The organism is Ferruginibacter sp., assembly GCF_028288465.1.
Lineage (GTDB): Bacteria > Bacteroidota > Bacteroidia > Chitinophagales > Chitinophagaceae > Ferruginibacter.
Genome location: NZ_JAQBNR010000061.1, coordinates 1 through 57,671, shown reverse-complemented (window position 1 = coordinate 57,671; position 57,671 = coordinate 1). Strand labels below are relative to the sequence as shown.

Genomic DNA, 57,671 nt, shown 5'->3' with positions numbered 1-57,671 from the left:
GTGGGGGCTGGCGTTTAAGCCTAATACAGATGACATCAGAGAGGCACCAGCCTTATATTTAATTGATGCGTTTTTAGAGGCCGGTGCCACAGTGGCTACCTTTGATCCCGAAGCTATGAACAATGTGAAGCAGCTGGTAGGGGATAAGATTACTTTTGTAGAAAGCCAGTACGATGCGCTGAAAGATGCTGATGCATTGGTAATTGCAACAGAATGGAGTGAGTTCAGAACACCGGATTTTAAAAAGATAACATCCCTGTTAAAGAACAAAGCTATTTTTGACGGACGTAATTTGTTTGATTTAAAACAGATGGAAGACCTGGGGTATCACTATGTAAGTATTGGTAGAAAAGCAATTGTTCAGAATAGCTAAATGGATGATTTCTGAATTACTATGGCTGTATAGAAGCAGCTTTCATCTGTATAAGATTTTTCAAGTTAAGAAGAGATCACCAACAGATATTTACAAATAAGATATCCAACATAAATATAAAAAATCAGACTTTAAACGAGTAATATGGCAAACAAAAGGGTATTGATAACGGGAGCTGCTGGCTTTTTAGGATCACATTTGTGTGACCGGTTTATAAAAGAAGGGTTCGATGTTATCGGAATGGATAACCTGATCACCGGTGATATAAAAAACATCGAGCATCTTTTTAAGTTAAAAGAATTTGAGTTTTATCATCATGATGTTTCTAAATTTATACATGTTTCCGGCCCACTCGATTACATACTTCATTTTGCTTCACCAGCCAGCCCGATTGATTATTTAAAAATACCTATCCAGACTTTAAAAGTTAGTTCACTTGGTACCCACAACTGCCTCGGACTTGCCCTTTCAAAAGGAGCAAGAATGTTGGTAGCGAGTACCAGCGAAGTGTATGGTGATCCTTTGGTTCATCCCCAAACGGAAGAATATTGGGGCAATGTAAATCCCATAGGACCACGGGGTGTATATGATGAAGCCAAACGATTCCAGGAAGCTATTACCATGGCCTACCATACTTTTCACCACCTGGAAACAAGGATTGTAAGAATATTCAATACATATGGACCACGAATGCGCCTCAATGACGGACGTGCATTACCAGCATTTATCGGGCAGGCATTGAGAGGGGAAGATTTAACGGTGTTCGGCGATGGCAGTCAGACAAGGAGTTTTTGTTTTGTGGCTGACCTGGTGGAAGGCATTTACCGGCTGTTAATGAGCGATCATGAGCAACCTGTTAACATTGGCAATCCGGATGAAATTTCTTTAAAAGATTTTGCGGAAGAAATTATAAAGCTAACAGGGACATCACAAAAAATTATCTATAAGCCCTTGCCTACAGACGACCCTAAACAACGTCAACCGGATATTACAAAGGCAAAAGAAATTCTCGGCTGGCAGCCTACTGTAAATCGTGCCGAAGGATTAAAGATTACTTACGAGTATTTTAAATCACTCCCGCAGGAAGAATTGTATAAATTGCCTAAGGAATTTATTAAGGCAAAATAGGCAATAGCTTATGTGGGACGGCTTGTTAGAAAATCAGGCAATTAGTTGTAAAACTAAATGTGGTTTTCCGAAAAACAGTTTAAATATTAAATTAGCCACTCCGTTTTGGAGCAATAACGATCTATGCCATTTCCCCACAGGGGTTAGAGGCGTGTAAAATAAATTTAGAATGGAATACCAGGAACTGATAGATAAAAATAAAATACTGGCAGTAATAGGGCTGGGGTATGTTGGCTTACCGATAGCGTTGGAGTTTGCAAAAAAAATTAAAGTCATTGGCTTTGATATCAATGCGAAGCGGGTGGAAATGATGCGTAATAATATCGACCCAAGTAAAGAGTTGGAAACAACAGCATTTGAAGGATGTGATATTGAATTTACCAACGATCTTGAAGTATTAAAGCAGGCTTCTTTTTATATTGTAGCTGTACCTACGCCGGTGGATGAACACAATGTGCCAGACCTGGTGCCGGTTACACGGGCCAGCGAAACGATTGGTAAAGTGATTAAAAAGGGTGACTATGTTGTTTTTGAAAGCACTGTGTACCCCGGATGCACAGAAGAAGATTGCTTGCCGATTATTGAAAAATTAAGCGGCTTAAAAAATGTTATTGATTTTAAAAGTGGCTATTCACCGGAAAGAATTAACCCGGGAGATAAGGAGCATACATTGGCAAGAATTATAAAAGTGGTAAGTGGTTGTGATGGCGAAAGTCTTGATTTAATTGCTAAAGTGTACGAGTTGGTTGTAACAGCAGGTGTCCACAAAGCATCCAGCATAAAAGTGGCAGAAGCAGCAAAGATTATTGAAAATACACAGCGTGATTTGAACATCGCACTGATGAATGAGTTGTCAATTATTTTCGATAAAATGGGTATTAATACTTTTGAGGTATTGGAGGCTGCAGGAACCAAATGGAATTTTTTGAAATTTCAGCCTGGCCTTGTTGGAGGGCACTGCATAGGTGTTGATCCGTATTACCTGACGTATAAATCTAAGGAACTGGGATATGACAGCCAGGTTATCTTAGCGGGGCGTGTTATCAATGATGGGATGTCTGGCTATATAGCAAAAAAAGTGTTGCAACATATCATTCAGCATAATGGTAATATAAAAAAAGCGAAGGTGCTTGTGATGGGTGCAACGTTTAAAGAAAATGTGAGTGATATCCGCAACAGTAAAGTGGCAGACGTTGTAAAGGAATTGCAGTCTTATTCACTTAATGTGCATGTAACTGATCCGCATGCATCCAGTACTGAGCTGGTGCATGAATATGGATTTGGTTTAACAACAGCTATTGCAAACGACTACGATGCAGTGATTGCAGCGGTACCACACAATGAGTATAAAAAACTGGACGACAATTATTTTGCTGGTATTACAAAGCCTGAGGCTATGATAGCTGATTTGAAGGGGATTTACAGGACGGCAATAAAAAGCAGACTATACTGGAGTTTATAGATAACTAAATAATTTAAGCCATTTAAACTTCAGCTTTTTTACAAAGACTAGAATTCCATGGATAACATTTTTCATACAAAAGATTTAAGCAACGCAGATTTTTTAGTAACAGGTGGAGCAGGTTTTATCGGCAGCCATATTGCTGAATATTTATTAAAAAATGGAGCTCGTAAAGTAAGGGTGCTGGATAATATGGTGAATGGGTTTGATTCAAATTTGGCAGTGCTTCGTAAATACCCTGCATTTGAATTTATAGAAGGAGATATACGCAATGCGGATACCTGTCAACAAGCCTGCAAGGGAATTCAGTATGTTAGTCACCAGGCAGCATTGGGCTCAGTGCCCCGTTCTATTAAGGAGCCTGTTTATTTTAATGAAGTAAATGTTGGTGGCTTTGTAAATATGCTAAAAGCAGCAGTTGATAACAGTGTTGAACAGTTTGTATATGCTTCGTCATCTTCTGTGTACGGGGATGAGCCAACTCTGCCTAAAGTAGAAAATCGTATAGGGAATTGTTTATCGCCTTATGCCGCAACAAAAAAAACGAATGAGCTGTATGCCCAGGTATTTGGTGATGTGTATAAATTAAAAATAATAGGATTCAGGTATTTCAATATTTTTGGCCCCCGCCAGGATCCGGATGGCGCTTATGCTGCTGTAATTCCATTATTTGTGAAAGGAATTATGAAGCAATTGCCGGTTTATATTAATGGCGACGGGGAGCAAACGAGGGACTTTACTTTTGTTGACAATGCTGTGCAGGTGAATATTAAAGGCATGCTAACGGACAATCCTGCGGCCATTAAACAGGTTTATAATGTAGCAATCGGCGAGAATTTTTCTGTAAATTATTTATTTAATGCCTGCAGAGAAAATTTAGATAGTACTTTTGAAGCCACCTACCGGCAGCCTAGGCAAGGTGATATCCGAAATTCACTGGCAGATATTTCGCTGGCAAAAAATTTACTCGGTTATCAGCCCACTAAAAATTTTAACGATGGGCTGACTGAAACAATCGATTTTTTTAAAAAGATATATTCTTAAACATTTAATTATTTTATGCCGTTTACAGCAACTGATTTTCCCGGATTATTGATTTATGAACCAAGGGTTTTTAACGATGACCGCGGTTATTTTTTTGAAAGCTACAATTATAACACTTTTACCGAAGGTGGCGCAACTATGACTTTCGTGCAGGATAATCAGGCCAGGTCTACTTATGGTGTAATCCGCGGATTGCATTTTCAGTTAAACCCCAATGCGCAAACCAAATTAATCCGTTCATTGAGCGGTACTATCTTAGACGTTGTGGTTGACCTGAGAGTTGGTTCACCAACTTTTGGTAGGCACTTCAGCATAGAATTATCTGCAGAAAATAAAAAGCAATTACTGGTACCCAGGGGCTTTGCTCATGGGTATTCCGTGTTGACAGAAACAGCAGAAGTATTGTATAAATGCGATGGTTTTTATCACAAAGAAAGCGAAGGCGGATTGATGTACAATGATCCCACACTGAATATCGACTGGAAGGTACCGGCAGGCAAAGAAATGGTAGCTGCCAAAGACCTGGTGCTTCCTAATATAGAAGACTGCAAAACCAATTTTACTATTTAATTTTTATTGTGGCAGAAAAAAAGACAATTTTAGTAACCGGTGCCAACGGGCAGCTGGGTAAAGAAATGAAAGTAACCAGTGCATCATTTCCTGCATATCATTTTTTGTTTGTAACTAAGGGTGAATTGGCTATTGATGACCTGGAGGCAGTTACAAATTATTTTGACAACCATGCAATTGACTATTGTGTCAATTGTGCCGCTTATACTGCTGTGGATAAAGCTGAAACAGAAACTGAAAAAGCCATGCTGGTGAATGCAACTGCGGTAGGCAACCTGGCTGCTGTTTGCAAAGCGCACAACGCCCTGTTCATCCATATTTCAACAGATTATGTTTTTGATGGCACCGCCACCATCCCTTATACAGAAGATTTTCCGGTTGCACCTGTAAATATGTATGGGGCAACCAAATTAAAAGGAGAAGAATTGGCACAGGAAAATAATGCAGGCAGTATTATCATTCGCACTTCCTGGGTATACAGCAGCTTTGGAAATAATTTTGTAAAAACGATGCTGCGCCTGATGAAAGAAAAGGAAAGCCTGAATGTTGTAAGCGACCAGCTAGGCTGCCCGACTTATGCTGCCGATCTTGCTGCAGCCATTATGCAAATCATTGTGTCAGAAAAAGCAACTTCCAACGCCGGTATTTATAATTATTCCAACACCGGTGTTATTAACTGGTACCAGTTTGCGGATGCGATTAAAGAATTATCCGGTAGCAAATGCATGGTTAATCCCATTCCATCTTCCAGTTATCCAACGCCGGCAAAACGGCCTTCCTATTCGGTAATGGATACAACCAAAATTCAAAAGACCTTTGATTTAAGTATTCCTGCGTGGAAAGACAGTTTGGTTAAATGCCTGCAATTGTTAGACGCGTCATAGCTCCCTTTTAGAGGATGGGGCTTACTTAAACCACCTGCTGACATAAGATTTATAATATTTCTGAGCAAGCCATGCAATGCGGCGTTGCGTGCTTTTTGTTTTAGTTGAGATACCGGCAGAAAGCAGCCCGTTATGCGATCCCTGCTCTGTTATAGGAGGATCAGCCCAATACATTTTTATCACACCAGTATCAATCAGTGTATTGTGCCACCAGTCGATTACCTGTTTACATTTATGCGTTTCCAAATCTTTCAGCATATTTTTTGCGGCTTGCAAATCCAGCAAATAGGCACCTGCGCAGCGACCCTTTATGGCAGGGTATAATAACTGTCCTTTGCGTAATTTTTTTACTGCAGGAAACTGAAGTGTTGTATTTTCAAGAGAAATGATAAAGCCGGCAGGAAGCGAGGCTGCTTCAGCTGCTATTTTTTTTATCTGCTGTACAAAATCACCTAAAAAGAACGGGTCATTTTCAAATACCAACGCAAAGCGGTTATTGCATTTTACCATGCGCTCGTAACTTAAAATATGGTTGAGCGTACAACTTAATACGCCAACAGACAATACCTGTTTTATATCCGCCGAAAAATATTTATCCAGCAATGCCTGGTAAAAACAACTGGGGTCACCATCTGTTACATATTCAAAAGACAATCCGTTTTTTGCAAACAATTTATTGATCCTGTCCTCATGAAATTCGTACCCCTTTTTTGCATGAACAATGTAAATGCTCTCTATGCCAAACTCTTCAATCATCCTCCTGTTTTTTATTGCTGCTGTGCTTCTTTGTTGCGCACAAAAATTAATTTGGTACCACCTTTTTCTGTCTCCCGTTTTTCAATCTCAAACTGCGGTAACGATTTCATCAGCGGCGTCAGTTTTAAAAAGCCATAATTCCTCGGATCGAAATTAGGCTGTTTTTTTAACACCAGGTTGCCGACATCGCCTAAAAAGGCCCAGCCATTTTCATCGGCCAAATCATCAATGGTGGCTTTTATAATTTTAAGCGTTTCCCTGTTTACTTTGTCAACAACCGCTTTGGTAGTAGGCTTGCTGGCTTTTGCAACTACGGTTTCAGGTTCGCCTGATTCAAACAATGGAATAATTTCCATGTAAATAAATTTATCACAGGCAACTATAAAAGGGTTGGGTGTTTTCTTCTGGCCAATGCCAAACACTTTCATTCCCGCTTCCCGTAACCTTGTGGCCAGTCTTGTAAAATCGCTATCGCTGGAGATGATACAAAATCCATCGACCTTACCGGAATAAAGGATATCCATGGCATCAATAATGAGGGCGCTGTCGCTGCTATTTTTGCCACTGGTATAGCTGTATTGCTGAATAGGAGTAATCGCATTTTCAAGCAACACATTCTTCCACCCGGATACAGTAGGTTTTGTCCAGTCACCATAAATTCTTTTGAAGGTAGGCGTGCCATATTTGGCTATTTCTTCCATCACGCCTTTAACGTTACTGTAAGGCACATTGTCTGCATCTATCAGTACAGCCAGCCGTATATCTTTTTGAAAGTCCATTACACAAGTTACTTCTTTTATATAATTTTATTTAAGCTGCGAAGTTATTTGCAGTCAGGATATTCAGACAATTTACTTTTGATTAAAGAAATTGCAGCCGTACTTTCTTTGCCTGTAAACGTCTTAATCCAAAATCGATTGCCAAACATCTCGATTTCTTACCAGCCAATTAAACATTTGTATTGGTTACTTTTGCACTACTTATGCAAGTCTTCCACCTCACCAGCAAAATAATCATTACCTGCAGCAACCGGCTTTCTCCTTACCTGCAGCAGGAAATTAGGGAACTCGGTTTTACGCCAGTCCGTGTTTTTAAAACGGGTGTTGAACTAAAAGGTACATTGGCCGATTGCATCAAACTCAACCTGAACCTGCGTTGTGCCAGCCAGGTATTGTTTTCTGTAAAAGAATTTACAGCGTACAATGCGGATGATTTGTATAAAACCTTGATTAATTTTGAATGGGAAGATATCATCCCTGCCGATGGCTATTTTTCCATCAGCAGCAATGTAGATAATGAGACCATCAACAATTCGTTATACGCCAATGTAAAAGTGAAAGATGCCATTGTTGACCGCTTCCGCGACAGAACGGGTGTACGTCCAAACTCTGGTCCGGAACTGGATAAAACAGTTATTCATTTATACTGGAAAGAATCCGTGGCGGAAATATTTATTGATACTTCTGGTGAGACATTGTCCAAACATGGATATCGAAAAATACCCGGCAAAGCACCCATGCTGGAAGCATTGGCAGCAGCCACTTTACTGGCAACCAAATGGGACCGGAAATCACCCTTCATCAATCCCATGTGCGGATCATCCACACTAGCCATTGAAGCCGCTTTACTGGCTACCAACCGCAGGCCCGGCTTATACCGCAGCAATTACGCTTTTATGCATGTAGCTGGCTTTACCAACGAAATGTACCAGCAACAACGGCAACGGTTAGACGAAATAATTAAAGAAGTGCCGGGCCTTACCATCATCGCCACCGATATCAGCGAGGACGCCATCAACATTTCAAAAATAAATGCTGGTGCTGCAGGCGTGGCAGATTTGATTGAGTTTGCTGTTGGTGATTTTGAAACAACCCGTATTCCGGAAGATCAACCCGGCGTTATTTATTTTAACCCTGAGTATGGCGACCGCCTTGGCGTAGCTGCTGCATTGGAAATTACCTATGGCCGAATGGGTGATTTTTTAAAGAAAAAATGCAAAGGTTATTTCGGCTACATCTTCACAGGGAATTTAGAACTGGCAAAAAAAATTGGCCTCAAACCCAGTCGCCGTATAGAATTTTACACCAGCAAAATTGATTGTCGTTTGTTTGAATACGAGTTGTATGCGGGAACAAAAAGAATAACTCCCTAATTCTCCAAAGAAGAAAATAATCTGCATCAAAATGTAGAGTTGTTTTAATAAAAGTTGTTGCAATCCGGAGAGAAAAAATCCATACGCATAAGATAAATGTTTAAACAAATCCAACGAAGCTCATTTCATTGGTTGTACCTTTGCATCGCAAAAAAATCAGTTTCTTATGGACGATTTTATAGCCGCCCGTTCGCAGATGGCGTTGTCGCTGGGCTTTCACATAGTGTTCTCCTGTATCGGTATGGTGATGCCTTTTTTTATGGCGGTTTCCCATTATTATTATCTCAAAACAAATCAGCCGGTTTACAGAAATGTAACCAAAGCATGGAGCAAAGGAGTGGCTATTTTTTTCGCAACCGGCGCTGTATCGGGCACGGTACTTTCTTTTGAACTGGGCTTGTTATGGCCCAAATTTATGCTGCATGCAGGGCCCATTTTCGGACTGCCATTTTCACTGGAAGGCACGGCGTTTTTTATAGAAGCCATTGCGCTTGGTTTCTTTCTGTATGGGTGGGACAGGTTCAATAAATGGTTTCACTGGTTTACCGGGGTGGTGGTAGGTGTGAGTGGTTTGGTTTCCGGCATCCTGGTGGTAGCAGCCAATGCGTGGATGAATACACCAACTGGTTTTACTTTTGCAAACGGACAATACTCAGACATTGATCCCATAAAAGCCATCTTTAATCCCGCCTGGTTTTCTCAATCACTGCACATGTCTATCGCTGCTTTTGCTGCCACAGGGTTTGCTGTAGCCGGCATACATGCATTGATGATGCTGAAAAGAAAGAACGTAGTTTTTCATACAAAAGCTTTTAAAATAGCCGCCGTATTTGGCGCCGCCGCTGCTATATTGCAACCCTTGAGCGGAGACATTTCTGCAAAGTTTGTTGCCAGAACACAGCCCGCAAAACTGGCTGCAATGGAAGCACATTTTACAACAGAAAAATCAGCATCGTTAATCATCGGGGGCATTCCGGATGAGAAAAATAAAGAAGTAAACTATGCATTAAAAATTCCGGGCGGTTTAAGTTTTTTAGCCAACGGAGATTTTAAAAGCGAGGTTAAAGGATTGGATAGTATTCCTGAAGAGGAACGGCCGCCGGTAGCCATATCGCATTATGCATTTCAAATAATGGTAGCATTAGGCATGATCATGATGGGCATTGCCATTATGTATTTTATTGCGGTGATAAGAAAAAAGCAATGGCGAAACAGCCGGTGGTTGCTGCAATTATTTGTGTGGGCAACACCACTGGGTTTTATCGCTGTAGAAGCCGGGTGGACTGTAACTGAAGTGGGCAGACAACCCTGGATTATTTATGGCGTAATGAAAACAAAAGATGCTGTAACACCGATGCCCGGCATTGTGTATTCGTTTTATCTTTTTAGCGCCGTGTATCTTTCGCTGGCGTTGATCGTAATATTTATGTTGTACCGGCAAATAAAAATGGTGGATAAATTGTATGATATTCCTGCAGGTGAGCAGGTAAAAAATTAATGACTATGCTGTACGTTGTAATGGCATTTTTGTGGGTAGCAATACTGCTGTATCTTTTAATGGGCGGCGCCGATTTTGGTGCCGGCATCATAGAATTATTTACTACTAAAAAGAACCAGGAAAGAACCCGCAGAACCATGTACCGGGCAATAGGTCCTATTTGGGAAGCCAACCACATGTGGCTTATTATCGTGATTGTGATTTTATTTGTTGGCTTTCCTACTATCTATACTACCATGTCGGTAAATCTGCACATTCCGTTGGTAGGTATGTTGCTGGGCATTATCGCAAGAGGCACTGCATTTACTTTTAGAAATTACGATGCAGTAACCGATGAATTGCAGGTAGTTTACAACCGTATTTTTATGTACGCCAGTTGTGTAACGCCATTGTTTTTAGGTATCATTGCCGGTTCGGCAGTTTCCGGTAAAATTGATCCGTTAGCTGAAGGTTACCTGGACGCCTATATCTTTAGCTGGCTTAATTTTTTCTCTGTTGCAGTTGGTTTATTTACCGTAAGTATTTGTGGCTTCCTGGCTTCCATTTATTTAATTGGCGAAACAGAAAACGAACAGGATGTACAACGTTTTAAAATAAAAGCACGTACCACCAATATCGCTGCGGCTGTTGCCGGTACATTTGTATTTATTGCAGCAAAGCTGGATGGTGTGCCACTACAGGAATGGCTGTTTGGCAATCCGGTTGGTATCGCCGCAATTGCAGCAGCAACCGTTTCCCTGGCATTGCTGTGGTATCTTTTATCTAAGGGGAAAAAAATAATCATTCGTGTTTTGGCAGGTTTCCAGATTACGATGATTTTACTTGCGATTACCTATCAGCATTTCCCAAATATTGTATTGCTCAAAGGCGGTCAATATTTATCTTTAACCGATGGAAGTGCACCCGAAAAAACCATCTACACACTGGCCATGGCATTGCTGATTGGCAGCCTGTTTATTTTACCAGCACTGTTTTATTTAGTGTACGATTTTCAACATAAAAAAATTGTTGTAGGCAAGCCTAAAAAAAATGCCTGATTGAGATTAAGTTATTGCTTTTTTCCAGAACGAGTTTAGCCTTTTTAACTCCGGCAATTAGACCGTTGTTGGTAGATAACTCATTTATTAACGGCTAATTTATTATTGCGATCAGATAAAGAAGTACAATAGATTTCATGTGCATTGTAGTAAATTACTGGCTCGTTAAAAAGCGATTTAGCAATATCATATGCCATTTTATCTTTCGTATTTTATTTCTCTCTGCTTTCGTATGTTGCGTGTGACATTTAAGGCATAGCATAAGCAGGTATAAAAAAACGTGGTAAATAACAATAGCAATCAAAAGCATGAAAACAATCTTATTGTTCCTGTCTTTTTTATTTTTCACCGGCGCATCGGCTCAAAAAAACGCAATTACAGCTGCAAAGCAAGAGCGGTTTAAAATTGCGGCAGAGATGGATTATTCCGTTAAAAAAGAATTACTAAACAAATGGTATCCGCAATGCATTGATAATATGTATGGCGGATTTATAACCACTTTTACGTACGATTTTAAACCTACCGGTCCGCAGGATAAATTTATTGTAACCCAGGCACGCCACACCTGGACAAGCGCAAAGGCGGCATCGTTATACCCTAATGTTAAATATTACATGAAGGCATCGGCAAACGGATTTCATTTTTTGCGGGATGTAATGTGGGATAGAACTTACGGCGGATTCTACAACCTCGTTACGAGGCAGGGTAAAGATAAAAGCAACCCCAATGCTCCCAAGGAAGCCTACGGAAACGCCTTTGCCATTTATGCGCTGTCTGCTTACTACAAATCATCTGGTGATACAGGCGCTTTGAACCTCGCAAAGAAAACATTTTTGTGGCTTGAACAGCACAGTCATGATCCGGTATATAAAGGATATTACCAGCATTTAAAAAGAGATGGCGCTATTGTAAAAAGAAATGCAGCCACACCTTCCACTTCAGACCTTGGATACAAAGATCAAAATTCTTCTATTCACCTGTTGGAAGCATTTACTGAATTGTATGCAGTATGGCCTGACGCTATGGTTAGAGAGCGATTGGAAGAAATGCTCTTTTTGATAAGAGATAAAATCACGACTCCCAAAGGCTATCTCACTCTTTTTTTTACTCCGGATTGGACACCTGTTTCTTATAGGGACTCATCAGAAGCTGTAATAAAACAACATAAGTATTTAGACCATGTATCTTTTGGCCATGATATAGAAACTGCTTACCTGATGCTGGAAGCGTCGCATGCATTGGGGATAAAAAACGATACCGCCACATTATATGCAGGCAAAAAGATGGTAGACCACGCACTGCGCAATGGCTGGGATAATTCAATTGGTGGCTTTTATGATGAAGGATATTATTTTAAAAACCGTGATACCATCTCCATATTGCTGGACAGTAAAAACTGGTGGGCGCAGGCCGAAGGCATGAATACCTTGTTAATGATGGCAGATTATTTTCCCAACGATGCAATGCAGTATTACGCTAAATTTAAGCAGCAGTGGAACTATATTCAGACCTACCTGATTGATCATGTAAATGGCGATTGGTACGAGGAAGGACTTGATAAAGAACCTCAACGAAAGATCGCTTTAAAAGGCCATATATGGAAAGGCAATTATCACAATTTCCGGGCATTGGCGAACTGTATTCAGCGGCTGAAAAAAGTTAATGGTAAAGTAGAATAGAATCAGTTTCGTTCGTATCCGAACTTTCCAATCTTCTTTTCATAATTTACATACCTAAATCAATACAGCTGTTTATGAAACTTCAATTTAAAAGATTCGCCACAGGCGTATGTGTTTTGTTTCTTGCCATAACAGCGTTTACTGTCCATAAAGAAGTACCAACTGAATTGCCTGCAACAGCCTTATTCCCTTATGGGAGATGCCTGATTAATAAAGAACACAATCTTGAACTGATAAGTTCAGCCGTTCATTTTGGGTTTAGTTTTGAAGGTAAGGATTGCCAGGTTGTTGCATCCATCGCCAATACACAAGACCACAATTACCTGCAATATGAACTGGATGGTGTTTATCAAAAGCGGATTAAGGTTTCAAAAAATTCACATGTCTCTCTTGTCATTTCCGCTGGTGAAGATGGCAAACATATCGTGTGGATTTACAAGGCTACGGAAGCACATACCGGAGCAATTATAATAGAAAAAATAATCGGGCAAAGTATAAAAGCCATTAAACCAAAATCAGCAGCGCTGATAGAATTTATTGGTAACAGTATAACCTGTGGCGCTGCAGCAGATACTTCTGAAGTGCCGTGCGGAACAGGAGAGTATCATGATCAGCACAACGCCTATTATGCTTATGGCCCAAGGGTTGCAAGGGAATTAAAAACCAATTTTATATTAAGCAGTGTTAGCGGTATCGGCATCTATCGCAACTGGAACAGTGATGCGCCGGTAATGCCACAGGTATACGAAAAAGCGGATTTCCAGGAAAGCAGTTCAGCCATGTGGGATTTTAAATTGTACACACCAAAAATTGTGAGCATTGCATTGGGCACAAATGATTTCAGCAATGGTGATGGCCTCAAAAAAAGGTTGCCGTTTGACAGCGGGATTTTTGTAAGCAGCTATATCCAATTTGTAAAGCTGGTAAAATCAAAATACCCGGTGGCTCAAATAGCGTTGCTAAGCAGCCCCATGGTGAATGGCAATAACCGGTTGCTGCTGCAAAATTGTCTAACGGCGGTACAAAAAAATATAGATGAGTTGTATCCTGCGGATAAAAAAGTAGCCGTGTTTTTTTTCGAACCCATGCAGGCAACGGGTTGCGGCGGACACCCTTCAGTAGCTGAGCACGCTGTACTCGCAGAAGAGCTGATTCCCTTTTTTAAAAAATTATTGAAAAGTTAATAGTCCTGTCACCAAATCTATATCTCCGCCTTATTTAAGTGATTGTAAAAACTGGAGGCTTTGCGGAATTTGTTCTACCGGTGTTGGCGATTCATCTTCTATAAAACAATATTTAATACCGATTCTTTTTGCTTCTTTCATAACGGCTGCAATGCCAACATCTCCTTGTCCCAGTACTACATTGGTTTCATCCGGCGCATGTCCTTCCTGGTTGCCTTCTGTGCCCGGTTTACGGTCTTTTAAATGCAGCAGTAAAAAACGTTTGGGATATTTTTTAAGCAGCGCTACCGGATCTTGTCCCGGGTGCTTTACCCAAAAAACATCCATTTCAAAATTTACATACCGGGCATCTGTGTTTTTTACCAAATAGTCGAACATGGTTCCATCTTCAAAAGGCATGAATTCATATCCATGCGGATGGTAGCAAAATTGCAGACCATTTTCTTTCAGCACCTTTCCGGCAGTATTAAAAACCGCGATGGCTTTTTGCGCATCTTCAATTGTAAAGGCACCTTTGTGCGGCACCCAGGCGCACATGATAAATTTGCTGCCAAAAGCTTTTGCATTGTCTGCCACCAGTTGCGGATTGTTTTGCAGTTCTTCAAAACCGGCACCGTAGCTAACCATTTGCAGGTTGTTTTGCTGCAGCAATTTTTTATATTCTTCAACAGGTAAGTTATAGGTACCGCCCCCTTCAATGGCCGTAATTTTCCAATCTTTTATTTTGGCCAATGTACCCGGCACGTCTGTTTTAAATTGATTGCGGAGACTGTATAATTGCAGCCCGATTTGTTGGGCAGGCAACAAGTTTGCTGAGCCAGTCGTTAAGCTGCAGAAGATGATAAACACTTGTAAAATTGGTGAAACTTTCATACTGGCAATTGTTTTAAAGGTATAACTCTATCTTCATAAAGTTAAATCGTTTACACTATATAATGCTGATAATTATGATAGCACTTAAATAAAAAATTCGCAGCCTTACGGCTTTGACCCATTGCTTTTGTTTTTAACACTGCAATAAAATTGGCAAAATTAAAATGCAAAGCAAACTTCAGAATGCAGGAACAATTTCGCAATTGTTATATTTATCAATATTTTTAAGAAAAATCAAGCTGGATGAAAAAATTAATCATGAGCGCTGCATTGGCAGTTTTAGCGGCAGGTGTAACTGCACAAATTAGTTTTGGCGCACATGTGGGTGGAAACTTTGCTAACCTTCAGGGAGAACGTACAGAATCTGGTACAACAACGAAGGGGTTGACCAAACCCAAATTTGGATTTCTTGCTGGTGTTGTAGCTGTTGTGCCTGTAACGCATGTAATTTCTTTCAGACCCGAATTGAATATTATTCAAAAAGGGTATAACGCGAATTATAACAAGACTGATGCGACTATGAGTTTAGCATCAACAGGAGAGGGAACTTTTAATTTTATTGAGCTGCCTTTAAATTTTGTCTACAGTTTTCCATCGGGAGACAATACCTTTTTTTTGGGAATCGGTCCATCTGTCAGTTATGGCTTGTCTGGAAAATATAATTATACCATCAACAGTACTATTTCGGGTTACCCTACCCAAACTTTATCCGGCAATGGTCATGTGAAGTTTGATGGAAAAAAAGATAGCGAGATTTCTGCCAGCGATCCCGATAAACACATCAAGGCGCTTGACTTTGGCGGTAACATCCTGGCTGGCTATAAACTCCCCAACGGAATATATTTCCAGGCGGGTTATACCATGGGGTTTAACGATATTGATCCCAACCCAAATTCATCCTTAAAAACAAATGGTGTAAACGTCAAAGTAGGTTATATATTTGGTGGTAATGACGGTCATTAAACTTACTAAGAGCAGTAAAAAACACATTTTTTACGTTTGTGGAAGACCTGTTTTATAACGCTATTATGTTATTTTACGCTAATTGTATAAATGACATTTCTATTATTTTACAATTGGCTATAAAAAGTTATGGCCCAGTTTCACTTAATAAAAACTGACCGCATGAAAACTTTTTATTTAATCCTTGCCGCAATAATTTTGGCAGCCCGGGTTGATGGTCAAATTAAATTAGGTGTTCAGGCAGGGCCCACGCTTACAAATGCCGTGCGTAAATGGGGCGAGTCGGGAACTAAGGTGAAGCAAAATACCATAAATAAATTGGGATATATTTTTGGCGTGGTTGCAACTGTTCCGGTAAATTCATCTTTATTTTTTCAACCGGGATTGAACTTTGGGAAGGAAGGATATAAGATGGATTTATTTAACGCATCCGACACGTCGAACTTTTATTTTATGTCTGATGAAAAGGTCAATTTTCTAGAAGTTCCGCTTGATTTAATCTACCATATTTCAGCCAAAAAAGGGCTCTTCTATTTTGGGGCAGGACCGGTCATCGGACATGGATTATCTGGAAAATATGAAGACATGTCAGGTAGTTCCGGACCTGGACAGCATCCATCATCTACATCTTCCATTATAAAATTTAATAGACAACAGTCCTGGTCCGACGGAGTTGAACATCGAAAACCTGTTATGCTAAGCGCAAACTTATTAGTTGGCTATCAAATGCGCCGTGGATTGTTTATCAATATTGAATACAAATATGGCTTAAGGAATGTGGGCCCAGCATACGGTTCTTTAACTTACAATAGCCTGGGTGTTCAACTTGGCTTCCAGTTTAATAGTCGGAGTAAATTATTCTAACAGAGGCAGCCTGCTTACAGGCTGCCTCTGTTAGAATATAGTAATTAAAATTAAAAGAGATTGGAACTTCAAAAAAGGAGTTAGTCTTAATTTATTTTTCTGCAGGTGCGGTATCATAGGCCCATTTAACCAAAGTGGCACCCCAGGTAAATCCGCCGCCGAATGCCGCCAATACAATGTTATCACCTTTGTGTAACTGGCTTTCCCACTCCCACAAACACAGTGGGATAGTACCCGCCGTAGTATTGCCATACCGCTGGATATTTACCATTACCTTTTCTGCCGGTAAGCCCATGCGGTTGGCGGTGGCATCAATAATCCTTTTGTTGGCCTGGTGCGGTACCAGCCAGGCGATATCATCGCCGGTGAGGTGGTTGCGTTGCAGTAAATCATACGCTGCATCTGCCATGCCTTTTACAGCCGCTTTAAATACTGGTTGTCCTTCCTGGAAAATATAATGCTCTTTGGCTTGCACGGTTTCGACAGATGCCGGCCGTAAAGACCCGCCCGCTTTCATATGCAGGTAATTTTTGCCTGATCCGTCGCTTTTCAATAAACTATCCATCACCCCAACATCTTCTGTAGAAGGTTCCAGTAAAACCGCTCCTGCACCGTCACCAAAAATAATGCAGGTGGTACGATCCGTATAATCTACAATAGCACTCATTTTATCACCCCCAACAATAACTACTTTTTTATAGCGTCCACTTTCAATTAACGCGGCGCCGGTTGTTAATCCGAATAAAAAACCGGAACAGGCGGCGCTTAAATCAAATCCCCAGGCATTTACAGCACCAATTTTATCGCAGATGATGTTAGCTGTTGCAGGAAAAATCATATCCGGTGTTACCGTAGCACAGATCATGCAATCAATTTCAGTAGGGTCAATGCCTCTTTTTTTGCATATTTCCAGCACCGCCGGAACAGCCATATCCGAAGTAGCCAGGCCTTCTCCCTTCAAAATTCTTCTTTCTTCCACACCCGTCCTGCTCCTGATCCATTCATCATTGGTATCAATCATTGTTTCCAGTATGGCATTGGTTAGCCTGTATTCCGGAACGTATCCACCAACTGAAGTAATTGCTGCGGTAATTTTTTGCATATCGTATAAAAGATTTTTATTTTAGGTTTTATTTGATAATTTTAAAAGCGGGCAAAAATACGCTAAAAATCGCAAGGATGAATTTCGATACCTTCGGTCGGTTTTTATGCTTATTTTCGCAGCTGACTCAAAGAAAGACATGTACGCATACCTGGAAGGCAAATTTACTATGAAGAATGCGGCGCAGGTTTATGTGGACATAAACGGCGTTGGATACGAATTAAATATAAGCCTGAACACATTTACCCATATCCAAAATTTAGAAAAAGGTAAATTATATACTTACCTGCAGATAAAGGAAGACGGACACACACTCTATGGTTTTTTTGATAAGGGAGAAAAAGAAATGTTTATTCAGCTGATCAGTGTTTCGGGCGTTGGTGCTGCAACTGCCAGAATGATGCTGTCTCACCTGAAACCCGAAGAAGTAAGCAAGGCTATTATACAAAACAATGTAAAACTGCTGGAAAGCGTGAAAGGAATTGGCAAAAAAACAGCTGAAAGACTGGTACTTGAATTAAGAGATAAAGTAGCCAAAGCCGCAACGGATCTCAGCCTGCCCGCTACCGTGGGCAATAGATTACAGCAGGATGCGTTAAATGCATTGGTTTCATTGGGTATATCCCGTCCACAGGCGGAATCGGCAATACAAAAAATCAACCACACTGAACCCGACATAAACAATTTAGAAGATTTAATAAAAAAAGCGCTTAAAGCCATTTGATCAAATTTTACTTTAATTGATTTAGCGGATGTTTTTTAAAAGAAAATTGTTACCAAAAGTAATTGGCTTTGGGTTGGGACAGTTAGTGGTTTTACTTTCAATTTCACTTTCCATTTCGGCACAAAATAATACACCTTCAGGCAGAAATTTGCCTGCTGCAGGCGATACTATTCCACCAAAGGGGTTGCCGTATCCCATTCATGATACCCGCAATGATTTTATGAACAGCGGTATTAAAAATACCCTGGATTTTAAAAAGCCATCCAACATTACAGATTCCGTTGCATACGATCCTGAAACACATTTATATACCCTCTACGAAAAAATAGGCAACAAATATTACCGTACTCCCACCACATACACTTTTGATGAATACTGGGCGTTGAAAAACAAACAGGCGGAACTGGATTATTTTAAAAAGAGGGCCAACACAATGAATTTGTTGAACCGCAAACTGACCAAGCCCAAAATGTCGTTGTATGATAACCTTTTTAACCGCTTATTTGGCAATGGTAAAATTGATATAGCGCCACAGGGCAACGTGGATATTACCGCAGGTTACCAGGGACAAAATATAAAAAATCCCACACTGCCGGAAAGGGCCAGGAAGAATGGTGGCTTCGATTTTAATATGGCCGCCCAGGTAAATGTAAATGCCAATATAGGCGACAAATTAAAATTTCCCATCAACTACAACACACTTGCCAATTTTGGGCAGGATAACCAGTTAAAGCTCGACTATTCGGGCGTGGATGATGAAATTATAAAACGTATTGAAGCAGGGGCTGTTACATTTAGCTCCCGCAGTACTTTTATTCCCGGAGCGCAGCAGTTATTTGGTTTAAAAACACAGTTACAGTTTGGTAAACTGAATGTAACTTCTGTATTGGCCTATCAAAAATCAGCAAGGCAAACAGCCAACCTGCAGGGTGGCGCCGCTTCGCAGGTGATAGACATTAAAGCAGATGAATACGAAGAGAACCGTCACTTTTTACTGGGCCAGTATTTTAAAGACAACTACAATAAGGTATTGGCGAAACTGCCAGCTGTGACAACGCCTGTGCAAATTCTTAGGTTAGAGGTTTGGGTGACCAATAAAAATGGTGGAACAACCAATACAAGAGACATCGTCGGCTTAATGGACCTGGGCGAAAAAAATCCGTTTCGTGCTCCGCCAACAATCAATGTAATAAGCAATTTTGCTCCCCCACAAAATGGAACCAATGACCTTTATAGTAAAATAATAACTAACGGTAATAACAGAAATCCCGCTTTGGTGGTTAGTAATCTGCAGGCTTTGGGCCTTGCGCCGGTACAGGATTTTGAGAAGACATTTGCCCGGAAACTGGATTCAACCGCGTATGTTTTTAACCGGCAGGCGGGATATATTTCATTAAGCCAGCCCCTGCAATCTGACGAGGTACTGGCGGTAGCTTATCAATACTCCTACAACGGCCATACGTACCAGGTGGGTGAATTTTCACAGGATCTTCCGCCAGACAGCACTTCGGCTACACAAAAGGTGTTGTTTCTTAAATTATTAAAAGCAACGTCCCAGCGCACTCAATTACCTATCTGGCAACTGATGATGAAAAACGTTTATTCTGTTGGTTATGGTGTACTGACTCCAACGGATTTTAAACTGAATTTGCTATACCAGGAACCAAGCCTCGGAGCAAAAAGATATGTGCCTTTCGGCGATAAAAACCAGGGTACACCTATTTTAACACTGGTAAATTTAGACCGGCTTAACAGCAACCGGGATCCGCAGCCGGATGGTGTATTTGATTATGTGGAGGGCTTTACAGTTATATCGCAATACAGCAGAATTGTGTTTCCTGTATTGGAGCCTTTTGGCCGCGACCTTGCGGCGCAGATATACAATGTGATACCTGCAACAGCCAAGGATACGTTGTATTATGCATTGTATGATTCCATTAAGGCAGTGGCGCAACAGTACCCAAATCTGAACCGGTTTGTAATGAAGGGGTCTGCCAAAACTTCGGGCTCATCCGATATCAGCATTGGTTATAATATTCCAAAGGGCAGCGTTAAAGTAACCGCAGGCGGACAAACATTAACCGAAGGAGTAGACTATGATATTAATTATGACCTTGGTACCATCAAAGTTACCAACCAGGCCATTTTGAATGCAGGTTTACCAGTGCAGGTAAACTTTGAAAATAATGCCGGTTACGGCTTGCAGCAAAAATCTTTTTTAGGATTGCGGCTGGATTACCTGGCGAAAAATACCCTGAAAGAACAACTGGCCATCGGTGGTACCATCGTGCGTTTAAGCGAACGGCCGTTTTTTACAAAGAATAATATTGGCGAAGACCCGATAAAAAATACCATGTACGGGCTGGATGTGAATTACCGGAAAGAAACACCCAGGATTACCAAGTTGTTAGACAAACTTCCTTTCTATTCTACCACGGCACCTTCTACCGTTAATTTTTATGCAGAAGGTGCTTACCTGCAACCGGGCCATGCTTCGCAAATAGGCAAGGGCTCTGCAGGCGCAGTATACATTGATGATTTTGAAGGAAGTAAATCTGGTATCGACCTTCGTTTCCCTGCCATCAGCTGGGGACTTGCTTCTACTCCGCAGGGTGCCACTGATGAGGCGGGTAATGAAATTTTTAAGGAAGGAAAATTAAATAATAACCTTGATTATGGAAAGAACAGGGCTAAACTGGCCTGGTACCAGATTGAGCCAGCTTTGCAACTGTATAAAGGGGCTAATAACCCGCTCGGCAATAACAGGGACGAACTTAGCGATCCGCAGGTGCGCCTGATAAGTCAGAGTGAAATTTTTCCTCAACGGACTACTGACTACGGACAAAACCAGTTAACAACGTTTGACCTTGCCTATTATCCTGATCAGAAGGGACCTTATAATTTTGATGCCTCTCCTTTAAGTATTGATGCGAATAACCGGTTAAAAAACCCAACGCAACGATGGGGTGGTTTAATGCGCAATATTGATCAGACAGATTTTGAAACAGCCAATGTAGAGTTTATAGAATTTTGGGTGCAGGATCCGTTTATTAAAACGCCCATTTCCCCAACAGCGGGAGGTAAATTGTATTTTAACCTGGGTAATATTTCGGAAGATGTGTTGAAAGATGGCCGGCGTTTTTATGAAAATGGAATGCCTACGCCGAACGCACCGGCTCAGGTAGATTCTACTACCGTTTGGGGTAAGGCTCCCTTAAACCCGATACAGGTGACCAATGCCTTTAGCAATGATGCGAACGAACGGCAATACCAGGACGTTGGTTTTGACGGTTTGGATGATGCTGCTGAAAAAATAAAGAGGGCGCCCTATCTTGCCGCTTTGGGCCCTGTACTTAATAGTGCCGCTTTACAGGAAGTGTCTGCTGATCCTTCACAGGATGATTATACGCACTACAGGGATGCTTCTTTTACGGCCAATGACGGGATTTTAAAAAGGTATAAAAATTTCAATAATCCCCAGGGTAATTCAAAAGTAAATGATGGATCTATCTTTTCATCAGCAGCCACACTTTACCCTGATGCAGAAGATCTGAATAAGGATAATACCATGAACGAGTCGGAAGAATATTTCCAGTACATCGTGGATATCAAACCGCAAACAGATCCGAACATGCAGATTGGGGTTAATTATATTGTAGATAAAAAAGTGGTGGGTGTAAAATTGGTAAACGGCAATACCCGTAACGAAACCTGGTACCAGTTTAAAATTCCTATCGGATCGTACAACAGGAAAATTGGTAATATACCCGACTTTAAATCCATTCGTTTTATAAGAATGTTTCTGACAGATTTTTCTGACTCAGTAGTAATGCGTTTTGGAAAACTGGAATTAACCCGCAACATCTGGCGCAGCTTTAAAAATAAAATTGATACCACCGGAATTTATTCTCCTATTTCTACCAACGTAGACTTTAATGTAGGGGCTGTTAACATTGAAGAAAATGACAAACGTTCTCCGTTGCCTTACCGCACACCAAGAGAAATTCAGCGCCAGCAAATTCAAAGCAACAACGGTGTTAATCTGTTGCAAAATGAGCAAAGTATGTCGCTGCAGTTTTGTGCTTTGGGTAAGAATGACGCAAGAGGTGTATTCCAAACTTTTGCCAACAGGGACATTCGTCAGTACGGTAATTTAAGCATGTACATACATGCAGAGAACAATGTTAAAAGTCCAAACAGTATTAAAGACAAGGACCTGAATGCAGTTATAAGGATAGGAACTGACTTTGTAAGCAACTATTACGAAATAAAAATTCCTTTGTATATGACGCCGCTTGGTGCCAATACGCTGAATCCTAATACAGATGCCTATAACGATACATTATGGCGGGCCATCAATAACCTCAATGTAGATCTTACCCTGTTACCCAAGTTAAAACAGCTACGAAATGTACAGGGTTCACCGACTGTTATTTTCAGTGCACTGCAGGGCAATGGTCAAACATATTCAATACTCGGCGATCCTAACCTCGGCGAGTTGAGGGGCGTATTGATTGGCGTTGAAAATGTAAACAATCCGAACGCCTGCGGCGAGATTTGGGTCAACGAACTGCGCCTTACTTCTATCAATGAAAAAGGCGGGTATGCTGCGTTGGCAAGAATGGACATGAACCTGGCTGATTTGGGTACCGTTACGGGTTCAATTTCCACACATAGCAGCGGGTTCGGAACGCTGGAACAAAGGGTGGACGAGCGATTCAGGGATGATATGACCCAATTTGATGTAGCCGCTAACCTGGAATTAGGAAAATTGTTACCTAAAAAAGCAGCTATCTCAATACCTGTTTTTGCCAGTATTTCTCAAACCGTCAGCAAGCCGTTGTATGATCCATATGATCTGGACATCAAACTAAAAGATAAGCTGTCTGTGTCTCCTGCCAAAATGAGAGACTCGATAAAAAATGCCGCAGTAGATTTTACCAGTACCAAAACACTGAATTTTACGAACGTTCGCAAAAACCGCACGGGTACAAAAAAGCCTAAAATTTACGACATAGAAAATGTGGATGTCAGTTATTCTTATATCAATATAACAGCCCATAGTCCGTTGATAGAAAACAATGAAATTACGCGGCACCGTGGCGGTTTGGGCTACAATTTTGTACCGCAGCCAAAATACATTGAGCCATTCAAAAAAATGAAACTGTTTACCAAACGCAAAAAGCATTGGTTCGATTTGATAAAAGATATCAATGTAAACCCGGTACCCTCACAGTTAAGTTTCAGAGCCGATATTCAGCGGCAGTTCGGTGCCATCAGGCCAAGAAGTGTTGGATCTGACAAATATAAAATTCCCGAAACCTATGACAAGTACTTCACTTTTCAACGGGATTATATTTTGCGCTGGGGTCTTACACGGTCCATCATGTTTGATTTTAATGCTACCAATAACAGTCGCATTGACGAACCTTACGGCCGTATTGATACAAAAGAAAAGAAGGATACTATTATTAAAAACTTATTTAAGGGAGGACGAAATACGTTGTACAATCAAACGGCGAACGTAAGTTATACGTTACCTACAGCAAAATTTCCCCTGCTTGACTGGACAACAGTAAACCTGAAATACCAGGCTACTTACCGCTGGATCGGCGCTTCCAGGCTGGCTGTTGAGCTTGGCAATATTTTAGAAAACGGCCAATCCAAAGAAGCGACCGCCCAATTGGATTTCACCCGGTTGTACAACAAATCAAAATTTTTCAGGGTAATCGACCAACCGAAAGCAGAGCGAACAGAAAAAAATATCACCATTAAAAAAGATACGCTGTATAAGTATGTGATGAAAGACAGCATCAGGATAAAACAAATCAGGAAAATCAAAACAAGAAAAATAAAAGATCCCAACGCAATGCCATATGTAGGCAATATGGGCCGTGCTTTTGGTAAACTGGTGAGTAGTTTAAAACAGGTAAATGTTTCGTTATCTGAAAATGCCAATACCCGTTTACCCGGTTATATGGACAGCACGCAGGAAATAGGACGCAACTGGCGCAGCATGCAGCCTGATATGGGTTTTATTGCAGGCAATCAACCAGATACCAATTGGATGAGTGCCGCTGCAAGGAAAGGGCTGATTACAAGAGACAGTAATTTCAACACTATTTTTCAGCAATCCTTTGATCAGCGGCTGACGGTTACTGCTCAGCTGGAGCCGATACGTGATTTGCAGATTTCTGTAAACCTCAATAAAACGTTTAGTAAAAATTATTCTGAAATATTTAAAGATACAACCGGTACGGGCAATAATTTTGGTCACCTGAGTCCTTATTCCGGTGGAAGTTTTGATATTAGTTTTATATCCTACAAAACCTTGTTTGGCAAATTTGATCCCAACAGAATTTCCACCACGTTTCAAAAGTTCGAGTCGTACAGGCAAATTATTTCACAACGACTGGGCACTGCGAACAAATACAATGCAGGTATTCCGTCGGATGCGGATGGCTATGCGCATGGGTACAACCGCTATGCAACAGACGTTTTGATTCCTGCATTTGTTGCGGCTTATTCCGGTAAAGACCCCAAGTCTATCTCCCTTATCAATCAAAGCAATCCAAACATCAAATCAAATCCTTACAAAGGGTTTATACCTAAGCCCAATTGGAAAATTGATTACACTGGCCTTAGCAGGGTAAAGGGACTGGAAAAAATATTCAGTAACATCACCTTATCACATGCATATAACGGAAGCCTGAGCATGAATGGATTTACTTCAGCCTTATTTTATGCAGATCAGTTCAGGTACGGATTTCCCTCTTTTTACGATACGGTTTCTAAAAATTATGTTCCCTACTTTTTGGTTCCCAACATCACTATTACCGAACAGTTTGCACCACTGGTGGGTATCGATGTAATGTTCACCAACCAGGTACAGTTTAAAATTGACTATACAAAACAGCGTACTCTCAGTTTAAGCCTGATAGATTTCCAGTTGAGCGAAACCCGGTCTACTGAATTTTCTATTGGTGGCGGCTACCGTAAAAAAGGGCTGCGATTGCTAGGGGGTTTGACTTTGCCCAAGTTCCTAAGCAAGGGTGGAAAAGGTAAACTGGATAACGAAATCAATTTCCGGTTTGATATGAAAATCCGTGACAATGTTACTGTAAATAACCGGCTTGACCAGGAAGCCACATTACCTACAGGCGGTAGCAAAGAAATAACACTTTCGCCAACTATTGATTATTACCTTAATAGCAGGGTAAACCTTAAACTATATTTTGATCAGCGAAGGGTAATTCCATATATTTCGTCGAGTGCGCCGATTACCAATACAAGGGCAGGTGTGCAAATAAGAATTTCGCTGGCACAATAACTACTAATAAAACGTATATCATCCTCGCTTAACGGTGAAGATTTTTTTATTATGACATGCAGTAACACACTTATTTCTTAAACAATTTTTAAATAACAGATGCTATTATTTAAATGACCAGCTTGCTTTTAAGCAAATATTTCTTCCCATGCCATAAATTCCTGAACGGCCATCAGGCGGGCTTTCATAATACTCAAAATACTTCAGCCTGCTGAGGTTGGATTGATATGCTTTATCAAACAAATTGTTTACCTGTAATTGAAATTGCAAGATGCTTCTTGTTGTTAAAATTATTTTAGTGCTTACTGACAGATTGAAAAGAGTATAAGATGGTGTTGGTGTTTCAGTATTGTTCAACGCTAAGAACCTGTTTTGAGCGGCATTGAATTCAGCTTCGATTTTTGCATTGATATCTTTTAAAATTTTTGACTCCATATTTATGTTTTGGATCAGACTACTTAATATTTTCAATGGTGGGATCAATGGCAAATAAGCTCCATTGATGCCTTTGTTATTAAAAGCACGTTTCTTGTTAAAACCATATACCATCGATAAGGCATTGTCAAATGAAAGTGTTTTAAGACCAGCAGGATGCACATTTAAATTAAGTTCCATGCCATACAGTTGCGCCGCGGCTTGCTGATATTGAAAAGTCTTATTACCCTGTACGTCTAAAACAGGGTTGGCGTTTTCATCTGTTAATTGCGATAAATAAATATAATGCGCTATGTTGTTGTTGAACAGACTGACATTAGCAGAAACATCTTTAAAAGCAAACGCTGTTCCTATATCTTCCTGCAAACTAAATTCCGGAATAAAATTGCTGTTTCCCAGGTAAATGATATGTGCTCCGGGATCAAGTCCGTTAGATGCGAATTCAGTAATGCTGGGTGCACGGTAGCCCCTTGCCACGTTGGCTTTTATGCTGACGTGCTCGTTTGCCTGGTAAGTAGCGCCAATGCTCAGGGATGTGCCTGTGAATGACTTATTAAATTGGGGGAATTGTAAATAGGCTCCGGCTGTATCGGGCGAATAAATATGTTTGTTGAAGCCTGTCAGGTTGTTTACACCAGTATAGAATGGATCACCTTTTAAATGCCTGTTGTCATATCTTACACCTCCGCTGATAGTCCATTTTTTTTGTTTCCATTTTCCATAGAGGTAAATGCCGGCATCCAGCAGCCGGTAATCGGGAATAGGGAAATCGGTAGCATCTTTACTCTTGTTGTTCTGATACATTCCATTTACGCCGAACGAAATTTCAGTGTTCAGTAAAGCCCGAGCGTTGTAACGAAGGCTGTAATTAAAAGTGTTCAGCCGTACATACATTCCGGCCTGTTCAGGTAAAGTGGGGTGGTTATATTCCCGACGGATATTTTGTTGCAGTCCCAACAAAATATCAATGTTTCCACTGCCCAACTCATAATGATTGTTGCTGTATAATCTGTAGTGCTGAATATGCTGATGTAAAGGGCTAAGCATATACCCGTTTAATACTGTCTCTGAAACCACTGGCCGGTTTTTTATGTCGTCGTTATTGCCTTCATAAATTTGGCTGGTGAATTTTCTAGTTGCTGAATCCCTGCTGCCATCCGGTACTCCCTGTAAATTGTTATACAATGTGAGGCTCAAATTAGAGTAGCCTTTAGCGCTGTAATGCTGTACAATTGCGGATGCATTGGTCTCCCGAAACCCTGTGTTATAAATCCTTTTATCAATGCTATTAATGTAGTTTTTTGCCATTTTAAAAGAACCACGCATTATATATCCCCAATGATTTTTTGACCACGATAGTTTTAGTCCGTTGCTGATTAAACCATTATTATGTTGATATTCTTTATAATATTTTCCGTGCAGATTTTCGTCTTTATTTGCAGGCGTTTCGGGGATCAGGCTTACCACTCCCGCCACGGCGTCTGAGCCATACATAATGCTTGCAGGGCCTTTCACAACTTCTGCTTTGCCTATGCTGTACGCATCGGTTTCAATACCATGTTCATCGCCCCATTGCTGCCCTTCCTGCCGTAACCCATCGTACAGTACCAAAACACGGTTATAGCCCAATCCCCTGATGAAAGGCTTGGAAATATTGGGTCCTGTTTTAACGGCGTTCAGGCCAGGTACATTTTTTACCAATACATCTATGATGTTTGTTTCGGCACCATTTTCAATTGCTTTTGATGATACACTGGTAATGGCGACTGGATTTTCCTTTGCAAGTGTCGCTTTCGATGCGCTGGTAACCACAACTTCATTTAATGTGCCAGATAAGGGCGTCATAAATACCTCCATATGTTTACCAGTCGGGGAAATTGTAATGGTATCTGAAAAGTAACCTGATGACGAAATCGCCAATTCCACAGCTGTCATGTTTTGCGGAATTGGTAACTTAAATTTTCCATTCACATCCGTACTTGTACCAACACTTGTTTGCACAATCTGAATGCTGCAAAAGCTAAGCGCCTGCTGAGTCTGGGCATCTTTTACTACGCCGCTTATATTTTGTGAGAGCACCGGCATTTCTAAAATCAGGATGGAAAAAAGCAAAAAAAATCTTCCGGTATAAAAATAAGTTTTTATCAAGTGTTTATTAATTAGACAAACAAAAATAATAAGTTAGATTAATCTAACAAAATTATTTGTCAATATTTGTACTTTTATTTGACGCACTAATTTTAATAGATTTGTGTTATGAATTCATTAATAGAAGAAAACTACCTGAAAGCTTTGTTCAATATGGCCAATGAGGCCGGCGAAGTGAATGTTACGGAACTATCAAGGAGGCTTGAAATAAAGATGCCTACCGTCACAAGCATGATGAAAAAATTATCAGATAAAAAGTTGGTACTGTACGAAAGTTATAAGCCTTTACGGCTGAGTGAAAAAGGCAAGAAAGAGGCCGGGCTAATCATCCGTAAGCACCGCCTTACAGAAATGTTTTTGGTTGAAAAAATGCACCTGGGTTGGGAAGATGTTCATGACATAGCCGAACAAATTGAACATATCCAGTCGCCTGTTTTCTTTGAAAAAATGGACGAGTTGCTCGGATATCCCAAGGTTGACCCACATGGTTCTCCAATACCTGATAAAAGTGGCAAAATAGTTTGGAAAGAGTATAATAAGTTAAGTGATTGCCGTGAAGGGGAAACAGCAAAACTAGCCGCAGTTATCAACACTTCGTCGGATTTTTTAAAATTTTTAAATGGCCGCGAAATGCGTTTGGGAGTAAAGATTAAGATACGCTCAATAGAGCCTTTTGATAAATCGATGGTGGTGAGTTATGGCAAAAGGCAGGCAGAAGTATTAAGTAATGTCGTGTGCGAAAGGATATTGGTTGAAAAAGAGGGATGATGTTTTTATTCGGTTTTATTAGTCAATGAATTTCTTTTTAAAGTGACAGGTTATTGCTATTGGCCACTCTGGTATGCTCTTTAAAAAAATTAAAAACGCCCCGGGTAGCCAGGGCGCTTAATCAAACATTTATAATCAACACTTATGGGAAAACGTATTTATTGCTTCACTTTTTTAAGCAGCATTACATAACCGCAAAGGTTCTTCTTTCCTTTATTTACCTGAACCGGTTTCATCATATGATATTCTGATAATTTTGGTATGTAGGAATAACTAATTACATTGCCATCTACATCTCCCCATTGTTTTTTCTGATAAGCAACCTGCTTTTCATCCCAGTCATACATTCTTACTTCATATAATTTGGAAGTAACATCACCAATAAAAACAAACTGGTACCAGCTGCCTTCTGTAAGTGGAACAATGACCGGCATTTCATATTCGCTTTCCATTGCCATAGAAGCTTCTTTCACTATTAAAAAGCCTTGTTTTGCCAGTTCCTGTTTTATACTATCCGCCTGGTGTAAAATATAGGGATCTGAGCATGCCGATTGTCGTATTACATTTTGAGAAGCTGCTTTTTTACTTAGGCCCAATAGTAAAGTAATTGAGATAAGAAGGGGGTAAATTTTCATGGTTTAAGGTTAGAGGTCATAGGATGTAAGCGTCCGGATAAATCTGTTCATTGGCCCTTTATAAATGTATAACAATTTAAAATGGGCAGTATTCCAAATTCATGCCAGTATAACAACGGTTATTTTTATAAAATGTTATATAATGGCCAAAAAATTGCTGTCAAAAAACGCCAGCCTCAGGTATTTTTACTAAAATAGAAGGCATCAGCCTGTTGTGTACAGGTAATAATCAGGTCGTTGATGCAAACGTGTGCTGGCAGACCGGCACAATAAAATATGGTGTCTGCTATATCACCCGCCGTCAGGGGAGTAATGCCTGTATAGGTGGCAGCAGCCTTTTCTTCATCTCCCTTAAAGCGGACGAGGGCAAATTCAGTTTCAACAGCTCCGGGATGAATGGCGGTGACTTTGATATTATGTTTAAGCAAGTCGATGCGCATGCCCCTGTTGATAGCGTCTACAGCAAATTTACTGGCGCAGTACACATTGCCTTTTTCATATACTTCTTTACCGGCAATAGAGCCCATGTTAATTATATGGCCTGATTTCCTGGCTATCATAAATGGCAATACCGCTTTACTAACGTATAATAAACCGTGTACGTTGGTGTTTAACATCGTTTCCCAATCATCCATATCAGCATCTTCAAATAAATCACGGCCCGCGGCCAGCCCTGCATTATTGATTAAAATATCAATTTGCTTCCATGGTGCTGATAATCCTTCAATTGCTTCATTCACGGCCAGCCTGTCCTGCACATCGAATGTTAACGAGATTACTTCAGTTGGATATTCAGTCTCTAAACTTGCTTTCAATTTTTCCAGGCGTTCCGTTCTTCTGCCCGTTATGATGAGACTATAGCCAGCTGAAGCAAATTTTCTTGCGCAGGCTTCGCCAATACCCGAAGTAGCGCCTGTTATTAATACGATCTTATTCATGCCCCTAAATTAAGGTAGATTATTTGAAGTTTGAAGCGTTAATGCCTTGATTCCAAGCCTGTAATGGCCAGGAAACTGAAATTATTACTTTGGGAGGCAGGTTGTAGCGTTGGGGCACAACGGTAAGGCAGGGTGAAATATGCTCTTATCGCAGCAACACAACATAGCCTTTGCGTTTTATTACATTATTTTGAAAAGTAGCCCCTTCCGCCATCCAAACATACGTGCCGGGATCTTGCGGGTTGCCTTTGAAAGTGCCATCCCATCCCTGTCCCTTCTGACTGGTAGCAAACATCAGTTTACCCCAACGGTTATATACCCTGAAATAATTAAGGGTTCGCATGCCCAGTAAAATGGGTTTCAGTACATCATTATTCTGATCATTGTTAGGAGTAAATGCAGTGGGCACATAAAAACTGGGTGGCACTTTGTACAATTTTACACGAATGCTATCTGTATCACTACAGCCTGCTTCACTGGTTACTTTTAAATAGTAGGTAATATTGTCTTCCGGCAGGGCAGTAGGATTGGCGGTATTGGTATTGCTAAGCCAGGTAGAAGGCGTCCATTCATAAGCGATACCGCCTGTGGCATTAAAAATCAGAGGCTCACCCAATACAGAAGTTGTATCTGGCGGACCTGCGTTAGCCACTACTAAAGGATCCACATTTAAAATCACCGTATCATAAGCAGGTTTTGGGCAACCGGTAACATCCGTCACAGCAACAATGTATTGTGTGGTGTTTGTTGGGTTTACTGCTACCGGATTGGGAATATTGGTAGCATTCAAAAAAGTAGCAGGGCTCCATTGATAACTAACGCCTCCGGTAGCTTTTAATTGAACTGAACGTCCATAGCAAACTGTGGTATCGTTTCCTGCTTTGGCAGGGGGGTATGGTAGTGTACGAATAGTTATATCATCAGCACTGCTGCACTTGCCAACATTGCCTACCACATGATAAGTTATAGCAGGTACCAGCGGGTTGGCAAAGGGATGTTTCGCTGTATCGCTGCTCAGGTAGGTTGACGGGCTCCAGGTATAATGCAACGCATTGCCCGTAGTACCTATTAACATACCATCTGTTTTACAGATAATGGTATCATTACCGGCATTAACGTTGACCGAACGTATTACATCTACAAACACAGAATCTTTACCAATACAACCCGTCGGGTCTGTAAAGGTTAAAAAATAGGTAGTGGGTACATCAGGACTTACCAGCGGGTTGGCGCTGGCAACGTTGTTAATATTGTAATTCGGACTCCATTGAAAAGTACCTGTATTGTTTGTTTTTATTTGAAGTGTATCAATAAAGCAAATCAATGTATCTCTTGGTATAATTGAAATGGCAGGTGTGTTCCTGATTTGAATAGTGCTTTGAACGGTATCTATACAACCCAATGTGCTGCCTACAATCAGGCGAACCTGGTAGGTACCGGAATCTGCGTAAATATAGCTGGGATTTTTTGCTGCACTCGTATCAGTAGTTGTAGCAAGGTTGCCAAAGTCCCAGTGCCAGCCCGTTACGGAACCAAATTTAGCGTTGGTAGTATCCGTAAACTGTACCGGAAACCCTTTACACAAAGGTGCATTGGATTTAAAACCAGGAAAAAATCCGGGATACACTTTCACCTGCGTAGTGGTTGAATCTGCACACAAGCCACCTATATCTACCCTTAATTTTAAGAGATAAACGCCGGTGTCCAGGTAGTTGTGTGTAGGAGTTGCTAATGAAGACGTGTTATTAATACCCGACGCCGCTTCACCAAAATCCCAGAAATAGTTAGTACCGGAGGGATTGGTTGCGTTGTTGGAAAAGTTGACAGTAAATCCATCACAACTAGTTGGAATAGGGTTTAAAAATGCCTTGGTGGCCGAGCAGTCTCTTACCCTGATGTGTAACTCTTTCCGGGTTTCACCAATGTAAACTCCTTTTCTGTATTCAGACACACACACGGTTACCGCATATTCTCCGGTATTTGTAATGGGTGGCGCAATACCACTTATTAAGCCGGTAACAGGGTTAATAGTGACTTTAGTGCCTAGTGGATTTGAACCGCTGTATGAAGCAAAATAAGGAACCGTATTGTAAGGAGGAGCATCTGCTATTGCAGGAGCCGGTTCTGTAGCAGTGCCACCACTAAACGAATTACAGAAAGAGTAACTCAATGAATCTTTATCAGGATCGCTCGCTGAAAACGGGTATCTGAAAAAACTATTCTCGCAAATCACCGCCGTGTCATTGACGGGAAACTCAGGACTACTATTTTTAATAGCATCCGGCACAGGAGAGGCAGTGCCGGGAATTTTAATTGTGTAGGTGTTTCCAATGGTACCCGAGTTGGCAATGTTGTCCATATTTTCAATACGACAACAGCGCTGATAGCTGATGGTATAGCCATTGGCGGAAGCAGGCAATTCAACACTTGCAAGTTCGTAGGTAACAATCCGGTAATAACAAATCGCCTGGTCGCCGGTGATGCAGGGATCATCATATATTTTTTGTAGTAAAAAACTTGAGGTTTGCTTTACAAGAATGTTATCGACTTGCGTGGAAGATGTTCCGCTAAAAATAGTAAAATTTACAGTTGGGTCAATTTGAGCACCTGTTGCATCGCAATCCATGTAAACTGTAAGTGTTATTTTATATTTGACGTAGGATGTATTGGCCGTGCCTGGTCCTAAGTAACGGTAATTGAAAAAACCTCCTTTAATGTGGCGGGAAAAAGTACATAAGGTACATATGAGTAAAATCGATAGAAGGAAGATTTTTTTCATTCTTTGTCCTGCAGTTTAGGCAAATAATAGATATAAATATAGTTAAAAACGTTGGGTGGCCGGATGGTTAGCTTGTTAAAAGTAATTGAATAAAAAATTGAACAATACTTTATTGGCTTTTTCCGATTCCTCCCACATGCCCATGTGGGCTGACTGTTCTAAAATGGTAACATACGATTGGTTCGGCAGGTAGCATTGTTGCAGGCTGCTTTGCAAGGGAATGGCTATGTCATTTTCGCCAATAATAAACAATACCGGTGTATTCATTTGTTTTAATACGCTTGTTCTGTCCGGTCGTTCAATCATTGCTTCGTAATATTGAACCAGGGCTTCATTGCTGAATTTTTTGCCTTCTTCAATCAATGCATTTATTTTTTCAGGCGCCTTTTCAGCAAACGATTTTGTAAACAATCCGGGGGTACTTGTTTTCAAAAATGAGAAAGCCCCTTTTGTTTTTATAAAATCGATGGCTTTGCGCCTTGTTTGCTTTTTTTCTTCGGGGTCGGCAAAAGCTGTTGAGTGAAATAATCCGATGCTGTTTAAACATCCGGAATATTTCCCGGCAAATGCCAGCGTTACATACCCACCCATACTGTGTCCTATGAGTGTAACCTGCGTTTTTCCTTCGGGGTATTCCTTGTCTATTATTTGTTTTACTACTTCCGCATAGGTATCAATATTGGCATCTTTTATTATTTCCGATTGTCCGCTGCCCGGAATATCGGGAACAATGAGACGGAAATATTCCTTCAGAAAATCAATTTGCGGTTGCCAAACTGTACCGTCTTCACCAAAGCCATGCACTAATACCACAGGTTTGCCTGCACCATAAACCTGGTAGTAAACGAACGAATTTTGACAGATAATATGTTTTGCTTCCATAAAAATCAAAATAACTGGTATCTGCGATAGCTCCTGTACAACAGTAGTAAAATTACCGGCAACAATGCGTTATTCATTTGCTGTGGCAGAAAAAACCAACTCAATAATACTATGATCAAACCAAGGGAAAGCAGAGCTAAATATTTTTTTACCCAATTTTTTTTGCTGTTAACAAAAAATGCAAACACGATATTTGTTGGCCATGCCCAAAGCAAGTTGAAGTTATTTTTAACCATGGAGTGATCAGTGCTTGTCCACATGAACACAAATAAAATGCCCAAAGCGCCGGTTAAAAAAAGTAACAATCCATCGAAACCGTTTAAAAAGAGGATGATTTTTTTATTGCCGGAAAAACTTAAGGCGATGATGAATACTAATAAAATTGAAAAAACGACCATTGGCGTAAAAAAGGAATGACCGTTGTCTGCCGGTGTAAATGGATACAACTTGCTTTCACTCACAACCAACTGATGCTGCGGATTTGTGCTGTCCAATGCCTTCATCAGGTTATCGGGTAAAAATTGAGATTGAGCGGTAGTCATTACAGCATCAGTGGGAGCGCCCAGCAAAAGGTCAATGCCTAATTTGCTCCAGTACTTGCCACCTTTATCAAGGTATTCATGAATGGCCTGGCGAAACCTTGTGTTTGCGGGCATCACGGGCTTCAATGGAGGATAATTGGTTTTAAATTGTACGATAATATCCCTGAGCCTCGTGGTGCAATTATCCAGAAAGAAATCATATTGATAATACCGGTTTTGCTCCTTTGCATTATTGTAAACAAAATGCATGAGGGCTATTTTTTCGGTGGCACTTAAATTTAATACCTGTTCCGTCATGCCCCTGTTGGTAGTCTGGTATTCTTCTTTAAAGTCAGGAAAATCTGCAGTAGAAACATAATACAATAGTTTACCCCTGATAAATTTCATGTAGAAACCGGGATCATCGAAATTAAAAGTGCCATAGTTAAAAACAATATCTGATACACTGCTGCTGTCTGTTACACGTAATGCACTGTGACCAAAAGTTGAATATAATTCATCGCCAGGTGTACAGGTAAGCAATGACACCCTTATGTGTGAAGAATCCTGGGCTGACGAAGTGAAAGATAACAGAAAAAACACTGCTGCCAACAGCTGTAATTTGAAACGGTAAAATGCAAAGACAGTATTATTATGCCGGTTTTGTTTCATGATAATTTTTGCAACCTGTGCAGAAGTTTGCCGGAATATATTTTTTGTTTTAAAACTTAACAACACAACGATGACATCTGTTTTAGTGCAATCGTTGCACGAAATGTTATGTATACACGTAACCGTTCATTAAAGCCACATAGTTCAAGAGGGCGATGCAACGATGTACCACATGGCTTCAAAGCCCGGACAATAAGACTGCATTATTTACCTGCTGTAATTAGGGGCTTCTTTTGTGATGGCAATATCGTGAGCATGACTTTCACGCATACCCGCGTTCGTTATTTTTACAAATTTAGCATTCTGCAAGGCTTTAACATTATTGGCTCCGCAATACCCCATCCCTGCCCTTAAGCCGCCTGTATACTGATACACAATTTCTTTTAACGGACCTTTAAACGCAACCCTTCCTTCAATGCCTTCCGGTACAAATTTTTTGATATCGGCCTCCACGTCCTGGAAATAACGGTCGCTGCTGCCTTGCGACATAGCACCCAGCGAACCCATGCCGCGGTATTGCTTGAACCTTCTTCCTTCGTAAATAATTGTTTCGCCGGGGCTCTCTTCCGTGCCTGCAAAAACATTGCCCATCATCACGCAACTGGCACCTGCGGCCAATGCTTTAACCATATCACCGGTGTAACGTATGCCGCCATCGCTGATGATGCCAACATTCTTTCCTTTTAACGCTGCGGCAACCTCCATTACGGCAGTTATTTGAGGAACACCTGTACCTGCAACAATACGCGTAGTACAGATAGAACCTGGTCCTATACCTACTTTCACCGCATCAGCGCCGGCCTCGGCCAACGCTGTGGCACCTGCACCGGTGCCCACGTTACCCGCAATTACCTGTATACCTTTGAAAGTTTTTTTAATTGCTTTTACTGCATCTATCACACCTTTTGTGTGGCCGTGTGCGCTGTCCATACAAATAATGTCGACACCCGCTTTTTGTAAAGCGGCAACCCTGTCAAGTGTATCTTTCGTAATGCCAACTCCTGCGCCAACCAGTAACCTGCCGAAGGAATCTTTTACTGAATTGGGATGGCTTTTTAATTTAAGTATATCGCCAAATGTTACCAGGCCAATCAGTTTGCCGGCTTTGTTGACAACGGGTAATTTTTCTATTTTATTTTTTTTGAAGATGAGTTCTGCTTTTTTAAGATCGGTGCCTTCGGGGGCAGTAATCAGGTTTTCCTTGGTCATGATGGTACTTACCTTTTCTTTGAAATTGGTTTCAAAGCGAAGATCGCGGTTGGTAAGAATACCTATTAATTTTTGTGCACCATCAACAATTGGAATACCGCCGATTTTATTTTCCCGCATCAGCCTGATTGCCTCGCCAATGGTGGCGTCAGGACTTAATGTGATAGGATCAAGTATCAATCCGTTTTCACTTCTTTTAACTTTTCTTACCTGGTCGGCCTGCTGATCAATACTCATATTTTTATGCAATATGCCAAGGCCACCTTCCCGTGCCAGGGCAATTGCCAGCTGGGCTTCAGTTACGGTATCCATGGCTGCGCTCAGCATGGGTACATTTAATTTTATTGACTTTGTAAGTGTAGCGGTGATGTCAACTTCGCGTGGAAGGACTTCTGAATAAGCAGGCATAAGTAAAACGTCATCGAACGTTAAGCCTTCACCGAAAAATTTGTTGGATTTTGTTTGTGCCGGAGTGTTGTTTATTGTTGCCATAGGCAAAGATATATGAAAAAGCAAACGCTCCCAAAACCAAAGGATTTTTTTAAAGTATCAACTTATTTTATATACTTTACCGGGTAAGCTGTCAACTATGCCATTCATTTCGAGCATCAGTAAAGCCGCAGCCATGGCGCTACTACTGAGGCTACTTTTAAAATACAGCTGGTCTATCTGCAGGCTTTCGTGCTGCTGTAATATATCTACCACTATTTTTTCATCTGCGGTAAATTCGATAAATAGTTCCCGTTGTTTTTTATGGGTAGTTTTTGTGGCAGATTTCCAATTCATCATTTCGAGCAGGTCATCTCCGCCGGTGATTAAAGAAGCTTTATTATTTTTTACCAAATAATTGCATCCTTCACTTTTGCTGTCAGTTGTTTTGCCGGGTATAGCAAAAACATCTTTGTTGTACCCGTTGGCTAATTCAGCAGTAATTAATGAGCCTCCTTTTTTGCCGCTTTCTATCACCACCAACCCATCACACATGCCTGCGACAATACGGTTTCGTTTGGGGAAATTCTGTTTATCGGGGTTGGTGTTGTTTAAGAATTCGGTAAGTAATCCGCCCTGTTCTACCATTTGTTTGGCCATGCTTTTATTTTGCGGAGGGTAAATTCTGTCGAGCCCATGCGCAAGTACGCCTACTGTAGACAGATTGTTTTTTAATGCCGCCTTATGCGCAATGGTGTCAATACCATATGCCAGGCCACTTACTACCAATACATTTTCTGATTGTAACTCTTCTACTATTTTTTCGCAAACGGCTTTGCCATAATCACTGTTGCTTCGGGTTCCTACGATCGAAATAATCCGGCTCGTATTTAAGTCAGCCGTTCCCCTGTAAAACAGCAGCAGCGGGCTATCGTAACAGTTTAATAAGCGTTGCGGATAATTTTTATCTGTTATAAAAAGCGGGGTGATTTTATACTGTTCAATAAATTTTATTTCGGCTTCGCTACTGGTAAAATCTGTAAATGATTTGATGCTGTTAGCCCTTACAGTGCCAATACCTTCCAGGTTTTCAAGCTCCTTCTTTTTTGCTTTAAACACGGACTGAGCATCGCCATATATACTTATCAACGACTTGGCGTGTACATCGCCAATATTGGGCACAAGGGTTAATGCAATTTGATAAAGCAAATCAGACATGGGGATGGCGGCTTGGTAAATGTAAGAACAATAATAAAAAATCTTTTTACCAAAACACAATATTAATTACTGATAACGCTTAACTCCGTTCTGCGGTTAAGCGCCTTGCCCTGTTCTGTGCTGTTGTCTGCAATTGGTTTTGCAGCACCCAATCCTTTAAACTGCAGCCGTTCGCGGGCTATTTGCCTGCTTGCCAGCAGGTAGTTTACAACGGATAATGCCCTGCCGTTGGATAACACAACATTGTCCTGTGGTTTACCAACATTATCAGTAAAGCCGGTAATTACAATTTTCAGTTTCGGGTTATCATTCATCAATTGAATTACCTTATCCAGTTCGACAATCGACGCTGGTTTTAATGCTGTTTTCTTTGTGTCGAAAAAAATATTTTTTAAAATAATTGAAGCGCCTGTTTCAATTGGCTGCAAGGGAATATCGGCGGTATAAACTGAATCACTACTTGCATCAATATTATAATGCTCAGAAAAAAAGAGATATCCTTTCCGGTTCACGTTAAAAGCATAATCTTTACCCACGGGGAGTGTTGTTAGATAATTACCATCTTCATCCGTTTGCACCTTGCTGATTAAACGGCGTGTATTGATATCCGTTAGCTCAACCGAAGAAGGCAAGCCATTTTTTGTTTTGGCATCAAATACTTTTCCTTTTACCCATAGCGTTCTGGGCGGCTGTATATCTTCCCGCAGCTGAAAACTATATAAATCCAATCCGCCACGGGTGTCGCTTCCGTCGCTTGCGTAATAAGCCGTTTTTCCATCGGCAGCTACAACTAAAGAACCCTCTTCATCAATGGTGTTGATGGGATAGCCTAAATTTTCGGGTTCACTCCATGTGCTGTCTGTTATTTTTTTGGAAAAGAATAAATCTGTTTGGCCGTAGCCGGGATGGCCGTTGCTGTTAAAAAATAATGTTTGGTTATCGGCGTACATAAATGAACAGCTTTCATCGCCTTTGGTATTGATGGTTGGACCCAGGTTTTCCGGCCTGCTCCATTTTCCGGCATTGCTGCGGTGGGTTACCCAAATGTCTTTACCACCATAGGTTCCCGACTGGTTGCTGGAAAAATAAAGATCTCTTTTATCCGGGGAGAGGGAAGGCGATGATTCCCAGAAATCGGTGTTTACGACCGGGCCAATATTTTCTGCTTCGCTCCAGCCATTTTTTGTTTTGAATGAAATATATAAATCGCAGCTGCCCTGGCCTTCGGGGTAATTACATCCTGTGAAAATAATCCACTCTCCATCCTGCGAGATGTTTTGTGCTCCTTCATTTAAATTGGTATTTACTTTTCCTCCGAGCGGTTTTGCCTTGCTCCATTTTCCATTTGTAAAGTCGGATTCATAAAAATCTTCATCACCTGAAAGACGCCTTGTGAAAATTAATTTTTTGCCATCAATGGTAAGTGATGGATAATATTCCAGCGCATCTGAGTTTACACTGTCGCCTAAATTTTTGCGGGCAAAAACATAATTTTTCGCCGGATGTTTTTTATCATACTCCAATGCAAATTCATATACGCTTTTGCGGTAATTGCCTGCTTTAATGCTTTGCGGATTGAGTGTGGGGTTGGTTAAAAATTCGGTAATTGCTGTTAATGCTTTTTGAAATTGACCCATGCCCGCAAGTGAAATTGAGTAGGGCAGCAAATAAGTTTTTGCAAACACGGAATCCAGCTGCAAGGCTTTTTCAAAATTAATAACCGAAGAATCATATTTTTTCTGATCGGCGTAAATGCCTGCTTTGGTTAGCCAGGCTTCTACAAATTTAGGGTCAATGCTGATGGCTTTATCAATGTCGGCAATGGCAGCATCATATTTTTGATCCATTGCATTTTGATATGCTGATTCATAAATAGCGTACGCTTTTTTATTTACTTTTTCAGGACTGTACCATTGGGCTTTACTTACTGCAACAAAGCAGGAAAGTGAGCATACAACCAAAGCCAGTCTTTTAAAAGTAATTTTTGTTATTGCCATACACATCAATTGTTGGTTGAAGGTAAAACGAATTACAAAGAAAAAATTGTGATGGCTGTTAAAGTTGCTTTTGGAAGCAGAAGGCTTAAAGCTTAACGCCAAACGCTTAGAGCATGAAGCCTAAAGGCTGAAAGTATTGGACTTACTGATAAATAGCAACGTGGTTTTTCACTTTGCCTTTTGCTTTCTGCCTTAAGCTTTCGGCTTTATGGTACGTTTATGTATTTGTGTATTTGTAAAGAAAGCTGCCATTGGGGATTGGCTTTGATATAATCGATAATTAAAGGTGTAACCACCGATGCCTTATCCCATTCGGGTTGTAAATATAATTTGCAATGCGGAGTAACAAGCGCAGCATATTTTTCTGCCCAGGTAAAATCTGACTGATTAAAAATGACGACTTTTAATTCGTTGGCGAATGGAACAACTTCGGGTAGCGGTGCTTTGAATTTTTTGGGCGAAAGGCAGATCCAGTCCCAGCTGCCGGATAGGGGATGGGATCCGGAGGTTTCAATATTTGTTTCAAAACCTTTTGCCTGTAAGGCAGATGTGAGTGCTGTTAAATCATGCATCAGTGGTTCGCCACCCGTAATTACCACCAGCCTGGCAGGCGTTGCTGCTACTATTTCAACAAGTGTATCAATAGCCATCAACGGATGTTTATTTGCATCCCAGCTGTCTTTTACATCACACCAAACACAGCCTACGTCGCATCCGCCAAGGCGTATAAAGTAAGCGGCCCGGCCCTGGTGGCCACCTTCTCCCTGGATGGTATAGAAGTGTTCCATTACAGGAAGTTGTTGCGTTATGGTGGAAGAAGTTATAGTCATTTTTTATTAATCATTCTAATGAACAGCTGCTGTTACACTTAGATAAAAGCCGCTAAAGGGTATACGGTAAAAGTGAGCCGATAACTATCGGCTGACACAACGATGCTGATTGAAAAACAACTACTGGTAAACAATAATTATTTTTGTTCACATGCATTGAAGGTGTTCATCAGCAAAGCTGCAATGGTCATTAATCCGACGCCGCCGGGTACTGGTGTAATATAGCTGCATTTGGGTGCTACGTTTGCAAAATCAACATCGCCTTTAATGGCAAAGCCGGATTTTTTTGTATCGTCTTTTACCCTTGTGATACCTACGTCAACTACCACCGCATTTTCCTTTACCATATCGGCCGTTAAAAAACCGGGTATGCCGAGAGCGGCTACAATAATATCAGCCTGTAAACAAATTTCCTTTAAATTATGGGTGTGGCTATGACAAACAGTTACGGTGCAATTGCCCGGGTAGGCATTGCGGCTTAATAAAATACTGATGGGTCTGCCAACAATATTGCTTCTGCCGATAACGACTGCATGCTTGCCTTTGGTGTCAATTTTATAATGTTCCAGCATCAGTAAGATGCCGTAAGGTGTAGCAGGAATAAAGGTGGGCAGGCCCTGTACCATTTTACCGATACTCATCGGATGAAAGCCATCCACATCTTTATCTGGATGAATAAGGCCGATGATTTTTGCTTCGCTGATTTGCTTCGGCAACGGCAATTGTACCAGGATACCATCCACATCCAAATCGGCGTTTAGTTCCTCAATTGCTGTAATTAACTCAGCTTCTGTTATAGTGTCAGCCAATCTTATCAGTGAACTTTTAAAGCCTACTTCTTCGCAACTTTTTACTTTACTGGCAACGTATGTTTCGCTGGCGCCATTGCTGCCCACTAAAATGGCGGCAAGGTGAGGCGTTTTTTTACCGGCGCTTTTTGCCGCATCGGTTTTAATCTTAATAGCATCTTTTACAGCCTGAGATACAATTTTTCCATCTAAAATTTGCATGCTGCAAAAGTAACTACTATTAAGAAAACTATTTCAATTGGAAAAATATTATTATATTACTAATATTAAATCTGTAACGTTTTGAAAAGAAATAGTTGTACAGCCGCCCTGCTACTTTTTGTCATATCGCACTGCTTGTCACAATCTTTCCGCCAACCGCTTTCGGCCGGCTATATTGGCCTTTCGGCGTATAGTACACGCCAGGCTGATGCCTTATCTTTTATAAATAACCAGGCTGCCTTAGCACAGGTGAAAAACATTACGGCAGGCGTGTATGGCGAAAGAAGATTTTTGCTTGCCGCTACCAGCTTGTATGCCGCTGCTGTGGCGGTTCCTACGGCCAACGGTAACTTCGGGGTTGCTGTTCATTACAGTGGGTTTAAAAATTTTAATGAAAGCCAGGCAGGCCTTGCCTATGCTAGGGAAGTTGGCAAAAAACTGGATATCGGCATTCAATTTAATTACTATAACTACAACGTGCCGTCTTACATAAATTCCAGTGTTATAAATGTTGAAATAGGAACTGTTTTTCATCTCACAGATAAGCTAAATCTTGGCCTGCATGTATACAATCCTGTCGGGGGAAAATTTTCAAAAACCGATGAAAAGCTTAACAGTGCTGTTACAGTTGGGGCGGGGTATGATGTGAACGATCATTTTTTTATTGGGACTGAAATTGTTAAACAAGAGAATTTCCCTGTCAATATCAATACGGGTGTTCAATACCAGTTTATGAAACAGTTTTTTGCGAGGGTTGGTGTTGCAACCGCTACTTCTGCCGGGTATGCAGGTTTTGGTGTTGGGTGGAATAATTTCAGAATGGATATTACGGGTAACTATCACCCTCAGCTTGGTATATCGCCGGGCCTGTTGCTGATTATTAATTTCGAAAAGCCATCCAAATCAGCTCCAGATGATACGCCTTAAAAAAAATGGAAGATGTATTTTACCTGCTGCTTTAAAAGTGGCGGGTTATTCTCTGTTGATGGGAACTATCATTTTATTACCGGAATTATTAATAGCACAAACGCCGGAAATACCTTCCACCATTGCAGAACAACAACTGGAAGCCATAACCGAAAACAGTGATGATAATGAAACAGAAGACGATTCTTTTTTACAATCCATGCAACAGTTTTTAAAAGATCCAATTAACCTGAATACTGCTGATGCGGAACAATTAAAAGAACTAATGATATTATCTCCCCTGCAAATTCAAAACCTTATCAGTTACAGAAGCCTGTTAGGCAATTTTATAAATCTATATGAGTTGCAGGCCGTGCCAGGATGGAATATTACCACCATTCAAAAACTGCGTTTATTCATTACCGTTAGCAACAAAGTTATATTGGTACATTCCTTAAAAGAAAGATTGCATAATGGAAGCAATACAATATTGGTAAGAATATCGGAGGTATTAGAGAAATCGAAAGGATACAGCCTTGGTCCGCCAACGGCACATAATTTTTATCCGGGCTCACCGAAAAAGGTTTTTGTACGATACAAATACCAGTACAAAAATTTGTTGCAATATGGCTTGTTGGCGGAAAAGGATGCCGGAGAACAATTTTTTAAAGGCGCTCAAAAACAGGGATTCGATCTTTATTCAGCTCATTTGTTTATACGAAATATTGGCATTATAAAACAACTGGCATTGGGTGATTTTACTGTTAACATGGGGCAGGGCTTAACACAATGGCAAAGCCTGGCTTTTAAAAAAAGCGCCGATATAGCGAATATTAAAAGACAGCTCGCAGTATTAAGACCATACAATTCTGCAGGAGAAATTAATTTTCATCGTGGAGTTGGCATTACCATTGGCAGCAAAAACTGGGAAACGACTGTATTCGCATCACTCAAAAAAGTGGATGGCAATTTTGCTACGGACACAGTAAATAATGATGGATTTATTACTTCTTTGCAAACATCTGGTTTGCACAGGACGAGCAGTGAGACCGCTGATAAAGACATACAACAGCAAATCGCTTTTGGTAGTAACCTGGCATACAATAAAAACAATTTTCATGTGGGGGTGAATGGTATTCAATATCATTTCCGGCTTCCGATTAATAAGGAAGCGGTGCCTTATAATTTATATGCATTATCTGGAAATACATTGGGTAATTATAGTATTGATTACGCTTATACTTTTAGGAATATGCATTTTTTTGGTGAAGCGGCGGTGAGCAATAGTTTTGCCAAAGCATTTGTAAATGGGTTGCTCATTAGTGTGGATGCCAATGTAGACCTGAGTTTTTTATATCGAAACATTCCGGAAAAGTACCATGCTTTATATTCCAGCGCCTTTACAGAAAATTCAACACCAGTAAATGAAAAGGGAATGTTCGGTGGTATAAGCATAAGGCCAACCAATTTTTGGCGGATTGATGCATATGCCGATTTATATAAATTTCCATGGCTTAAATATTTAACCGATGCCCCATCGGTTGGTGCTGATTACATGCTGCAGGCAACCTATAAACCGAATAAACAATTGGAATGGTATGTACGATATCACACAGAATCCAAATCAAAAAACTTTAATCCTGATTTATCAATGCTTTCGCCGGTTATAAATAAACCTAAACAAAATTTCAGAACGCAGGTTAATTATAAAATCAGTCCTGCTATTACATTTCGCAACAGGGTGGAGATGGTTTGGTATAACAAAAAAGGGCAGGATGCACAAAATGGATTTTTGACCTTTGCAGATATTCTTTATAAACCGGCATTAAAGAATTATTCAGCCAGTATGCGCATGCAGTATTTCGAAACAGATGGATACGACAGCCGTTTATATGCTTACGAAAATGATGTGTTGTTCAGTTATTCCATTCCTGTATTTTATGATAAGGGTTTCAGGTATTACCTCAACTTTAATTACGAGTTAAATAAGCAAATGACTGTTTGGATAAGATGGGCGCAAAGTATTTACCGGGATAAAACCTCCATTGGCAGCGGGCTGGATGAAATACCGGGAAATAAAAAATCTGAAATTAAAATGCAATTGCAGTATCGATTTTAAAATTTAACGTCGGCTTGCTCAGAGTACTGTTTTTACAAAATATAACTATTTCAATTTTATAGGGTCTATTTCCTACTTTTGTTGTCCAGCTATAGACTATCACCATAACCACATTTAAATTTTTATTATGCCCGATCAACAAGTGCCCAATCAAATAAACATAGAGATTTCAGAGGAAATGTCCGAAGGTCAGTATGCCAATCTTGCTATTATTACCCACAGTCATGCCGAGTTTATTATAGACTTTGTAAACGTGATGCCTGGTACACCAAAGAGTAAAGTCAAGAGCCGGATCATTTTAACACCTTTTCACGCAAAGCGTTTTATGAAGGCAATGGTGGAAAATGTAAAAAAGTTTGAAACAGCCAACGGTGTAATACAGGATATGGAAGCACTTGAGATTCCCTTTACTTTCGGAGGGCCGCCGGCTCAGGCTTAACTATTGTTGGATATTAAAGCAATCCGCCATCGGCAAAACTATAATAACCTTCTTCGCTTACTATCAAATGATCCATCATTAAAATATCGAGGTATCGGGCAGCTGTTTTAATTTTTTGTGTTAGTTCTTCATCTGCCCTGCTCGGCCGTAAATTACCTGAAGGGTGATTGTGACAAAGTATGATGGAAGTGGCTTCCTGCTCCAGTGCTATTTTTAATATGACTCTAGGATCGGCTACCGTGCCTGTTAACCCGCCGCGGCTTATAATTTCAAAATGATTTATTTTATTGGCCTTGTTCAAAAAGAGCACCGCAAACACTTCATAGCTAAAATCCTTAATGGTTGCCCGAAGGTATTGTGCAATATCGCTGCTTGTTTTGATCACAGTTTTTTCCAGCGAAGCTGAAGCATGTCGTCTGCGCCCGATTTCCAGCGCAGCCGCAATGGTAATGGCTTTGGCAATTCCAATCCCTTTTATTTTTTGTAATTCTTTTAAGGAAAGTTTACCCAATTCGTTCAGGTTGTGCCCACCTAATTGCAACACTTCTTTTGCAAGCTGTACAGCTGATTTTTCTTTGCTGCCGTTGGCTATTAAAATGGCCAGTAACTCAGAATCGCTTAAAACAGCAGCTCCCTTCAGTGACAATTTTTCTCTCGGCCGGTCATCCACCGCCCAGTTTTTTATAGACGTGGAAGGTTTGTTGATATTTTCCATGATAGAAATTTAAACATCAGCTTATATACGATAGTTTTGCAGCATCTTAATATTTCGTTCATCGTCCAAGCAACCATTCCATTATGTCGTATAACGCAAAACTTTTTTCCGGTACAGGTTCCCGCTATCTTGCCGAGGCCATTGCAACCAAATTTGGCGAGCCATTAGGTAAAGTAAATATACAACGCTTTAGTGATGGTGAGATAGGTGTAGAATTCCAGGAAAGTATCCGGGGACAATTTGTGTTTTTAATCCAGAGTACTTTTTCACCAACAGATAACCTGATGGAATTGCTGCTGATGATTGACGCGGCAAAAAGGGCATCCGCATATAAGGTAATTGCAGTAATGCCATATTATGGCTATGCCAGGCAAGACAGGAAAGACAGGCCAAGGGTGGCTATCGGGTCAAAACTGGTAGCTAATATGTTAACCGCCGCCGGCGCCGACCGTGTGGTTACGATGGACTTGCATGCTCCTCAGATTCAAGGCTATTTTGATATTCCGGTGGATCACCTTGATTCTTCTGCCATTTTTATCCCTTACATAGAAAGCCTAAATCTTGAAAACCTCACGTTCGCCGCTCCGGATGTAGGCAGTGCAAACCGTATCAGGGAAGTGGCTACTTATTTTGAAGCAGAAATGGTGATTTGCGACAAGCACAGAAAAAGGGCGAATGAAATTGCCAGTATGGTTGTAATTGGAGATGTTACCGACAGGGACATTGTTTTACTGGATGATATTTGCGATACAGGCGGCACACTGGCAAAAAGCGCTGGGCTGCTAAAAGAAAAGGGTGCCCGCAGTGTAAGGGCATTTTGTACGCATCCCGTTTTGAGTGGGAAGGCCTACGAAAATATTGAAAACAGTGCACTGGAAGAACTGGTAGTTTGTGATACCATTCCGGTAAAACATATTGGCGGAAAAATCAGGGTAGTTTCTACAGCGGAACTGTTTGCAATTGCAATACGTAATGCATTGGAAAATAAGAGCATTAATAGTCTTTTCTTACGCAGCCGTATGGCAAATAGAAAGATCTAGTAATAATGGGTAATGTTGTTTCAAATGGCTTAAAGATGCTGGTATGTCAAATATTCGTTTTCAACTATCGAAATACTCATTATTTCCTTACCTTTGCGCCTCATTAAAAAAATCATTAAATGAAAACGATTACAATCGAAGGACAAATCAGGACCGAATTTGGCAAAAAAGCCACCCGCCAGCTTCGCCTTGAGGAAAAAGTGCCAGCTGTAATTTACGGAGGTGCTGAGGAGATTAATTTTGCTGCTCCTGCAACGGCGTTTAAAAACATTGTTTATACGCCTGATTTTAATGTAGTGGAAGCTACAATAGACGGAAAACCTTACAGGTGCGTATTGAAAGATCTTCAATTTGACAAGGTAAGTGACCAGTTAATTCACGTAGATTTCCTGGAATTGGTGGAAGATAAAAAGGTTACTGTTACATTGCCGCTTAAATTCACCGGGGCTCCTGCAGGTGTTAAAGCGGGTGGTAAGCTGGTTATCAAGATGAAAAGTTTGAAAGTTAAATTGTTGCCTAAATATTTACGCGAAAACATTGAGCTGGATATTACCAATCTTGCTTTAAATGAAAATATCCGCGTTCAGGATGTAAAGGCTGAAAATATGGAGATTATGAACTCACCCCGTATTCCAATTGCCTCTATCACAATGACGCGTCAGTTGAAACAGGAAGAAGCTGCTGCTCCTAAGGGCGCCGCTCCTGCAAAGGCTGCTGCACCTGCTGCTGCCGCTGCTAAAGCCGCACCTGCTGCAAAAAAATAAGTTGATTTGAATGTATTTTATATTAAAAAAATGCCCTGCTTTTACAGGGCATTTTTTATACGGGGCAACTATAAACTTTAATTACCTTTGCCCACTTAAATTAATATTATGGGAATGGATAGAAATACCGTGATTGGTTTTGTGCTGATAGGTATGTTGTTGATGGGCATGTTTTATTTTAATAATAAAGGCAATGCTGCTTACCAGGCAGAGCAACAGCGGCTGGCAGATTCAATTGCTAAAACAAAACCTAAGGTTGATATCGCAAAGATGAAGCTGGATTCACTGAGATTTGATTCAACCCGCAGGGAAAAAGCCGCCGGCAGTTTACAGCAGGATGGGGCGGTTGCAGAAACCACGCTTGAAAATGAAGTGATGAAAATTACTTTTACCAATAAGGGCGCACAACCTAAAACAGTTGAGTTAAAGAATTATAAAACACTGGATGGTAAACCTGTGATTATACAACAGGGCGAATTCAATAAGATTTCTTATGATATCAATACTGGTGAAAATGTAACCGGGCACACTGCCGACTTGGTTTTTGTAACCGGTGCTAAAACGGAAAACGCCGACAAAAGCCAGACTATCACATTCAGTATCAAAGATTCGGCGGGTAAACAAATCACCCATCAATATACGTTACGTGCTAATGATTATTTACTCGACTTTGCAATTGTATTAAACGGTGCAGAAAAATTGGTGTCAAAAAATACCATTAACCTGCAATGGCAAACGCAAACCAATCAAATTGAAAAAGACGAGGTATACGAAAAAGGACAAACCCATATTTGTTACCTAACAGATGGCAGTTATGATTTTACTATGCTCGGTAATAGCGGCGATGACAAGAAATTTGAAAAGCCGGTTGACTGGCTTTCTGTAAAGCAACAGTTTTTTGTAAGTGCCCTGGTAAACAAAAATAAATTTCAAAGTGCCGAAATTAAATGGACTGTACCGGCGGATACTTCCCTGCATATTTTGGCGCAAACAGTGGCCAGCTGTGATATAAATATCGGTTCAGGTTCCCAGGCAACCGTTCCCTTACAATTATATTACGGCCCGAGTGATTACCATGTGTTAAAAGCGTACAATAATAAAATGGAAAATATTGTGCCTTACGGAAGTGGTGTTTTTGCTTTTGTAAAATATATCAACCGGCATGTTTTATTACCTGTATTTGATATATTAAGAAAGAATGTGGCCAGCATGGGAATCGTAATTTTATTGCTGACCCTTTTTATCCGTTTACTTACTTCGCCCATTTTATATAAGAGTTATGTAAGTGGTGCAAAAATGAAAGCACTAAAGCCGGAAATAGATAAGCTGAAAGAGAAGCATGGAGAAGATAAGCAGGCTTTTAGTATGGATCAGATGAAGCTGTGGAAATCGGCGGGGGTAAGTCCATTAGGCGGTTGTTTACCAGCAGTGTTACAGATTCCGATCTTTATGTCGCTATATTATTTCTTCCAGTCAAACATTTCGTTGCGGGGGCAAAATTTTCTTTGGGCAAAAGATTTGGCGGCATACGATTCTATTTATAACATCCCCTTTAATATTCCTTTCTACGGCGATCATGTGAGCCTTTTCACATTAACGGCGGTAATAACCAGTTTACTGATTTCGATATATAGCATGACTAACATGCAGGATAATTCCAATCCTGTGATGAAATACATGCCTTATATTTTCCCCGTGTTGCTGCTGGGCGTTTTTAATAAACTGCCTTCGGCCCTAACATGGTATTATACTATTTCCAATACTATTACTTTGATCCTGCAGATTGTGATTCAGAAATACATTATTGATCATGATAAAATACTGGCACAGATTGAAGAAAACAGAAAGAAGCCGGTTAAGCAAAGTAAGCTGCAGGAAAGAATTCAGGCAATGCAGGATGCCAATAAAAAGGTACAGGATGTAAAAGCCAAAACACAAAAGAAGTAAACGTCTTTAAAGAAAATATTAGCCTGCAGTTTTCAGTAACTGCAGGCTTTTTCGTGTATGAGTTTGTGATTATTTTGGCATTGTATTTCCCTATCTTTATCCACACAAAATGAAAGTTATGAAAGCTGTAGCAATGGTTGTAATGTTAGCGCTCAATGGTTATGTCTATGCTCAAAAAATAATTTCAGAGGGAACCCTGGTTTATACGATTGCTACGCAAACCGGTAGTAATGCTGCGCAGCCCGACCCTTTAAGCGGTGCTACCAATACTGTGTATTTAAAAGGAAATTTAAGCAAAACAGAAATGTCAAGTCCACTGGGAAAGGAAACAACTATTTACGATGCAAAGAATTCGACTGGTGTTATATTAAAAGAATACAGCGGTCAGAAGCTGATGATTACATTAACGAAAGATAACTGGACAAGTCACAATAAAAAATTCGAAGGGATAGTTTTTACTCCAACTACTGATACCAAAAAAATCGCGGGCTATAACTGCGTAATGGTAACCGCCAAATTAAAGGATGGCAGCGTAATGACAGTCTTTTATTCGCCGGATATAAACGTGAATGATAAAAACTACAACCAGTTATTTAAAAATCTTCCCGGGCTTCCTGTAGAATACGAATTTGAAAGTGGCAAACTGAAATTTAAATATACACTTGCTTCTTTTGATCCGGGTGCAGTTGCCGGTTCCAAATTTGATATCCCAAAATCCGGTTACCGGGTAATGAGTTACGACGAAAGCCGGGTTGGGAAAAAAGACAGTAACTAAAAAAGACCTTCGTTAAGGAAGATCTTTCAAAATATTTTTGCTAAAAGCAGTTAATGGCTGTGAATGATCAATTTCATTCCTGTATAGCCCTGTGTAATTTCCGGCATTACAATTTTATGTTTGTAAGGAATAACATAAGTTATATTTCCTTTCTGATAAGTAATTAATGAGTTTGCCATAATGCTGTTGCCAACTGTTTGCGTACTGGTTAACAAACTTCCTTTGTAACTTAATCCCGATTTAAGATTAAATGCAATTGAATTTCTTAGAGTAGACGGTGTATAGATATTTAAAATAGTTTTATTCTTCTTTTTCCCAACGCCTCTGTCAGCCATAGCAACCTGTGCAATGCCAAACAGCAGAGCAATTGTAAGTAACTTTTTGGTGAACGTTTTCATTTAAAATAATTTTAACTAAACAAAGATATATTAAAGTTCTGTCAAAATGCGTACCACTTATACAAATCTTTATGATGAGTTTAACGCATAGGCTTAGGAAATGTTACTTTTTTTTGATGGTTTATTCAAATTAATGTATTTTACAGTAACCTACAAGCGCATGAGCAAAAATCCATACCGTCAAGACAGGGAAGAGTTGAAGGAACTGCTGCAACAGTATGACAACCTTAAAACAGGGCGTAGTCATTCTTTTATTGAGGAGGATGCCTTCGAAAAAATCATCGACTATTTTGATGACAAAGACGAACTGATTCAGGCATTGGAAGTCACCGACTACGCTATCAATCAATATCCATACTCTTCTTCATTACTTATAAAAAGGGCTGACCTTTTAATTGCAGCAAAAAAGTACAAGGAATCGCTGTATTTTTTAGAGCAGGCAGAAATCCTGGACAGCAGCGATATTAATCTTTACATTCTTAAAACGGATGCTTACCTGGCATTGGATGAGCAGGAAAAAGCCGCCGAGGTGCTGGAAGATGCCCTCAATTATTTTGAGGGAGAGGAAAAACTGGAACTGCTTTTTGAATTGACAGACGTATATGATGATTACGAAAATTTTGATAAGGTATTTGATTGCCTGAAAATGATACTTGAAATGGATCCCAATAACGAAGAAGCGTTGTACAAGATTTGTTTCTGGACAGATTTCACTGGCAGAAATGAGGAGGGGATAAGATTGCACCAGAAAATTATTGAGGATTTCCCCTTCAGCGAATTAGCCTGGTTTAACCTGGCCGCAGCTTACCAGGGAATTAAATTATACGAAAAGGCAATTGATGCCTATCAATACGCCGTTGCAATAGACGAAAAATTTGATTATGCCTGGCGTAATATGGGCGATGCTTACTTGAGACTTAGAAAATACAAGGATGCTATTGAAGTGTTGCAAAAAGTATTGGAATTGGCGAGGCCGGAAGATGTTATTTATGAAGCCATCGGCCATTGCTACGACAAATTGCACAATTATGCACAGGCAAGATTTAATTATCGCAAGGCTACACATTTAAACCAGGATGACAGCCAGTTGTTTTATAAAATTGCAGTAACGTATATGAACGAAGGCGTTTGGGACAGCGCGATAAAAAATCTTCACATTGCAATGCGCATTCACCGGTTACAGCCGGAATATAATTTAGCCATGGGGCAGTGCTTTATGGAGCAGGGTAAAATAGAAGAAGCAGTGCAATACTTTGGCAATGTGGTACGTAACAAACCAAAAAACAGCAACGGTTGGCTGGAGCTGTTAAAATGTTTGTATCATGCCAAATGCATAGATGAAGGCCTGGAGTATGTGGAGCACGCCATCGAATTAACCAATGTAAAACCAATTTTCCTTTTTTATAAAAGTGCCTTTCTTTTAGCAGCGGGTAAATCAAAGGAAGCTATCATTCAGCTGGAATTGGGTATGGAAAAGAACCCCAAGCTGGTAAAAAAAATCATCGAATTAAATCCTTCCATTCTCCAAAATCAATTGGTAGTAGATGTTATTGCCCGGTTCAAGCGCAACAAGTCAATTTAAAACATCCCGTTTTTCTGCTGGTGCATTACTAACTATTAGTAGTCAATGGTTATCTTTGCGCCAATCAAAAAAATAGTGGAATGAATTTCAATCTTTCTCAGATACCCGAGCGCCACAAAAAGCCACGTGCGCATGGTATCACAATGGTAATGGACAAGGGACTAAGTGTACAGGAGGCAAAAAATTTCATGAGTGTTTCCCATCCGCACGTTGATATTGTGAAGCTTGGTTTTGGAACTGCCTTTGTTACGCCCACACTGAGAGAGAAACTGGAAGTTTACCTCTCTTATGATATTCCCGTTTATTTCGGTGGTACTTTATTTGAAGCCTTCCTGATTCGCAACCAGTTTGATGATTATATAAAAGTCTGCAATGAATTCGGAATTAAATATGTTGAAGTAAGTGACGGTTCTGTTACTATACCACATACAGAGAAATGCGGATACATTGAAAAATTAGCCAAAAATTTTATTGTGCTGAGTGAAGTGGGAAGTAAAGATGCAGCTCATATCATTCCTCCCTATAAATGGATAGAGTTAATGCGGGCCGAACTGGAAGCAGGCTCTGCCTATGTTATAGCTGAAGCAAGGGAAGCTGGCAATGTTGGTATTTATCGGGGAAGTGGTGAAGTAAGAGAAGGCCTGGTACAGGAAATTTTAACACAGATACCCGAAGACAAAATTTTATGGGAGGCTCCCCAAAAGGCACAACAGTTGTACTTCCTGGAGCTGATTGGCTGCAACGTTAACTTGGGTAATATTGCTCCAACAGAAGTCATTCCTTTGGAAGCCATGCGCATAGGATTGCGTGGCGATACGTTCGAACTCTATCTCAATAAATAACCACCACATGAAGTTGTATGGGTTGATTGGTTATCCGCTAGGGCATTCCTTTTCAAAGCAATATTTTGCAGAAAAATTTGCCAGGGAAGGAATTAGTGATTGTTTTTATGATGCCTTTCCCATTTCGGCCATTGATCAATTTCCATCGTTAGTTAAAGACCATCCCAATTTAAAAGGATTAAATGTTACCATTCCCTATAAAGAACAGGTGCTGCAATTTGTTACGCATTTAACACCAGAAGTTAAAGCGATTGGCGCTGCAAACTGTATCAAGATTGAAGGAGAGCAGTTAACCGCATTTAATACAGATGTAGTTGGCTTTGAACGATCATTTTGTAAGTTATTAAAGCCGCATCATACAAAGGCCCTCGTGTTGGGAACCGGAGGTTCATCAAAAGCAGTACAATATGTGTTGCAAAAATTGGGCATTCAATTTTTATTAGTCACCCGCAGCGAAAATACGGGAGCAGGGTTTATCAATTATGATATGATTGATGAACAAACAATGCGATCTTACCCTGTTATTGTCAATTGCTCACCTTCAGGCATGTCGCCCAACGATCACACCTATCCGAATCTTCCATATCAATTTATTAGTCCGCAACATTACCTGTACGATTTGGTGTATAAACCTGCCAAAACATTATTTCTTCAAAAAGGAGAGGAGCGGCGTGCACAGATACAGAATGGGTATGAAATGCTTATACTCCAGGCGGAAGCGAGTTGGGAGATATGGAACAACGCTTAATGAGCTGCCAAAATATTCTTTAGTACCTGCGGGATAGTACTTACCTTTTTTAAAGCATAGTTATAGCAAACCATGCCGGTTTTAGCATTGGCCAGCAAACGCTGTTCACCATGTCGGTTTGTAAAAAGCTGGTAATACAATTCAAATCCAGCGCTTGAAATTTCGCTACAGCTAAGTTGTACTTCAATTCTATCGCCATAAAAAGATTCCTGTTTAAATTCCAACGCCAGATCACTCATGATGAGTCCGATTCCAGCGACATTGAGCTCAGTAAAGAAGTGGCTTTTTAACCATTGCACCCGGGCTTCGTGCAGGATAGAAACAAAGGCATCGTTGCCAACATGATTACCATAGTTAATATCACTGATCCGTACCGGGATTGTCGCAGTAAAAATTTTATGTGAAGGAATGGTAATCTTTATTCTTGCCATTGATATCGCAAAGTTAAAAAAAATAATAAAAATGTTTGTAGCCTGGGCGTTTCCCGCCGCTGCGGGCCGGGCTTTCAGTTCCTGGTCCTCGCCACGCTCCGTTCCACTACGCTTCGTTCCGGGCTTTCCGTTGCAATCCCCAAAGCTTTAGTTATTCCCTATTATTTCTGTTCTTTTAAAAATGCAATCATTTTGGTCATTGCTTTTTTTCTGTGACTGAACTGGCTTTTTTCTTCCAGAGACATTTCAGCAAATGACTTTTCACTTCCGGCAGGTACAAAAACAGGGTCATATCCAAATCCCTGGCTGCCCCGCCTGTCTTTAATAATTGTACCATCACAAATTCCTTCAAATTGTATTTCCTTACCATTTAGTATAAGTGATATCACAGTTCTGAACCTGGCTTCCCGATTGTGTAATGAAGACAGCTTTTCAAGCAGTTTATCAATATTGGCATCAAACGATCTGTCGTCACCGGCATATCGTGCACTTTTTACGCCTGGTTCTCCGTTCAATGATGTTACTTCTAAACCGGTATCCTCACTAAAACAATTTTTACCCGTGAGTTGATGAATAGTCATTGATTTCTCAGTTGCATTCGCTTCCAGCGTGTCATGCGGTTCAGGAATATCGATGTCAATGCCAGCTTCCTTTAATGTGCTGACAGCAAACAGATCACCAAGCACAACTTTTATTTCATCAACTTTATGCTGGTTGTTGGTAGCAAAAATCAATTGATCCATAAGAAAATTATATAGAAAAAATTTGTTTCAGGCAATTCCACAGTTTAGCTTTTTCAGCTTTATTTTCCTGTATTTCCGAAAGCATAGCGGCAGTAAGATAGGTCTGGCTGTTAAAAGCCTGTACCTGGTATTGCGGAAATTCAATAGGCAGGTTGATTTGTGCGGGCGTTACGCCAAATAAAATTACCTTTTCTCCCTTTAATTCCTGTTCAATTGCCTTATAGGTAATGTTTTTATTTTTCCGGGTGTTGATGATGGCTACATCCTCCATGGTTAAGCTGCAAGCCGATAAAATACCCAGCAAAAAATTTAATTGTTCATCTGGCAAATACAGGGTTTCATCATTGGCTACCAGGATAATTATTTTTTTTCGGTTATGTCCCAATATAGCAAATGATGCCGCTGCATCTCGCTTTTTAACTGGTTCCGGACTGTCTGATTCAACCAGTGAATTTTTAAATAACTCCTGTATTAAAAACGGCGTTAACTGAATATTATCTATGTTCATGAACCTTTACTCTGTATTTTTTTTGTTACTTTGTTGTAAAATTAAGGAATATGATAGCCGCGGAAGATTTTAATATCACCAAAGTAAAACAGAGTAAACTGGAAGGAATAAGTTTGGATAACGTGCCTTTTGGTAAATATTTTACAGACCACATGCTGGAAGTGGATTATGAAAATGGCGAGTGGCAAACTCCGTCCATTAAACCTTATCAGCCACTTTCCCTTGCACCGTCTTTAGCCGCACTGCACTATGGTCAGGCCATTTTCGAAGGTATAAAAGCGTACAAGGATGCAGATGGTAATGCGTCTATTTTCCGGCCGTATGACAATTTCAAAAGATTCAATATTTCTGCGGAAAGAATGGAAATGCCTGCTGTGCCCGAAGAAATATTTATTGAAGGAATGCGCCAGCTGATTGAAATTGAGAAAGACTGGATACCTGCAAAGCCGAATCACTCATTATATATCCGGCCTTTTATGTTCAGCAGCGACGAAGCCATCGGTGTACGGCCAAGTGATAAGTATAAATTCCTGATCATTCTAAGCCCTACAGGTCCTTATTACGCGGCCCCTATGCGTATTTACGTAGAAGAAAAGTATGTGCGTGCAGTACAGGGAGGATACGGTTATGCCAAAGCAGCAGGTAATTACGGAGGTTCGCTGCATGCAGCTGCTGTGGCACAAAAACAGGGTTACGACCAGGTTTTATGGATGGATGCTTTTGAACATAAATATGTGCAGGAGTGTGGCACAATGAACGCCTTTTTTATTATAGACAATAAGGTAATTACACCTGGCTTGGAAGATGGTACCATTCTGGCGGGCGTTACAAGGGATAGTACCATTGCAATTTTAAAAGAGATGGGATATATCGTGGAAGAAAGAAAGCTCAGCATTGAAGAAATAATGGATGCTTATAAAGCCGGCACTTTAAACGAAATTTTTGGTACAGGAACCGCTGCAACCATCTCTTTAATTAAGGAATTAAAGTACAAAGATTTTATTATGACCTTTGATGTTGACAAATGGACAATAGCACCGGAAATAAAGACCAGAATGGATGCAATCAAATATGGTGAAGCACCGGATAATCACCAGTGGATGATGGCGGTGTAAAATTATTTCTTAAAAAAAATAAAAGATTCTTTTCCCTTTTGAAAGTGTTGGCAGCTTTTGGTTTGACAAAAAAAGTTTAGCTCAGATAAATACAGTAATCGCCCTGAAGTCTTTACACATAAAGGTTTCAGGGCAATTACATTTTGCGCACTTAATTACATTAATTACTACTAGGGCTAGTTTCTGAGGGGCTGCTCATTCATTTTCATGAAAGTATTTTGCACAAAGCGGCAATTAGTTTTAATAAAATTTGGAAGCTATACCGAACGCCCTTACCTTCGCACTCCCAAATAAAAAAGGGGTAGTTCTTAAAAATAAAATCACCGGAAATTTCGAAAAATAACGAAAAGAAATTTAGAAGTTTTTCAAATTAAATTAGGTGTATAAAAATAAAGTGATTACTTTTGCAACCCGCTTGAAAAAGTGGGGAATACGAAAGAGGTTACAAAGTTCTTTGAAAGATTGGAAACAACAGCGCAGACGAAGCCTTTCGGGGTGGAGTCAA

Annotated in this window: 47 protein-coding genes (1 of these 47 running past the window's edge); 27 read left to right on the top strand and 20 right to left on the bottom strand. The window is 40.4% G+C overall.

Annotated features, from left to right (window positions below):
- The 6 genes from JWR61_RS23705 to rfbD all read left to right on the top strand — a co-directional run.
- Positions 1-373, top strand: partial view of a UDP-glucose/GDP-mannose dehydrogenase family protein gene (locus JWR61_RS23705; protein ID WP_290340173.1) — the final stretch only. 959 nt of this gene lie to the left of the window's left edge; 373 of the gene's 1,332 nt are visible here — the last part of the coding sequence; its start codon lies beyond the left edge, outside the window; its stop codon occupies positions 371-373.
- Between the two features lie 144 nt (positions 374-517).
- Positions 518-1,501, top strand: coding sequence for a UDP-glucuronic acid decarboxylase family protein (locus tag JWR61_RS23700; protein ID WP_301930181.1), 984 nt, complete (start codon positions 518-520; stop codon positions 1,499-1,501).
- A 169-nt stretch (positions 1,502-1,670) separates the two neighbouring features.
- The gene (locus tag JWR61_RS23695; protein WP_301930180.1) at positions 1,671-2,963 is read left to right on the top strand and encodes a nucleotide sugar dehydrogenase; all 1,293 of its coding nucleotides are present in this window, start codon (positions 1,671-1,673) and stop codon (positions 2,961-2,963) included.
- A gap of 57 nt (positions 2,964-3,020) precedes the next feature.
- Positions 3,021-4,007, top strand: coding sequence for an SDR family oxidoreductase (locus JWR61_RS23690; RefSeq protein WP_301930179.1), 987 nt, complete (start codon positions 3,021-3,023; stop codon positions 4,005-4,007).
- 15 nt (positions 4,008-4,022) lie between these two features.
- Entirely contained in the window at positions 4,023-4,577 is a 555-nt protein-coding gene (rfbC, locus tag JWR61_RS23685) for a dTDP-4-dehydrorhamnose 3,5-epimerase (protein ID WP_301930178.1), read from the top strand.
- Positions 4,578-4,585: 8 nt separating this feature from the next.
- On the top strand, positions 4,586-5,461 hold the full coding sequence (gene rfbD / locus JWR61_RS23680; RefSeq protein WP_301930177.1) for a dTDP-4-dehydrorhamnose reductase: 876 nt from the start codon (positions 4,586-4,588) through the stop codon (positions 5,459-5,461).
- A 21-nt stretch (positions 5,462-5,482) separates the two neighbouring features.
- Here the strand turns inward: rfbD and JWR61_RS23675 are convergent, their stop codons facing one another.
- Positions 5,483-6,217, bottom strand: a complete 735-nt coding sequence (locus JWR61_RS23675; RefSeq protein ID WP_301930176.1) for a glycosyltransferase family 25 protein — start codon at positions 6,215-6,217, stop codon at positions 5,483-5,485.
- 11 nt (positions 6,218-6,228) lie between these two features.
- On the bottom strand, positions 6,229-6,996 hold the full coding sequence (locus tag JWR61_RS23670) for an NYN domain-containing protein (RefSeq protein ID WP_290340166.1): 768 nt from the start codon (positions 6,994-6,996) through the stop codon (positions 6,229-6,231).
- A gap of 203 nt (positions 6,997-7,199) precedes the next feature.
- Between JWR61_RS23670 and JWR61_RS23665 the strand changes: the two genes are divergently transcribed.
- The 5 genes from JWR61_RS23665 to JWR61_RS23645 all read left to right on the top strand — a co-directional run bounded on the left by JWR61_RS23665 (position 7,200) and on the right by JWR61_RS23645 (position 13,767).
- A complete protein-coding gene (locus JWR61_RS23665; protein ID WP_301930175.1) occupies positions 7,200-8,369 on the top strand; it encodes a class I SAM-dependent RNA methyltransferase in 1,170 nt (389 codons plus the stop codon).
- Between the two features lie 166 nt (positions 8,370-8,535).
- A complete protein-coding gene (locus JWR61_RS23660; protein WP_301930174.1) occupies positions 8,536-9,867 on the top strand; it encodes a cytochrome ubiquinol oxidase subunit I in 1,332 nt (443 codons plus the stop codon).
- A gap of 5 nt (positions 9,868-9,872) precedes the next feature.
- The gene (locus tag JWR61_RS23655; protein WP_301930173.1) at positions 9,873-10,904 is read left to right on the top strand and encodes a cytochrome d ubiquinol oxidase subunit II; all 1,032 of its coding nucleotides are present in this window, start codon (positions 9,873-9,875) and stop codon (positions 10,902-10,904) included.
- Between the two features lie 308 nt (positions 10,905-11,212).
- Positions 11,213-12,583 (top strand): AGE family epimerase/isomerase, encoded by a 1,371-nt coding sequence (locus JWR61_RS23650; protein ID WP_301930172.1) that lies wholly within the window; start codon positions 11,213-11,215, stop codon positions 12,581-12,583.
- Positions 12,584-12,657: 74 nt separating this feature from the next.
- Positions 12,658-13,767 (top strand): SGNH/GDSL hydrolase family protein, encoded by a 1,110-nt coding sequence (locus JWR61_RS23645; protein WP_301930171.1) that lies wholly within the window; start codon positions 12,658-12,660, stop codon positions 13,765-13,767.
- 30 nt (positions 13,768-13,797) lie between these two features.
- On the opposite strand, the gene JWR61_RS23640 is transcribed toward JWR61_RS23645, so the two are convergent.
- The gene (locus tag JWR61_RS23640) at positions 13,798-14,640 is read right to left on the bottom strand and encodes a sugar phosphate isomerase/epimerase (RefSeq protein WP_301930170.1); all 843 of its coding nucleotides are present in this window, start codon (positions 14,638-14,640) and stop codon (positions 13,798-13,800) included.
- 243 nt (positions 14,641-14,883) lie between these two features.
- Here JWR61_RS23640 and JWR61_RS23635 point away from each other — a divergent pair, with 243 nt between their 5' ends.
- Complete coding sequence (locus JWR61_RS23635; protein ID WP_301930169.1) at positions 14,884-15,603, top strand: porin family protein; 720 nt, start codon at positions 14,884-14,886, stop codon at positions 15,601-15,603.
- 162 nt (positions 15,604-15,765) lie between these two features.
- Entirely contained in the window at positions 15,766-16,467 is a 702-nt protein-coding gene (locus tag JWR61_RS23630) for an outer membrane beta-barrel protein (protein ID WP_301930168.1), read from the top strand.
- Positions 16,468-16,558: 91 nt separating this feature from the next.
- On the opposite strand, the gene JWR61_RS23625 is transcribed toward JWR61_RS23630, so the two are convergent.
- Positions 16,559-17,569 carry a beta-ketoacyl-ACP synthase III gene (locus JWR61_RS23625; protein WP_301930167.1) on the bottom strand — a complete coding sequence of 337 codons (1,011 nt, stop codon included), beginning with the start codon at positions 17,567-17,569 and terminating at the stop codon, positions 16,559-16,561.
- Positions 17,570-17,675: 106 nt separating this feature from the next.
- Between JWR61_RS23625 and ruvA the strand changes: the two genes are divergently transcribed.
- Positions 17,676-18,293, top strand: a complete 618-nt coding sequence (gene ruvA / locus JWR61_RS23620; RefSeq protein ID WP_301930166.1) for a Holliday junction branch migration protein RuvA — start codon at positions 17,676-17,678, stop codon at positions 18,291-18,293.
- Positions 18,294-18,321: 28 nt separating this feature from the next.
- Positions 18,322-25,623: a cell surface protein SprA gene (gene sprA / locus JWR61_RS23615; protein WP_301930165.1), complete on the top strand. Its 7,302-nt coding sequence runs from the start codon at positions 18,322-18,324 to the stop codon at positions 25,621-25,623.
- Positions 25,624-25,728: 105 nt separating this feature from the next.
- Here the strand turns inward: sprA and JWR61_RS23610 are convergent, their stop codons facing one another.
- A complete protein-coding gene (locus tag JWR61_RS23610; RefSeq protein WP_301930164.1) occupies positions 25,729-28,206 on the bottom strand; it encodes a TonB-dependent receptor in 2,478 nt (825 codons plus the stop codon).
- Between the two features lie 108 nt (positions 28,207-28,314).
- On the opposite strand from JWR61_RS23610, the gene JWR61_RS23605 reads away from it, so the two are divergent.
- Positions 28,315-28,974: a metal-dependent transcriptional regulator gene (locus JWR61_RS23605; RefSeq protein ID WP_290340154.1), complete on the top strand. Its 660-nt coding sequence runs from the start codon at positions 28,315-28,317 to the stop codon at positions 28,972-28,974.
- Between the two features lie 158 nt (positions 28,975-29,132).
- Here JWR61_RS23605 and JWR61_RS23600 read toward each other — a convergent pair whose 3' ends face one another.
- From JWR61_RS23600 to JWR61_RS23555, 10 genes are all read right to left on the bottom strand, one after another.
- On the bottom strand, positions 29,133-29,609 hold the full coding sequence (locus tag JWR61_RS23600) for a hypothetical protein (RefSeq protein WP_301930163.1): 477 nt from the start codon (positions 29,607-29,609) through the stop codon (positions 29,133-29,135).
- A gap of 176 nt (positions 29,610-29,785) precedes the next feature.
- Positions 29,786-30,547 (bottom strand): SDR family NAD(P)-dependent oxidoreductase, encoded by a 762-nt coding sequence (locus tag JWR61_RS23595; protein ID WP_301930162.1) that lies wholly within the window; start codon positions 30,545-30,547, stop codon positions 29,786-29,788.
- A 145-nt stretch (positions 30,548-30,692) separates the two neighbouring features.
- Positions 30,693-33,326 carry a PKD domain-containing protein gene (locus JWR61_RS23590; RefSeq protein WP_301930161.1) on the bottom strand — a complete coding sequence of 878 codons (2,634 nt, stop codon included), beginning with the start codon at positions 33,324-33,326 and terminating at the stop codon, positions 30,693-30,695.
- Between the two features lie 75 nt (positions 33,327-33,401).
- A complete protein-coding gene (locus JWR61_RS23585; RefSeq protein ID WP_301930160.1) occupies positions 33,402-34,208 on the bottom strand; it encodes an alpha/beta fold hydrolase in 807 nt (268 codons plus the stop codon).
- Between the two features lie 5 nt (positions 34,209-34,213).
- A complete protein-coding gene (locus JWR61_RS23580) occupies positions 34,214-35,332 on the bottom strand; it encodes a DUF4105 domain-containing protein (RefSeq protein WP_301930199.1) in 1,119 nt (372 codons plus the stop codon).
- Positions 35,333-35,608: 276 nt separating this feature from the next.
- The gene (gene guaB / locus JWR61_RS23575; RefSeq protein ID WP_301930159.1) at positions 35,609-37,102 is read right to left on the bottom strand and encodes an IMP dehydrogenase; all 1,494 of its coding nucleotides are present in this window, start codon (positions 37,100-37,102) and stop codon (positions 35,609-35,611) included.
- A gap of 57 nt (positions 37,103-37,159) precedes the next feature.
- The gene (dprA, locus tag JWR61_RS23570; protein ID WP_301930158.1) at positions 37,160-38,257 is read right to left on the bottom strand and encodes a DNA-processing protein DprA; all 1,098 of its coding nucleotides are present in this window, start codon (positions 38,255-38,257) and stop codon (positions 37,160-37,162) included.
- Positions 38,258-38,319: 62 nt separating this feature from the next.
- Positions 38,320-40,254 carry an OmpA family protein gene (locus JWR61_RS23565; protein ID WP_301930157.1) on the bottom strand — a complete coding sequence of 645 codons (1,935 nt, stop codon included), beginning with the start codon at positions 40,252-40,254 and terminating at the stop codon, positions 38,320-38,322.
- A gap of 206 nt (positions 40,255-40,460) precedes the next feature.
- Positions 40,461-41,084: a 7-carboxy-7-deazaguanine synthase QueE gene (locus JWR61_RS23560; protein WP_301930156.1), complete on the bottom strand. Its 624-nt coding sequence runs from the start codon at positions 41,082-41,084 to the stop codon at positions 40,461-40,463.
- Positions 41,085-41,221: 137 nt separating this feature from the next.
- Positions 41,222-42,094, bottom strand: coding sequence for a bifunctional 5,10-methylenetetrahydrofolate dehydrogenase/5,10-methenyltetrahydrofolate cyclohydrolase (locus JWR61_RS23555; RefSeq protein ID WP_301930155.1), 873 nt, complete (start codon positions 42,092-42,094; stop codon positions 41,222-41,224).
- Between the two features lie 135 nt (positions 42,095-42,229).
- On the opposite strand from JWR61_RS23555, the gene JWR61_RS23550 reads away from it, so the two are divergent.
- The 3 genes from JWR61_RS23550 (at position 42,230) to JWR61_RS23540 (ending at position 45,558) form a co-directional block, all read left to right on the top strand.
- Positions 42,230-43,021: a hypothetical protein gene (locus JWR61_RS23550; protein ID WP_301930154.1), complete on the top strand. Its 792-nt coding sequence runs from the start codon at positions 42,230-42,232 to the stop codon at positions 43,019-43,021.
- On the top strand, positions 43,008-45,119 hold the full coding sequence (locus JWR61_RS23545; protein ID WP_301930153.1) for a helix-hairpin-helix domain-containing protein: 2,112 nt from the start codon (positions 43,008-43,010) through the stop codon (positions 45,117-45,119). The genes JWR61_RS23550 and JWR61_RS23545 overlap by 14 nt, the downstream gene beginning before the upstream one ends.
- 127 nt (positions 45,120-45,246) lie before the next feature.
- Positions 45,247-45,558: a DUF3467 domain-containing protein gene (locus JWR61_RS23540; RefSeq protein ID WP_290340140.1), complete on the top strand. Its 312-nt coding sequence runs from the start codon at positions 45,247-45,249 to the stop codon at positions 45,556-45,558.
- A gap of 13 nt (positions 45,559-45,571) precedes the next feature.
- Here JWR61_RS23540 and radC read toward each other — a convergent pair whose 3' ends face one another.
- Positions 45,572-46,273, bottom strand: coding sequence for a DNA repair protein RadC (radC, locus tag JWR61_RS23535; protein WP_301930152.1), 702 nt, complete (start codon positions 46,271-46,273; stop codon positions 45,572-45,574).
- 83 nt (positions 46,274-46,356) lie between these two features.
- On the opposite strand from radC, the gene JWR61_RS23530 reads away from it, so the two are divergent.
- From JWR61_RS23530 to JWR61_RS23515, 4 genes are all read left to right on the top strand, one after another.
- Positions 46,357-47,313 carry a ribose-phosphate pyrophosphokinase gene (locus JWR61_RS23530; RefSeq protein WP_301930151.1) on the top strand — a complete coding sequence of 319 codons (957 nt, stop codon included), beginning with the start codon at positions 46,357-46,359 and terminating at the stop codon, positions 47,311-47,313.
- Between the two features lie 119 nt (positions 47,314-47,432).
- Complete coding sequence (locus tag JWR61_RS23525) at positions 47,433-48,077, top strand: 50S ribosomal protein L25 (protein WP_290340137.1); 645 nt, start codon at positions 47,433-47,435, stop codon at positions 48,075-48,077.
- A gap of 114 nt (positions 48,078-48,191) precedes the next feature.
- Positions 48,192-50,024, top strand: coding sequence for a membrane protein insertase YidC (gene yidC / locus JWR61_RS23520; protein ID WP_301930150.1), 1,833 nt, complete (start codon positions 48,192-48,194; stop codon positions 50,022-50,024).
- Positions 50,025-50,142: 118 nt separating this feature from the next.
- Positions 50,143-50,799, top strand: coding sequence for a DUF4412 domain-containing protein (locus JWR61_RS23515; RefSeq protein WP_301930149.1), 657 nt, complete (start codon positions 50,143-50,145; stop codon positions 50,797-50,799).
- Positions 50,800-50,849: 50 nt separating this feature from the next.
- Here the strand turns inward: JWR61_RS23515 and JWR61_RS23510 are convergent, their stop codons facing one another.
- On the bottom strand, positions 50,850-51,197 hold the full coding sequence (locus JWR61_RS23510) for a hypothetical protein (protein WP_301930148.1): 348 nt from the start codon (positions 51,195-51,197) through the stop codon (positions 50,850-50,852).
- A 160-nt stretch (positions 51,198-51,357) separates the two neighbouring features.
- Here JWR61_RS23510 and JWR61_RS23505 point away from each other — a divergent pair, with 160 nt between their 5' ends.
- The 3 genes from JWR61_RS23505 (at position 51,358) to JWR61_RS23495 (ending at position 54,369) form a co-directional block, all read left to right on the top strand.
- The gene (locus tag JWR61_RS23505; RefSeq protein ID WP_301930147.1) at positions 51,358-52,779 is read left to right on the top strand and encodes a tetratricopeptide repeat protein; all 1,422 of its coding nucleotides are present in this window, start codon (positions 51,358-51,360) and stop codon (positions 52,777-52,779) included.
- A gap of 80 nt (positions 52,780-52,859) precedes the next feature.
- A complete protein-coding gene (locus JWR61_RS23500; RefSeq protein ID WP_290340130.1) occupies positions 52,860-53,621 on the top strand; it encodes a phosphosulfolactate synthase in 762 nt (253 codons plus the stop codon).
- A gap of 7 nt (positions 53,622-53,628) precedes the next feature.
- The gene (locus JWR61_RS23495) at positions 53,629-54,369 is read left to right on the top strand and encodes a shikimate dehydrogenase (RefSeq protein ID WP_301930146.1); all 741 of its coding nucleotides are present in this window, start codon (positions 53,629-53,631) and stop codon (positions 54,367-54,369) included.
- On the opposite strand, the gene JWR61_RS23490 is transcribed toward JWR61_RS23495, so the two are convergent.
- The 3 genes from JWR61_RS23490 to JWR61_RS23480 form a co-directional block, all read right to left on the bottom strand.
- A complete protein-coding gene (locus JWR61_RS23490) occupies positions 54,366-54,800 on the bottom strand; it encodes a thioesterase family protein (protein ID WP_301930145.1) in 435 nt (144 codons plus the stop codon). The two genes, JWR61_RS23495 and JWR61_RS23490, sit on opposite strands and share 4 nt — an antisense overlap.
- Before the next feature lie 161 nt (positions 54,801-54,961).
- On the bottom strand, positions 54,962-55,543 hold the full coding sequence (rdgB, locus tag JWR61_RS23485) for an RdgB/HAM1 family non-canonical purine NTP pyrophosphatase (protein WP_301930144.1): 582 nt from the start codon (positions 55,541-55,543) through the stop codon (positions 54,962-54,964).
- A 7-nt stretch (positions 55,544-55,550) separates the two neighbouring features.
- Positions 55,551-56,051: a hypothetical protein gene (locus JWR61_RS23480; RefSeq protein WP_301930143.1), complete on the bottom strand. Its 501-nt coding sequence runs from the start codon at positions 56,049-56,051 to the stop codon at positions 55,551-55,553.
- Positions 56,052-56,101: 50 nt separating this feature from the next.
- Between JWR61_RS23480 and JWR61_RS23475 the strand changes: the two genes are divergently transcribed.
- Entirely contained in the window at positions 56,102-57,166 is a 1,065-nt protein-coding gene (locus tag JWR61_RS23475) for a branched-chain amino acid aminotransferase (RefSeq protein WP_301930142.1), read from the top strand.
- Positions 57,167-57,671 lie beyond the last annotated feature (505 nt).

Excerpts from the sequence above, each read along its gene's own strand:
- JWR61_RS23490 (WP_301930145.1), bottom strand. The coding sequence starts at position 54,800 with ATGGCAAGAATAAAGATTACCATTCCTTCACATAAAATTTTTACTGCG.
- rfbC (WP_301930178.1), top strand. The coding sequence starts at position 4,023 with ATGCCGTTTACAGCAACTGATTTTCCCGGATTATTGATTTATGAACCA.
- JWR61_RS23690 (WP_301930179.1), top strand. The coding sequence starts at position 3,021 with ATGGATAACATTTTTCATACAAAAGATTTAAGCAACGCAGATTTTTTA.
- JWR61_RS23670 (WP_290340166.1), bottom strand. The coding sequence starts at position 6,996 with ATGGACTTTCAAAAAGATATACGGCTGGCTGTACTGATAGATGCAGAC.
- JWR61_RS23530 (WP_301930151.1), top strand. The coding sequence starts at position 46,357 with ATGTCGTATAACGCAAAACTTTTTTCCGGTACAGGTTCCCGCTATCTT.
- JWR61_RS23560 (WP_301930156.1), bottom strand. The coding sequence starts at position 41,084 with ATGACTATAACTTCTTCCACCATAACGCAACAACTTCCTGTAATGGAA.
- JWR61_RS23500 (WP_290340130.1), top strand. The coding sequence starts at position 52,860 with ATGAATTTCAATCTTTCTCAGATACCCGAGCGCCACAAAAAGCCACGT.
- JWR61_RS23665 (WP_301930175.1), top strand. The coding sequence starts at position 7,200 with ATGCAAGTCTTCCACCTCACCAGCAAAATAATCATTACCTGCAGCAAC.
- JWR61_RS23625 (WP_301930167.1), bottom strand. The coding sequence starts at position 17,569 with ATGCAAAAAATTACCGCAGCAATTACTTCAGTTGGTGGATACGTTCCG.
- JWR61_RS23540 (WP_290340140.1), top strand. The coding sequence starts at position 45,247 with ATGCCCGATCAACAAGTGCCCAATCAAATAAACATAGAGATTTCAGAG.
- JWR61_RS23480 (WP_301930143.1), bottom strand. The coding sequence starts at position 56,051 with ATGAACATAGATAATATTCAGTTAACGCCGTTTTTAATACAGGAGTTA.
- JWR61_RS23650 (WP_301930172.1), top strand. The coding sequence starts at position 11,213 with ATGAAAACAATCTTATTGTTCCTGTCTTTTTTATTTTTCACCGGCGCA.
- JWR61_RS23590 (WP_301930161.1), bottom strand. The coding sequence starts at position 33,326 with ATGAAAAAAATCTTCCTTCTATCGATTTTACTCATATGTACCTTATGT.
- JWR61_RS23655 (WP_301930173.1), top strand. The coding sequence starts at position 9,873 with ATGCTGTACGTTGTAATGGCATTTTTGTGGGTAGCAATACTGCTGTAT.
- ruvA (WP_301930166.1), top strand. The coding sequence starts at position 17,676 with ATGCTTATTTTCGCAGCTGACTCAAAGAAAGACATGTACGCATACCTG.
- JWR61_RS23605 (WP_290340154.1), top strand. The coding sequence starts at position 28,315 with ATGAATTCATTAATAGAAGAAAACTACCTGAAAGCTTTGTTCAATATG.
- JWR61_RS23630 (WP_301930168.1), top strand. The coding sequence starts at position 15,766 with ATGAAAACTTTTTATTTAATCCTTGCCGCAATAATTTTGGCAGCCCGG.
- radC (WP_301930152.1), bottom strand. The coding sequence starts at position 46,273 with ATGGAAAATATCAACAAACCTTCCACGTCTATAAAAAACTGGGCGGTG.
- guaB (WP_301930159.1), bottom strand. The coding sequence starts at position 37,102 with ATGGCAACAATAAACAACACTCCGGCACAAACAAAATCCAACAAATTT.
- JWR61_RS23565 (WP_301930157.1), bottom strand. The coding sequence starts at position 40,254 with ATGGCAATAACAAAAATTACTTTTAAAAGACTGGCTTTGGTTGTATGC.
- yidC (WP_301930150.1), top strand. The coding sequence starts at position 48,192 with ATGGATAGAAATACCGTGATTGGTTTTGTGCTGATAGGTATGTTGTTG.
- JWR61_RS23675 (WP_301930176.1), bottom strand. The coding sequence starts at position 6,217 with ATGATTGAAGAGTTTGGCATAGAGAGCATTTACATTGTTCATGCAAAA.
- JWR61_RS23475 (WP_301930142.1), top strand. The coding sequence starts at position 56,102 with ATGATAGCCGCGGAAGATTTTAATATCACCAAAGTAAAACAGAGTAAA.
- JWR61_RS23600 (WP_301930163.1), bottom strand. The coding sequence starts at position 29,609 with ATGAAAATTTACCCCCTTCTTATCTCAATTACTTTACTATTGGGCCTA.
- JWR61_RS23510 (WP_301930148.1), bottom strand. The coding sequence starts at position 51,197 with ATGAAAACGTTCACCAAAAAGTTACTTACAATTGCTCTGCTGTTTGGC.
- JWR61_RS23495 (WP_301930146.1), top strand. The coding sequence starts at position 53,629 with ATGAAGTTGTATGGGTTGATTGGTTATCCGCTAGGGCATTCCTTTTCA.
- JWR61_RS23505 (WP_301930147.1), top strand. The coding sequence starts at position 51,358 with ATGAGCAAAAATCCATACCGTCAAGACAGGGAAGAGTTGAAGGAACTG.
- JWR61_RS23660 (WP_301930174.1), top strand. The coding sequence starts at position 8,536 with ATGGACGATTTTATAGCCGCCCGTTCGCAGATGGCGTTGTCGCTGGGC.
- dprA (WP_301930158.1), bottom strand. The coding sequence starts at position 38,257 with ATGTCTGATTTGCTTTATCAAATTGCATTAACCCTTGTGCCCAATATT.
- JWR61_RS23515 (WP_301930149.1), top strand. The coding sequence starts at position 50,143 with ATGAAAGCTGTAGCAATGGTTGTAATGTTAGCGCTCAATGGTTATGTC.
- JWR61_RS23635 (WP_301930169.1), top strand. The coding sequence starts at position 14,884 with ATGAAAAAATTAATCATGAGCGCTGCATTGGCAGTTTTAGCGGCAGGT.
- rdgB (WP_301930144.1), bottom strand. The coding sequence starts at position 55,543 with ATGGATCAATTGATTTTTGCTACCAACAACCAGCATAAAGTTGATGAA.
- JWR61_RS23645 (WP_301930171.1), top strand. The coding sequence starts at position 12,658 with ATGAAACTTCAATTTAAAAGATTCGCCACAGGCGTATGTGTTTTGTTT.
- sprA (WP_301930165.1), top strand. The coding sequence starts at position 18,322 with ATGTTTTTTAAAAGAAAATTGTTACCAAAAGTAATTGGCTTTGGGTTG.
- JWR61_RS23585 (WP_301930160.1), bottom strand. The coding sequence starts at position 34,208 with ATGGAAGCAAAACATATTATCTGTCAAAATTCGTTCGTTTACTACCAG.
- JWR61_RS23695 (WP_301930180.1), top strand. The coding sequence starts at position 1,671 with ATGGAATACCAGGAACTGATAGATAAAAATAAAATACTGGCAGTAATA.
- JWR61_RS23640 (WP_301930170.1), bottom strand. The coding sequence starts at position 14,640 with ATGAAAGTTTCACCAATTTTACAAGTGTTTATCATCTTCTGCAGCTTA.
- JWR61_RS23700 (WP_301930181.1), top strand. The coding sequence starts at position 518 with ATGGCAAACAAAAGGGTATTGATAACGGGAGCTGCTGGCTTTTTAGGA.
- JWR61_RS23595 (WP_301930162.1), bottom strand. The coding sequence starts at position 30,547 with ATGAATAAGATCGTATTAATAACAGGCGCTACTTCGGGTATTGGCGAA.
- JWR61_RS23555 (WP_301930155.1), bottom strand. The coding sequence starts at position 42,094 with ATGCAAATTTTAGATGGAAAAATTGTATCTCAGGCTGTAAAAGATGCT.
- JWR61_RS23545 (WP_301930153.1), top strand. The coding sequence starts at position 43,008 with ATGATACGCCTTAAAAAAAATGGAAGATGTATTTTACCTGCTGCTTTA.
- JWR61_RS23525 (WP_290340137.1), top strand. The coding sequence starts at position 47,433 with ATGAAAACGATTACAATCGAAGGACAAATCAGGACCGAATTTGGCAAA.